At 62.4% G+C, this 57,671-nt stretch carries 45 protein-coding genes, 1 other RNA gene and 1 pseudogene (2 of these 47 running past the window's edge); 31 read left to right on the top strand and 16 right to left on the bottom strand.

The window, feature by feature from the left end:
- The 7 genes from cysP to CQ007_RS15065 all read left to right on the top strand — a co-directional run.
- Positions 1–323, top strand: the 3' portion of a protein-coding gene (gene cysP / locus CQ007_RS15095; protein WP_177424373.1) for a thiosulfate ABC transporter substrate-binding protein CysP. 700 nt of this gene lie to the left of the window's left edge; the window shows 323 of its 1,023 coding nt (coding positions 701–1,023); its start codon lies beyond the left edge, outside the window; the stop codon is at positions 321–323.
- Positions 324–337: 14 nt separating this feature from the next.
- Positions 338–1,204: a sulfate ABC transporter permease subunit CysT gene (gene cysT, locus CQ007_RS15090; protein ID WP_105646663.1), complete on the top strand. Its 867-nt coding sequence runs from the start codon at positions 338–340 to the stop codon at positions 1,202–1,204.
- Positions 1,205–1,209: 5 nt separating this feature from the next.
- Positions 1,210–2,073: a sulfate ABC transporter permease subunit CysW gene (cysW, locus tag CQ007_RS15085; RefSeq protein ID WP_105646662.1), complete on the top strand. Its 864-nt coding sequence runs from the start codon at positions 1,210–1,212 to the stop codon at positions 2,071–2,073.
- A complete protein-coding gene (locus CQ007_RS15080; protein WP_105646661.1) occupies positions 2,073–3,203 on the top strand; it encodes a sulfate/molybdate ABC transporter ATP-binding protein in 1,131 nt (376 codons plus the stop codon). The genes cysW and CQ007_RS15080 overlap by 1 nt, the downstream gene beginning before the upstream one ends.
- A gap of 135 nt (positions 3,204–3,338) precedes the next feature.
- A complete protein-coding gene (locus tag CQ007_RS15075) occupies positions 3,339–3,938 on the top strand; it encodes a porin family protein (RefSeq protein ID WP_105646660.1) in 600 nt (199 codons plus the stop codon).
- A 171-nt stretch (positions 3,939–4,109) separates the two neighbouring features.
- Complete coding sequence (gene nspC, locus CQ007_RS15070) at positions 4,110–5,207, top strand: carboxynorspermidine decarboxylase (protein ID WP_105646659.1); 1,098 nt, start codon at positions 4,110–4,112, stop codon at positions 5,205–5,207.
- A gap of 41 nt (positions 5,208–5,248) precedes the next feature.
- Complete coding sequence (locus tag CQ007_RS15065; protein WP_105646658.1) at positions 5,249–6,487, top strand: saccharopine dehydrogenase family protein; 1,239 nt, start codon at positions 5,249–5,251, stop codon at positions 6,485–6,487.
- A 62-nt stretch (positions 6,488–6,549) separates the two neighbouring features.
- Here the strand turns inward: CQ007_RS15065 and CQ007_RS15060 are convergent, their stop codons facing one another.
- Positions 6,550–8,241: a VOC family protein gene (locus CQ007_RS15060; protein ID WP_105646657.1), complete on the bottom strand. Its 1,692-nt coding sequence runs from the start codon at positions 8,239–8,241 to the stop codon at positions 6,550–6,552.
- Positions 8,242–8,433: 192 nt separating this feature from the next.
- Between CQ007_RS15060 and CQ007_RS15055 the strand changes: the two genes are divergently transcribed.
- The 5 genes from CQ007_RS15055 (at position 8,434) to CQ007_RS15035 (ending at position 19,659) form a co-directional block, all read left to right on the top strand.
- Positions 8,434–9,780, top strand: a complete 1,347-nt coding sequence (locus tag CQ007_RS15055; RefSeq protein WP_105646656.1) for a glutamine synthetase family protein — start codon at positions 8,434–8,436, stop codon at positions 9,778–9,780.
- A 104-nt stretch (positions 9,781–9,884) separates the two neighbouring features.
- Entirely contained in the window at positions 9,885–13,352 is a 3,468-nt protein-coding gene (gene recC / locus CQ007_RS15050) for an exodeoxyribonuclease V subunit gamma (protein ID WP_105646655.1), read from the top strand.
- A complete protein-coding gene (gene recB, locus CQ007_RS15045) occupies positions 13,349–17,008 on the top strand; it encodes an exodeoxyribonuclease V subunit beta (protein WP_105646654.1) in 3,660 nt (1,219 codons plus the stop codon). Before recC ends, recB begins: the two co-directional genes overlap by 4 nt.
- The gene (recD, locus tag CQ007_RS15040) at positions 17,005–19,092 is read left to right on the top strand and encodes an exodeoxyribonuclease V subunit alpha (RefSeq protein WP_105646653.1); all 2,088 of its coding nucleotides are present in this window, start codon (positions 17,005–17,007) and stop codon (positions 19,090–19,092) included. The genes recB and recD overlap by 4 nt, the downstream gene beginning before the upstream one ends.
- Before the next feature lie 369 nt (positions 19,093–19,461).
- Positions 19,462–19,659: a hypothetical protein gene (locus CQ007_RS15035; RefSeq protein WP_105646652.1), complete on the top strand. Its 198-nt coding sequence runs from the start codon at positions 19,462–19,464 to the stop codon at positions 19,657–19,659.
- An 80-nt stretch (positions 19,660–19,739) separates the two neighbouring features.
- On the opposite strand, the gene metE is transcribed toward CQ007_RS15035, so the two are convergent.
- Positions 19,740–22,046, bottom strand: coding sequence for a 5-methyltetrahydropteroyltriglutamate--homocysteine S-methyltransferase (gene metE, locus CQ007_RS15030; RefSeq protein ID WP_105646651.1), 2,307 nt, complete (start codon positions 22,044–22,046; stop codon positions 19,740–19,742).
- 300 nt (positions 22,047–22,346) lie between these two features.
- Between metE and CQ007_RS15025 the strand changes: the two genes are divergently transcribed.
- Positions 22,347–24,014 (top strand): BCCT family transporter, encoded by a 1,668-nt coding sequence (locus CQ007_RS15025; RefSeq protein ID WP_105646650.1) that lies wholly within the window; start codon positions 22,347–22,349, stop codon positions 24,012–24,014.
- Between the two features lie 4 nt (positions 24,015–24,018).
- Here CQ007_RS15025 and CQ007_RS15020 read toward each other — a convergent pair whose 3' ends face one another.
- The 3 genes from CQ007_RS15020 to CQ007_RS15010 all read right to left on the bottom strand — a co-directional run bounded on the left by CQ007_RS15020 (position 24,019) and on the right by CQ007_RS15010 (position 28,937).
- The gene (locus tag CQ007_RS15020; protein WP_105646649.1) at positions 24,019–24,735 is read right to left on the bottom strand and encodes a 3'-5' exonuclease; all 717 of its coding nucleotides are present in this window, start codon (positions 24,733–24,735) and stop codon (positions 24,019–24,021) included.
- On the bottom strand, positions 24,732–26,618 hold the full coding sequence (locus CQ007_RS15015; protein WP_105646648.1) for a DUF294 nucleotidyltransferase-like domain-containing protein: 1,887 nt from the start codon (positions 26,616–26,618) through the stop codon (positions 24,732–24,734). The genes CQ007_RS15020 and CQ007_RS15015 overlap by 4 nt, the downstream gene beginning before the upstream one ends.
- A 102-nt stretch (positions 26,619–26,720) precedes the next feature.
- Complete coding sequence (locus tag CQ007_RS15010) at positions 26,721–28,937, bottom strand: TonB-dependent siderophore receptor (protein WP_105646647.1); 2,217 nt, start codon at positions 28,935–28,937, stop codon at positions 26,721–26,723.
- Positions 28,938–29,097: 160 nt separating this feature from the next.
- Between CQ007_RS15010 and CQ007_RS15005 the strand changes: the two genes are divergently transcribed.
- On the top strand, positions 29,098–30,069 hold the full coding sequence (locus CQ007_RS15005) for an AraC family transcriptional regulator (RefSeq protein WP_105646646.1): 972 nt from the start codon (positions 29,098–29,100) through the stop codon (positions 30,067–30,069).
- On the opposite strand, the gene CQ007_RS15000 is transcribed toward CQ007_RS15005, so the two are convergent.
- The 3 genes from CQ007_RS15000 to CQ007_RS14990 form a co-directional block, all read right to left on the bottom strand.
- Positions 30,070–30,843: a class II aldolase/adducin family protein gene (locus CQ007_RS15000; protein ID WP_105646645.1), complete on the bottom strand. Its 774-nt coding sequence runs from the start codon at positions 30,841–30,843 to the stop codon at positions 30,070–30,072.
- Positions 30,844–31,001: 158 nt separating this feature from the next.
- Positions 31,002–32,222, bottom strand: coding sequence for a multidrug effflux MFS transporter (locus tag CQ007_RS14995; protein WP_105646644.1), 1,221 nt, complete (start codon positions 32,220–32,222; stop codon positions 31,002–31,004).
- An 81-nt stretch (positions 32,223–32,303) separates the two neighbouring features.
- Positions 32,304–32,759 carry a MarR family winged helix-turn-helix transcriptional regulator gene (locus CQ007_RS14990; protein ID WP_105646643.1) on the bottom strand — a complete coding sequence of 152 codons (456 nt, stop codon included), beginning with the start codon at positions 32,757–32,759 and terminating at the stop codon, positions 32,304–32,306.
- Positions 32,760–32,818: 59 nt separating this feature from the next.
- Here CQ007_RS14990 and CQ007_RS14985 point away from each other — a divergent pair, with 59 nt between their 5' ends.
- The 4 genes from CQ007_RS14985 (at position 32,819) to CQ007_RS14970 (ending at position 37,673) form a co-directional block, all read left to right on the top strand.
- Positions 32,819–33,349 carry a PaaI family thioesterase gene (locus CQ007_RS14985; protein ID WP_105646642.1) on the top strand — a complete coding sequence of 177 codons (531 nt, stop codon included), beginning with the start codon at positions 32,819–32,821 and terminating at the stop codon, positions 33,347–33,349.
- Positions 33,350–33,489: 140 nt separating this feature from the next.
- Positions 33,490–33,867 (top strand): DUF2946 family protein, encoded by a 378-nt coding sequence (locus CQ007_RS14980; protein ID WP_105646641.1) that lies wholly within the window; start codon positions 33,490–33,492, stop codon positions 33,865–33,867.
- An 83-nt stretch (positions 33,868–33,950) separates the two neighbouring features.
- On the top strand, positions 33,951–36,116 hold the full coding sequence (locus CQ007_RS14975) for a TonB-dependent siderophore receptor (protein ID WP_105646673.1): 2,166 nt from the start codon (positions 33,951–33,953) through the stop codon (positions 36,114–36,116).
- 3 nt (positions 36,117–36,119) lie between these two features.
- Entirely contained in the window at positions 36,120–37,673 is a 1,554-nt protein-coding gene (locus CQ007_RS14970) for a PepSY domain-containing protein (protein ID WP_105646640.1), read from the top strand.
- 12 nt (positions 37,674–37,685) lie between these two features.
- Here CQ007_RS14970 and CQ007_RS14965 read toward each other — a convergent pair whose 3' ends face one another.
- Positions 37,686–38,624: a siderophore ABC transporter substrate-binding protein gene (locus CQ007_RS14965; RefSeq protein WP_218278892.1), complete on the bottom strand. Its 939-nt coding sequence runs from the start codon at positions 38,622–38,624 to the stop codon at positions 37,686–37,688.
- A gap of 141 nt (positions 38,625–38,765) precedes the next feature.
- Between CQ007_RS14965 and CQ007_RS14960 the strand changes: the two genes are divergently transcribed.
- The gene (locus CQ007_RS14960) at positions 38,766–39,425 is read left to right on the top strand and encodes an SDR family oxidoreductase (RefSeq protein ID WP_105646638.1); all 660 of its coding nucleotides are present in this window, start codon (positions 38,766–38,768) and stop codon (positions 39,423–39,425) included.
- 49 nt (positions 39,426–39,474) lie between these two features.
- Here the strand turns inward: CQ007_RS14960 and CQ007_RS14955 are convergent, their stop codons facing one another.
- Positions 39,475–40,725 (bottom strand): PQQ-dependent sugar dehydrogenase, encoded by a 1,251-nt coding sequence (locus tag CQ007_RS14955; RefSeq protein ID WP_105646637.1) that lies wholly within the window; start codon positions 40,723–40,725, stop codon positions 39,475–39,477.
- A 216-nt stretch (positions 40,726–40,941) separates the two neighbouring features.
- Between CQ007_RS14955 and CQ007_RS14950 the strand changes: the two genes are divergently transcribed.
- Genes CQ007_RS14950 through CQ007_RS14940 form a run of 3 tightly spaced genes read left to right on the top strand, consistent with a single transcriptional unit; the run spans position 40,942 to position 43,618 of the window.
- The gene (locus tag CQ007_RS14950) at positions 40,942–41,829 is read left to right on the top strand and encodes a neutral zinc metallopeptidase (RefSeq protein ID WP_105646636.1); all 888 of its coding nucleotides are present in this window, start codon (positions 40,942–40,944) and stop codon (positions 41,827–41,829) included.
- The gene (locus tag CQ007_RS14945; protein WP_105646635.1) at positions 41,826–42,584 is read left to right on the top strand and encodes a hypothetical protein; all 759 of its coding nucleotides are present in this window, start codon (positions 41,826–41,828) and stop codon (positions 42,582–42,584) included. The genes CQ007_RS14950 and CQ007_RS14945 overlap by 4 nt, the downstream gene beginning before the upstream one ends.
- Entirely contained in the window at positions 42,581–43,618 is a 1,038-nt protein-coding gene (locus tag CQ007_RS14940; RefSeq protein WP_105646634.1) for a hypothetical protein, read from the top strand. The genes CQ007_RS14945 and CQ007_RS14940 overlap by 4 nt, the downstream gene beginning before the upstream one ends.
- A gap of 256 nt (positions 43,619–43,874) precedes the next feature.
- Here CQ007_RS14940 and CQ007_RS14935 read toward each other — a convergent pair whose 3' ends face one another.
- The 3 genes from CQ007_RS14935 to smpB form a co-directional block, all read right to left on the bottom strand.
- Positions 43,875–44,900: a Fic family protein gene (locus tag CQ007_RS14935; RefSeq protein ID WP_105646633.1), complete on the bottom strand. Its 1,026-nt coding sequence runs from the start codon at positions 44,898–44,900 to the stop codon at positions 43,875–43,877.
- Between the two features lie 113 nt (positions 44,901–45,013).
- Positions 45,014–45,370: a transfer-messenger RNA gene (gene ssrA, locus CQ007_RS14930) on the bottom strand.
- A gap of 68 nt (positions 45,371–45,438) precedes the next feature.
- The gene (gene smpB, locus CQ007_RS14925; protein ID WP_105646632.1) at positions 45,439–45,921 is read right to left on the bottom strand and encodes an SsrA-binding protein SmpB; all 483 of its coding nucleotides are present in this window, start codon (positions 45,919–45,921) and stop codon (positions 45,439–45,441) included.
- 216 nt (positions 45,922–46,137) lie between these two features.
- Between smpB and CQ007_RS14920 the strand changes: the two genes are divergently transcribed.
- Together CQ007_RS14920 and CQ007_RS14915 are read left to right on the top strand one after the other, a co-directional pair.
- The gene (locus CQ007_RS14920) at positions 46,138–46,572 is read left to right on the top strand and encodes a type II toxin-antitoxin system RatA family toxin (RefSeq protein ID WP_105646631.1); all 435 of its coding nucleotides are present in this window, start codon (positions 46,138–46,140) and stop codon (positions 46,570–46,572) included.
- Positions 46,565–46,864, top strand: coding sequence for an RnfH family protein (locus tag CQ007_RS14915; RefSeq protein ID WP_256582299.1), 300 nt, complete (start codon positions 46,565–46,567; stop codon positions 46,862–46,864). Before CQ007_RS14920 ends, CQ007_RS14915 begins: the two co-directional genes overlap by 8 nt.
- Positions 46,865–46,954: 90 nt before the next feature.
- Here the strand turns inward: CQ007_RS14915 and CQ007_RS14910 are convergent.
- Positions 46,955–47,341 (bottom strand): annotated as a pseudogene (locus CQ007_RS14910) (outer membrane protein assembly factor BamE); the annotation flags it as partial.
- A 94-nt stretch (positions 47,342–47,435) separates the two neighbouring features.
- Here CQ007_RS14910 and fur point away from each other — a divergent pair.
- Positions 47,436–47,843, top strand: a complete 408-nt coding sequence (gene fur, locus CQ007_RS14905; RefSeq protein ID WP_105646672.1) for a ferric iron uptake transcriptional regulator — start codon at positions 47,436–47,438, stop codon at positions 47,841–47,843.
- A 45-nt stretch (positions 47,844–47,888) separates the two neighbouring features.
- Here fur and recN read toward each other — a convergent pair whose 3' ends face one another.
- Positions 47,889–49,556 carry a DNA repair protein RecN gene (gene recN / locus CQ007_RS14900; RefSeq protein WP_105646628.1) on the bottom strand — a complete coding sequence of 556 codons (1,668 nt, stop codon included), beginning with the start codon at positions 49,554–49,556 and terminating at the stop codon, positions 47,889–47,891.
- Positions 49,557–49,719: 163 nt separating this feature from the next.
- On the opposite strand from recN, the gene grpE reads away from it, so the two are divergent.
- From grpE to dapB, 4 genes are all read left to right on the top strand, one after another.
- A complete protein-coding gene (grpE, locus tag CQ007_RS14895; protein WP_105646627.1) occupies positions 49,720–50,301 on the top strand; it encodes a nucleotide exchange factor GrpE in 582 nt (193 codons plus the stop codon).
- Positions 50,302–50,393: 92 nt separating this feature from the next.
- The gene (dnaK, locus tag CQ007_RS14890) at positions 50,394–52,316 is read left to right on the top strand and encodes a molecular chaperone DnaK (RefSeq protein ID WP_105646626.1); all 1,923 of its coding nucleotides are present in this window, start codon (positions 50,394–50,396) and stop codon (positions 52,314–52,316) included.
- Positions 52,317–52,435: 119 nt separating this feature from the next.
- Complete coding sequence (gene dnaJ / locus CQ007_RS14885) at positions 52,436–53,569, top strand: molecular chaperone DnaJ (protein ID WP_105646625.1); 1,134 nt, start codon at positions 52,436–52,438, stop codon at positions 53,567–53,569.
- A gap of 11 nt (positions 53,570–53,580) precedes the next feature.
- Entirely contained in the window at positions 53,581–54,387 is an 807-nt protein-coding gene (gene dapB / locus CQ007_RS14880) for a 4-hydroxy-tetrahydrodipicolinate reductase (RefSeq protein WP_105646624.1), read from the top strand.
- Between the two features lie 65 nt (positions 54,388–54,452).
- On the opposite strand, the gene CQ007_RS14875 is transcribed toward dapB, so the two are convergent.
- Positions 54,453–55,205, bottom strand: coding sequence for a hypothetical protein (locus CQ007_RS14875; RefSeq protein WP_105646623.1), 753 nt, complete (start codon positions 55,203–55,205; stop codon positions 54,453–54,455).
- Between the two features lie 363 nt (positions 55,206–55,568).
- On the opposite strand from CQ007_RS14875, the gene carA reads away from it, so the two are divergent.
- Positions 55,569–56,705, top strand: a complete 1,137-nt coding sequence (gene carA, locus CQ007_RS14870) for a glutamine-hydrolyzing carbamoyl-phosphate synthase small subunit (protein ID WP_105646622.1) — start codon at positions 55,569–55,571, stop codon at positions 56,703–56,705.
- A 33-nt stretch (positions 56,706–56,738) separates the two neighbouring features.
- A protein-coding gene (carB, locus tag CQ007_RS14865) for a carbamoyl-phosphate synthase large subunit (protein WP_105646621.1) crosses the window boundary here: on the top strand, positions 56,739–57,671 show its 5' portion. It continues 2,283 nt past the right edge of the window; the window shows 933 of its 3,216 coding nt (coding positions 1–933); it begins with the start codon at positions 56,739–56,741; its stop codon lies beyond the right edge, outside the window.

Below are 57,671 nucleotides of genomic sequence, written 5' to 3'. Positions count from 1 at the left end.
AGAACCCTGACTATGAAGTGGTTGTCCCCAAGATCAGTTTCCTGGCTGAGTTCCCGGTGACATGGGTAGACCGCAGTGTCAGGCAGAATGGCACTGAAGAACTGGCCAAGGCCTATCTTGAAGGTCTTTACACTGAAGATGCCCAGCGCCTGATTGCCGGCTTCTACAACCGGGTGCATAACGAGACGGTCAAGGCTGAGTTTGCTGACCAGTTTCCCGATCTGGAGCTGGTTTCCGTCGAGCAGATTGGTGGCAGTTGGGAGAACGTGATGAAGGAACATTTTGCCAGCGGTGGTAAACTTGACCAACTTCAACGTCGGTAACTAGCCTTCATCCAATGAATCGATCTTTTTCCGGCCTGTTGCCAGGCCGTTCCAGCCAACCCGGCAAGCGTGTCTTGCCGGGTTTTGCTTTGAGCCTCGGTATTTCGCTGTTCTTCATCAGCGTTGTCCTGATACTGCCGGTTACCGGCCTGATTGCCCATACGGCGGGGATGGGCTGGGAGCAATACTGGGCCGTTATCACCGATGAGCGGGTCGTCGCCTCCTACAAGGTTACCCTTTGGACAGCAGCGCTGGCGTCAGTGATCAACGCAGTGGTGGGGCTGCTGCTGGCCTGGGTTCTGGTGCGTTACGAGTTTCCCGGCAAGCGCATCATGGATGCGCTGGTCGACCTGCCGTTTGCGCTGCCTACGGCGGTGGCGGGTATCACTCTTGCAGCCCTGTTCGCCCGGGATGGCTGGTACGGTCAGTATTTTGCTGCGCTCGGTCTCCAGATCTCCTTTACCCCGCTGGGGATCATCGTCGCCATGTCCTTTACCAGTCTGCCCTTTGTGGTGCGTACGGTGCAGCCGGTACTGGAAGACCAGGCGCCAGAGGATGAAGAAGCAGCAGTCAGTCTGGGGGCGTCGGACTGGACGGTGTTTCGGCGTATCCTGTTTCCGGCTATCTGGCCGGCGTTGATGACCGGCATAGGCCTGTCCTTCACCCGCAGCCTGGGTGAGTTCGGCGCGGTGATCTTTATTGCCGGCAATATGCCCTACGTCAGCGAGATTACCAGCTTGATGATCTTCGTGCGGCTGCAGGAATTCGATCATGCTGCGGCCAGTGCTATCGCTTCAGTCGTATTGATGGCCTCGTTGGTTCTGTTGCTGAGTATCAACCTCTGGCAGGCGCGTTATCTGCGCCGGCTGCACGGGAGATAACGTACATGCAACAACGCAAGACGATGCGTGCGGGTGATCAGCCCTGGGTCAAGTGGTCGCTGATCGCACTGGCGATGATCACCACCATGCTGATGCTGGTGATTCCGCTGATCCTGATCTTCGATATGGCGCTGTCTGCCGGGGCGGGCACCTACTGGGATAACCTCACCAACCGCTATACCCAGCACGCCATTGGCCTGACGCTGCTGGTGGCGGCGTTGACGGTACCGATCAACCTGGTATTCGGGATCTTCCTGGCCTGGCTGGTGACGCGCTTCGAGTTTCCCGGGCGCAAGGCGCTGATCACCCTGATCGATATTCCCTTCGCGGTATCGCCCGTGGTGGCGGGTCTGCTCTATCTGCTGTTGTATGGCAGCAATGGCTGGCTGGGCAGTTGGCTGATGGACCGGGATGTGCAGCTGATGTTCTCCTGGCCCGGCATCGTCATGGTCACTGTGTTCGTCACCTGTCCCTTCGTCGCCCGCGAACTGATTCCATTGATGCAACAGCAGGGGCGTGAAGAGGAAGAGGCTGGGGTGGTGCTGGGCGCTACCGGGTGGCAACTGTTCCGCCGGGTTACCCTGCCGAATATCCAGTGGGCACTGTTGTACGGCGTGGTATTGACCAACGCCCGGGCGGTAGGGGAGTTCGGCGCCGTATCGGTGGTGTCGGGCAATATCCGTGGCGAGACCAATACCCTGTCGCTGCATGTCGAGTTGCTGTATCAGGATTACAACGTGGTCGGTGCCTTTGCCAGCGCGTCGCTGCTGGCCGGTATAGCGCTGCTGACCATCGTCGTGAAAAGTTTCGTGGAGTGGCGCCAGGCCCGTCAGCGTGCTCCTCTGGATGATCTATCGGATAGTCGCTGATGAGTATTTCCATCGAAGGTATTAGCAAGCATTTTGGCTCTTTCCAGGCCTTGCGAGACATCTCGCTGGATGTCCCGGATGGCCAGCTGGTCGGTCTGCTGGGCCCGTCGGGGTCGGGCAAGACCACGTTGCTGCGCATCATTGCCGGCCTGGAAACCGCCGATGAGGGGCGTATTCTGTTCCAGGGCGAGGACGTCACACGGTTGCATGTGCGCGAACGCCGGGTCGGTTTCGTGTTCCAGCATTACGCCCTGTTCCGGCATATGACGGTGGCACAGAACGTGGCCTTCGGCCTGGATGTGCTGCCCGCCCGGGAGCGCCCGCCAGCGGCGGAAATTCGCAAGCGTGTGCAGATGCTGCTGGAAATGGTGCAACTGGGCCATCTGGCGCAGCGTTATCCGGTGCAATTGTCCGGTGGCCAGAAGCAACGTATCGCTCTGGCCCGGGCGCTGTCGATGAAGCCGCAGATCCTGCTGCTGGATGAGCCCTTCGGCGCTCTGGATGCCAAGGTGCGCAAGGACCTGCGTCGCTGGTTGCGGGCGCTGCACGAAGAGTTCCACTTCACCAGCGTATTCGTCACCCATGACCAGGAGGAGGCGCTGGAACTGTCCGATCAGGTGGCGGTGATGAGCGCTGGGAATATCGAGCAGGTGGACAGCCCGCAGAAGCTCTATGCCCAGCCATCCAGCCGCTTCGTGTTCGACTTTCTGGGGCAGGTGAACGTCTTCGCCGGAGAGGTCGAAGAGCAGGTGCTGCGTCAGGGCGAGGCCTGGGTGCGCTTACCGCAGCCGCCGCAGGCTCAGGCTCAGGCGTTGCAACTGTACATGCGCTCCCATGAGGTGCACTTGCAGACAATGCCGGCGGCGCACGCCCATCTGCCCCTGCGCATTGACTCCATCAGCCTGGTGGGTGCCGAAGTGCGCCTGGAGCTTTCACCCATCGGCTGGGAATCGGAGGAGCCATGGGAAATCGGTATCACCCATGCCCAGTTCAACAGCTGGCAGCCGAGTCGGGGCGACCAGTGCTACGCCGCGCCCCAGGTGTCCCATGCCATTGCCCAGGGCGCTGACGCACCGGAGACGATACGCTGGCAGGCAGGGGAGATGGATGACCCGGCTGCCATGATATGACGCTGTGATGATGTTGGCGTGATATTGGGATGACATCTTTCGGTGCGGTGATTTACTATCCTTTTGCGTGCTCTGGCCACGCAAAAGGACAGGCTGTCATGGAGACAGCTTCAAAGGACTAGATGGAGCAAGTTCATGTTTCGTAAATCACTGTTGGCGGTAATGGTTTCCGGCCTGATGGTAGCCGGAGTTCAGGCTGCGGAAAGTCAGGTCAATGGTTATCTGTTTGGCAATGTGGGTCAGGCGGATTATGACTTTGGCAGCTATTTCAAGCCATTTGCTGGCTCGGTAGACGAGAAGGACACTGCGTTCAAGGTGGGTGCAGGGGTTCAGCTGAATAAGTATGTTGGTGTCGAGTTGCAGTATATTGACCTGGGCGAGGCGACTTACAAGCAGCCCGACTACAAGGAAACGATCGAGGTTTCCGGCTATGGTGCCAACCTCGTGGGTACCCTTCCCCTGAATCGCTTCAAGCTCTATGGCAAGGTGGGCTATCACCAGTTGGAAGCAGATTACAAGGCTAAGGATACGTTTTTTGATGAGCGTGCCAGCTCTTCCGAAAAGGACTGGATTACCTCCTATGCGGTTGGGGCAACTTTTGCAATCAATCCCCAGTTTGAAGTGGCCGTGGAGTATGAGCGGTACAATGATGTCGAGTACCGCGATATTGAGGCTGGACGCGATGTAGAGGTTGACATAGACCTGGCCACCATCGGCCTACGCTACAACTTCTGATCTGCCCCGCCCGGGCCTCTCGCGCCCGGGCTCCTCCAAGCAGGTAACAAGCGGTATGAATCCGCCTCGTTCGCCCCGCAAATTTTCTCGAAGCACCGCACCCTTTGCTCTATAATCGCCCGTTTGCGTAATGCCTGGCCTCGTGCCGGACAGATTGAGGGCAATCACACCGTGATCAAGACGCCGTATTACCTGATCGACAAGAGCAAACTGCTGCGCAACATGGAGAAGATCGCCTATCTGCGCGAACACTCCGGTGCCAAGGCGCTGCTGGCTCTCAAATGCTTTGCCACCTGGTCGGTTTTCGACCTGATGGGGCAATACATGGACGGTACCACTTCCTCTTCCCTGTACGAGGTCAAGCTCGGCAAGCTCAAGTTCGGTGGTGAGACCCATGCCTACAGCGTGGCCTACGCCGATGATGAGATCGAAGAGGTACTGGCCCATTCGGACAAGATCATCTTCAACTCCATCAGCCAGCTGCAGCGCTTTGCCGGTGCCTCGGCCAGCCACATCCGTGGGTTGCGCCTGAATCCGCAGGTCAGCAGTTCGGACTGGCTGATTGCCGATCCGGCACGGCCATTCAGCCGCCTGGGCGAATGGGATGCGCAGAAGGTCGAGCAGGCGATCGACCAGATCTCCGGCTTCATGATCCACAACAACTGCGAAAACAGCGACTTCGAGCTGTTCGACAGCATGCTCGGGCACATCGAGGAGCGTTTCGGCTCCCTGCTCGAGCGGGTCGAATGGGTCAGTCTCGGCGGTGGTATTCATTTCACCGGTGAGGGTTATCCGCTGGATCGACTGTGCGCCCGGTTGAAGGCATTTGCCGAGCGCTACGGGGTGCAGGTCTACCTCGAGCCGGGTGAGGCCGCCATCACCCAGAGCACCTCGCTTGAGGTCACGGTGCTGGACACCCTCTACAATGGTAAGCAGTTGGCCGTGGTCGACAGCTCGATCGAGGCGCACATGCTGGATCTGCTGATCTACCGCGAATCGGCGAAGATGGTGCCCTGCGATGGTCCCCACGAGTACATGGTCTGTGGCAAGTCCTGCCTGGCCGGGGACATCTTCGGTGAATTCCGCTTCGATCGCGAGCTGCAGATCGGTGATCGGCTATCGTTTATCGATGCTGCCGGTTACACGATGGTAAAGAAGAACTGGTTCAATGGCGTGAAGATGCCATCCATTGCCGTGCGGCAGCTCAACGGTGACGTCGAGCTGGTACGCGAATTCGGATTCGATGACTTTGTGAGTGGCCTCTCCTGAGGTCAAATTCCCAGCCCAAGGAGGCAATTAGAGGAAAGATAATGAAGAGAAACGTTCTGATTATTGGTGCCGGAGGAGTGGCCCAGGTCGTTGCGCACAAGTGCGCGCAGCATAACGACGTACTGGGTAACATCCATATCGCCTCGCGTACTGTCGAGAAGTGTCAGCAGATCGTCGACAGCGTGCGAGAAAAGGGCAGTCTGAAAACTGCCGGTGAATTGCAAGCCCATGCCCTGGATGCACTCGATATCGAGGCCACCAAGGCTCTGATTGGCAAGACACAGTCGCAACTGGTCATCAACGTCGGATCGCCTTTCATCAATATGTCGGTATTGCAGGCCTGCATCGAGACCGGTGCCGCCTACCTGGATACCGCCATTCACGAAGACCCGGAGAAGATCTGCGAGACGCCGCCGTGGTACGGCAACTACGAGTGGAAGCGCCGCGAGCTGTGTGAGCAGAACCAGGTCACCGCCATCCTCGGGGTTGGCTTCGATCCGGGCGTGGTCAACGCCTATGCCGCCATTGCCGTGAACGAATATTTCGACACGGTCAGTGACATCGATATCATCGATATCAACGCCGGCGATCATGGTCATTATTTCGCCACCAACTTCGATCCGGAGATCAACTTCCGTGAGTTCACCGGTCGGGTATGGAGCTGGCAGAACAGCCAGTGGGTGCAGAACAAGATGTTCGAGATCAAGCGCACCGACGATCTGCCGGTGGTCGGCGAGCGTACCAGCTACATGACCGGTCATGATGAGCTGCATTCGCTGTCGAAGAACCTCGATGTGCCGAATATCCGTTTCTGGATGGGCTTTGGTGATCACTACATCAACGTGTTCACCGTGCTGAACAGCCTGGGCCTGCTGTCCGAACAGCCGGTCACCACCGCCGAGGGGCAGGAAGTGGTGCCGCTCAAGGTGGTCAAGGCAGTCCTGCCCGATCCGGCATCGCTGGCACCGAAGTACACCGGCAAGACCTGCATCGGTGACAAGGTCAAGGGCAAGAAGGACGGCAGGGACAAGGAAGTGTTCATCTACAACGTCGCCGACCATGCCGAAGCCTACCAGGAAGTGGGCAGCCAGGGCATTTCCTACACCGCTGGCGTGCCGCCGGTGGCAGCGGCTATTCTGATCGCCCAAGGTGTGTGGGATGTGCAGAAGATGGTCAACGTCGAAGAGCTGGACTGCAAGCCCTTCATCAACCTGCTCAACGAGATCGGCCTGCCGACCCGTATCCAGGATGAGGATGGCGACCGCCTGCTGAGTTTCTGAGGCGTTTGTCCGTGATTGAAGGTCCCCGGCTCCGGCCGGGGATCTTCGTTATGGGGACCAGGTTACTGCAGTCCCCACTCCGCCTGTCGGATCTCGATCGTGCTGCCATCCAGGTCCCTGGCGTAGCCCACCAGCTGCCCCGTGAGGCCTTCGTCCTCCGACACCCCGGGAGCCTGCACCAGCTCGCCACCCGCCTGCTCGACGGCCTCGGTGAACGCGGTAGGGGCAATGCTGCGGATCTCCATTTTCACCGGATTGTCCTGATAGTGATGACTGCCACCATTGGTCCAGTTCATCAGTACCAACGCCGAGCCACCATAGCCCTGCAGGATGTACTCGTTGTACATGCCCGGGATCGGCAGGTACATCAGTTGCCGGAAGCCCAGTTGGTCGACATAGAAGGCCCGGGCCTGTTCCAGATCGCTGACCCCGATGCCGAAGGCGCCGAAGTAGGAATGCTCGGCTTCCGGCTCAGAGACCAGTTCGATCAGGTTGTTGTTCAGGTCGCGGCCAAAGCCGACCGTCACCCCCAGTACCGGGTCGGTGGCGGGGGGCAGGGTGATGCGTCCGCCGGCAGCGATGAAGGCGTCGATATAGCTGGCCAGATCCCTGATGTAGAACACCAGCTTGCCGGGGTTCTGCCGGTAGTTGCGTGGCAGGCCATCGGTGAACCCCATCAGTACCACCTGCGAGCCGGTGCCATCGGCCGATTCCAGTACCACCTCGTCCCGGTTATCGCGGCTGCGTCGCTCCACCACCTGCATGCCCAGACCAGTGGTATAGAAGGTCTCCGCCGCACCCAGGTCCTCTACGCCGATGGCGGCGGCTCCCAGGTAGGCGCGAATGGATTGGCGGATTTCCAGCAGGGTGCCATCGGGGTCGCTGGCATAACCGATGCTGGTCCGGGGCAGATCCGCTTCGCTGGACGGGGCCGGCTGGCGGAGGATCTCTGCACCGGCATTGGCCAGGTTGTCGGCCAGGGACTGCGGGTCGGCGCTGGCCAGCTGCAGTTTCAGCGGATTGTCCTGGTAGTTCGGCTCGCTGCCGTTGGTCCAGTGCATCAGCACCAGGGCAGATCCGCCAGGCACCGGTGAGATCAGGGTGTATTCATCGTACAGGTTGGGTACCTGCAGGAACTCCTGCTCCGTCAGCCCCAGGGCATCGCCATACAGACGGCGTGCTTGTTGCAGGTCGCTGACGCCGATGCCGACGGCGGCGAGGAACGAATCAGCCAGGGTGGGCACGCCGACCATCTCGATCAGGTTGTTGTCCGGATCGCGGCCGAAGCCCACCAGAGTACCGTCATATTCCGGCAGCGGACTGGGCGGTGCGGTGATGCGCCCGCCGGCGGCTTCGAAGCGCTCGGCAAAGGTGTTGGCATCCTTTGCATAGAACACCAGCTTGCCTGGATTCTGCTGGTAGTTCCGACCCACGCCGTCGGTAAACTCCATCAGCAGCAGCTGAGAGCCGCGCCGATCAGCCGATTCCATGACCACTTCGATACGATCCTCCCGGGTCAGCCGCTGCAGCTCGCGCATGCCCAGCCCGTTGCGGTAGAAGCTGACGGCAGCCTCGAGGTCGCTGACACCGATGCCGACCGCCTCCAGATAGGTCGGGCTGTTGGCCGGCCCAATGGGTGGCTGGGGGTCGCCGGGGGCGCTATCGCGGCTTGATCCGCTGCCGCCGAGGCAGCCGGCCAGCAACAGGGGGAGCAGCAGCGTACTCAGCCCCTGCCAGAGTGTAGGTTTGTTCATGCGGACTCCTTGTTATTGTTATGAGAATGAATGTTCGTTCATATTTCGCGGCTACAGTAACTCATCCGGGTAATAGGCACCAGTACCCGTTCGGCATCATGACTGTCGGGCGGCAGGATTATTCACTGCCGTCTCGATGCGGTAATATCGACACCTTTCCGGGCAGGCAGCTGTCGCAACAAGGTACTTTTCATGACTTCCCTCTCCGTAGCCCAATCGCTTTCCCAGCGTCTGGCCGGCATTGCCGAGGTCGAATGTGTGATCGCCGACATGAACGGCATACCTCGGGGCAAAGTGATCAACGCCCAGGCCTATGCGCAGGGGCGCCGGGTACAGATGGCCCATGGTGTGCTGGTGCAATGCCTGACCGGGGAATACCCTGACCCGCGCTACTACGGCTATGACGACAGTGACTTCATCCTGCGTACCGTGCCTGGCCAACTGCATGTCACGCCCTGGACGGCCTCGCCCCGGGCGCTGGCGCTATGTGAAGCGCTGGAGGTGGACGGTGCGCCTTCCAGACTGTCCTCCCGCAGCATGCTGCAGCGGGTAGTGGAGCGCTATCAGGCCCGGGGCTGGTCGCCGAAGGTGGCCACCGAGATCGAGTTCTATGTCTTCGAGCATAATCCCGACGTGCTGCAGCCGTTTCGCCCGCCGCTGGGGCTGGACGGCCGGCGTGAGGTCGGTAACCAGGCATTTGCCCTGGGTTCGGTGACCGGTCTGCAGCCATTCTTCGCCGAACTCAAGGCTGGCATGGCGGCGGTGGGGATTCCCTGCGAGGCGGTCATGCACGAGATGGGGTTGAGCCAGTACGAGGTCAACTTCATCCATGACGATCCGCTGCTGATCGCCGACCAGACCTTCCTGTTCAAGTACCTGTTGCACGAGATCGCGCTCAAGCATGGGCTGATCGCGGTGTGCATGGCCAAGCCGCTGTCGAGGATGCCCGGCTCTTCCATGCATATCCATCAGAGTGTGGTGGACCAGGCCGGGCAGAACATCTTCACCGACGCCACCAGCCAGGAGGCGACGCCGCTGTTCCGACACTATATCGGTGGTCTGCAGGCCGGGCTGGGCGATCTGATCCTGTTGATGGCACCGAACATCAACTCCTACCAGCGTTACTGTCACACCTATGCTTCGCCCAACAACCTGTGCTGGTCGCAGGACAATCGGCGTACCGGGTTGCGCGTGCCATTCAGTGAACCGGATGCACGGCGGGTGGAGAACCGGGTGCCCGGTGCTGACGCCAATCCCTACCTGGCGCTTGCCGCGACCCTCGGCGCCGGGCTGTACGGCATCGAACGCCAGCTGCAGCCGGACCTGCCGGCCCAGGGCGAGTTCGAGGTGCCGGATGATCTGCGCCTGAGCTGCACCCTGCACCGGGCGATTCGTCGGCTGCAGGTCAGTGAAGTGGCCCGCGCGATGTTCACCGAAGAGTTCATCGAAGGCTACCTGGCCTGCAAGCGCCTGGAGCTGGACAGCTTCATGGACGAAATCAGCCCCTGGGAAAGGCGTTACCTCGGCAGCCAGGTATAGCCGCTTATCGCCCTGGGATGAGGTACCCTGCGGATACGAGGTTTGCCATGAAGCATCAGCAGACCCCGCCTGTGCGCCACTGTTGACTGAATAACGGAGCCCTCATGCAGGAAGCCCAAGATCTCGCGCCCGGTTTGATGATCATCCACGGCAACCGCCTGGAGAGCCTGCGCGAGCTGGTGGTCGACTGGCTGCGGGCTCATCCGCTGGCGCCGCTGGAGAATGAGGTGATGCTGGTGCAGAGCAACGGCATCGCCCAATGGCTGCGCATGGCGCTGGCAGCGGACCCGGAGCAGGGCGGCTGTGGCATTGCCGCCGCGGTGGATGTGCAACTGCCGGCGCGCTTTCTGTGGGATGCCTATCGCGGCGTGCTGGGCCGCGAAGCGGTGCCGGAAACCTCGCCGCTGGACAAGCAGCCGCTGACCTGGCGCTTGATGCGCCTGCTGCCGGCGCTGCTCGAACAGCCTGAATTCGAGCCACTCAAACACTTTCTCGCCGATGACCGTGATTGCCGCAAGCGCTACCAGCTGGCCGAGCGCCTGGCCGATCTGTTCGATCAGTACCAGGTGTATCGTGCCGACTGGCTGAACGACTGGGCCGAAGGGCAGGATCGCATTGGTCTGGCCCGTCAGGGCCACCGGCAACTGGAGCCGCAGGAGCGCTGGCAGCCAGCGCTGTGGCGGGCGGTGCTGGCCGATGTCGGTGCCGAGCGGTTGAGCGACAGTCGGGCCGGCATTCATCCGCGGTTTGTCGGACATCTGTTGAGTGCCGGTCAACGTCCCGGCGGCCTGCCGCGCCGCGTGGTGGTGTTCGGCATATCCTCGCTGCCGGCGCAGACGCTGGAGGCGTTGGCGGTGATCGGCCGTTTCAGCCAGGTGCTGCTGGCGGTACTCAACCCCTGCCAGTACCACTGGGGCGATATCGTCGCCGATCAGGACCTGCTACGGCATCAGTATCGCCGCCAGCAGCGCCGGCCCGGGGTGCCGGTGCAACTGGATGACGCACTGCTGCACCAGCATGCCCACCCGTTGCTGGCGGCCTGGGGCAAGCAGGGCCGGGACTACATCAACCTGCTCGACCAGCACGACGAACGCGGCAGCTACGAGTCGCGCTTCGCTGCGATCAATGGTGGCCGGGTCGATCTGTTTACCGCGCCCGAGGGCCAGACCCTGCTGCAGCAACTGCAGCAGGACATTCTCGAACTGCGCCCGCTGGCGGAAAGTCGCGCCTGCTGGCCGCCAGTCAGGGCCACCGAGGATACCTCGTTGCGTTTCCAGCTGGCGCACAGCGCGCAGCGCGAGGTGGAGATCCTGCATGATCAACTGCTGGATGCCTTCGACCGTGACCCGAGCCTGAAACCGCGGGACATCATCGTCATGGTGCCGGACGTGAATACCTATGCTGCCCATGTGCAGGCGGTGTTCGGCCAGTATGCCGCGGATGACCCGCGACACATCCCCTTCACTCTGGCTGACCAGGGGCAACGTGGCCAGGAGCCGCTGCTGATTGCCCTGGAACACCTGCTGCGGTTGCCTGACAGCCGGCTGCCGGTCAGTGAAGTACTCGATCTGCTGGACGTACCGGCGTTGCGCGGGCGTTTCGGTCTGAGCGAGGCCGAGCTGCCAACCCTGCAGCGCTGGATCGAGGGGGCTGGTATCCGCTGGGGTCTGGACCAGCAACGGCGCCAGGCCCAGGGACTGCCGCCGGGGTTGGATAGCAACAGCTGGCGCTTCGGGCTGCGACGCATGTTGCTCGGTTATGCCAGTGGCACGGCACCGGCCTGGCAGGGAATCGAGCCGTATGACGAGATCGGTGGGCTGGATGCGGCACTGATCGGTCCCCTGAGCCAGTTGCTGGAGCGTCTGGATGAACATGAACGGCTGCTGGGTCAGCCGGCATCACCGGTGCAATGGGGCGAGCGCCTGCGCCAGTTGCTGGCAGACTTCTTCGCTGCCGAGGGTGAGCGTGACCAGCTGCTGCTGGCGCAGTTGCAGGAAGGGCTGGAGCATTGGCTGGAGCTGTGCGAGTCGGTGGGGCTGGTGGAGCCGCTGCCGCTGACCGTGGTCGCCGAAGCCTGGCTGGCCAGTGTCGGCCAGGATACCCTCAGCCAGCGGTTTCTCGCCGGCGCGGTGAATATCTGTACGCTGATGCCCATGCGCGCCATCCCGTTCCGGCATATCTGCCTGCTGGGCATGAACGACAGCGACTATCCCCGGGCCCAGCCACCGCTGGATTTCGATTTGATGGGCAACGACTACCGTCCCGGCGACCGCTCGCGTCGTGAGGATGACCGCTACCTGCTGCTGGAGGCGCTGCTGTCGGCCCGCGACGGTCTGAGCATCAGTTGGGTCGGGCGCAGCATCCGCGACAACAGCGAACGTCCACCCTCGGTGCTGGTCGGCCAACTGCGCGATCATCTGGCTGACGGCTGGCAGCTGCAGGGCGGTGGCGACCTGCTCGCCGCGCTGACCACTGAACATCCGCTGCAGCCCTTCAGCCGCCGCTATTTCGATGGTCGCAGCGCATTGTTCAGCTATGCCGGGGAGTGGCGCGCGCTGCACGAAGCTGGTGGCCGCCGGCAGGCCGACGCGCAGCTGAGTGAACTGGCCGCGGCCGCGCCGATCGAAGCGGACACCCTGCAGCACTTTCTGCGCAGTCCGGTGGAACACTTCTTCGCCACCCGGCTCAAGGTGCACCTGCGTGAGCAGGACAGCATCACTGAGGATGACGAACCCTTTGCCCTGGATGGGCTGGATCGGCATCAGCTCAGCCAGTGGCTACTGCAGCAGGCGGTGGCCGAGCCGGAGGGAAACTGGGACCAGCGCCTGCAACAGGCCGCCGGGCGTCTCAGCGCCCGTGGCGAGTTGCCGCTGGCCGGTTTCGGCGAGTTGGCCCGGGAGCAGTTGCTTGATCCCCTGCAGGATCAACTGGCGCGCTATCGAGAGCAATGGCTATTGTGGGATCAACCGCATGAACAGCCTCTGGCCCTGGCGGTGGCGATCCCCCAGCTGGAACTGCGCAGCTGGCTGGCTGCGCCCCGTGGCTCATCCAGCCAGGCGGGCTTGGCGCGGGTGGCGCTGATTACCGGCAGATTGCTGGACAACCAGGGTAAGGAGCTGCGCTGGCGCAAGCTGCTGGCGGACTGGTGCCTGCATGTGCTGGCGGCGGCCAGCGGCCATGCGTTGCATACCCGTCTGGTCGGCGAGGATGCCAGTGTGCTCATCCAGCCGCTGGACACCATCGAGGCCCAGGGGATTGCCCATGGCTGGCTGCAGGCCCGGCAACAGAGCCTGCAACGGCCGTTGCCGGTGGCACTGGAAACCGCCTTCGCCTTTCTGGCCGGAAAGGACGAGCAGCGTATGGCCAAGGCGCGCAGCTGCTATGAAGGTTCGGCCTACCTGACCGGCGAAGTGCAGAAGAGCCTGGCGCTGCAGCGCAGCTATCCGGACTTCGCCAGCCTGTGGCAGGACGGCGAGTTCGAATACTGGGCGCAGCAACTGTACCAACCGCTGCTGCAGGCACAGACCGACCGGGTGCTGCAGCTGTTACGGGCTGGGGAGGATGAGACATGAGCGACACTCGTATACCCCTGGCCCTTTGCTGTCCGTTGCACGGCAGCCGGCTGATCGAGGCCAGCGCCGGCACCGGCAAGACCTTCACCATCTCCGCTCTCTATCTACGCCTGGTGCTGGGCCACGGTGGCGAGGCCGGCTTTGGCCGTGAGCTGTTGCCGCCGGAGATCCTGGTGGTGACCTTTACCGATGCCGCCACCCAGGAGCTGCGTGACCGCATCCGCGCCAGGCTGGTGCAGGCTGCCCAGGCCTTCCGCGGCGAGCTGGAGGAGCCCGATCCGATTCTCCGGAGGCTGCTCGCCGATATCGATCCGGCCGAGCACGCCGGCAGTGCCCGCAAGCTCGATATTGCCGCCCAGTGGATGGACCAGGCGGCGGTCTCCACCATCCACAGCTGGTGCCAGCGCATGCTGCGTGAACACGCCTTCGACAGTGGCAGCCTGTTCGAACAGAGCCTGGAGACCGATCACAGCGACCTGCTCGCCGAGGTAGTGCGCGATTACTGGCGTCAGCACTGCTATCCCCTGCAGGGCCCAGCACTGGGCTGGGTCAATCGCCACTGGCAGTATCCCGATCAGCTGGGCACCCAGGTGCGCCGCTGGCTGGATGTGCACGCAGGGGAGGAGGAGGGCAGCCTGCAACTGCTGCTCGAGCAACAGCTGCAGCAGGCGGCCGAGATGCTGGAGGGCCTGCGCCGACCCTGGTTGCAATGGCTGGATGAGCTGCAGCTGTTTCTCGAACGGTGCTGCGAGGCGGGCAGTTTCAATGGCAACAAGCTCAAGCCGAGCATCTACCAGCCGCGCCTCGATCAGCTGCGAGCCTGGTGTGCGGACAGCGGCGAGCTGACCTTCAAGAATGACTATTTCAAGCGCTTCACCCACGAAGGGCTGCAGGATGCCTGCAAGAAGGGTGTCGAGCTGGAACTGCCCGCCGGCGTCTGCGCGGCGCTGGATGACATGGCCACCCTCGAACAGCGGCTGGCCGCGTTGCCCGATCCGACCCAGCCAGCCCTGCTGCATGCCGCCGGCTGGATCAGCCGGCGTTTCGAGGCGGAAAAGCTGCGCCGCGCCCAGATGGGCTTCGATGACATGCTCACCCGGCTGGATGCCGCATTGCAGGGCAGCAATGGCCAGCGACTGGCCGAGGTCATCCGCCGGCAGTTCCCGGTGGCCCTGATCGATGAGTTCCAGGATACCGATCCGCTGCAGTACCGCATCTTCGACAGCATCTACCGGGTCCAGCAGAATGACCCCGATACCGCGCTGCTGCTGATCGGTGATCCCAAGCAGGCGATCTACGCCTTCCGCGGTGCCGACATCCACACCTATCTCGGTGCCCGGACCGCCACTGCCGGGCGGCACGAGAACCTGGATACCAACTTCCGCTCCAGCCAGGCCATGGTCGCTGCGGTCAACCGCGTCTTCAGCCAGGCCGAACAGCAGTGGCCCGCTGGCGCCTTCCTGTTCCGGCACGGCGAGGATAATCCGCTGCCATTCCTGCCGGTCAAGGCCAGGGGGCGTGACGAGGTCTGGACACTGGACGGCCAGCCGGGGCCGGCCCTGACCGCCTGGCACCTGGGCGGAGAGCAACCGCTGAGCGGGGAAAGCTACCGCAGCCAGATGGCCGAACGCTGTGCCAGCGCCATGGTCGAGCTGCTGCGGGCCGGCCAGCGCGGCGCGACCGGCTTCGCTGATCCGCAGAAGGGATTGCAGCCGGTGCGCCCGGCGGACATGGCGGTTCTGGTGCGTACTGGCCGGGAGGCCCAGGCGATCCGCCAGGCGCTGGCGGCGCGCGGGGTGCGCAGCGTCTACCTGTCGGACAAGGACTCGGTACTGGCCACCCTGGAGGCCGCGGACATGCTGCGCTGGTTGCGCGCCTGTGCCGATCCGGGCAATGACCGCCTGCTGCGGGCCGCACTGGCCAGCCCGACCCTGGCCTTGAGCTGGGCCGAGCTGGAGCTGCTCAACCAGGATGAGCGCCTGTGGGAACGCTGGGTCGACCAGTTCCGTGACTATCGCCAGCGCTGGCTGCGCCAGGGTGTGCTGCCGATGTTGCACCGCCTGCTGCACGACTTCCGCCTGCCGGCGCGGCTGGTCGAGCAGGGGGACGGCGAGCGACGGCTGACCAACCTGTTGCACCTGGCTGAATTGCTGCAGCAGGCGGCGCGCGAGCTGGACGGCGAGCAGGCCTTGATCCGCCATCTGGCCGAGCTCATCCGCCGGGCCCAGGACGGCAGTGGTGGGGAGGAACAGATACTGCGCCTGGAAAGCGATGCCGATCTGGTCAAGGTGGTGACCATCCACAAGTCCAAGGGCCTGGAATACCCGCTGGTGTTTCTGCCTTTCATTGCTCACAGCCGCGCGGTGAAAGCGGGGGAGCCGGTACGCCTGCACGACGGTGGGCGGGCCCGCTGGATCCTGGAACCGACCGAAGAGCAGCTGCAACAGGCCGACCGCGAGCGCCTGGGCGAGGACCTGCGACTGCTGTATGTGGCCCTGACCCGCGCCCGCCACGCCTGCTGGCTGGGGTTGGCGGATCTCAAGTCCGGCCAGGGTCGCAGATCGGTACTGCATCACAGCGCCATAGCCTGGCTGCTGGCCGGCGGTGAGCCGCTGCCCGAGCCCGCCAGCCTGCCGGGCTGGTTGCAGCAGTGGCAGCCGCACGGGGCAGATGGGGTGGTGGCGGTAGTGCCTGCGCCCGAGGCTGGCGAGCAGCCGTACCAACCGGTGGCCGACGATAGCGGCGAGCTGCACGAGCGCAACCCGCATCACCCGCCCTTCGAGTCCTGGTGGATCGGCTCCTACAGTGCCCTGGCGGTGGGCGGCGAGGCACCGGACTCACCGTTGTCAGGACAACTCAACGACGATGAGCGCAACCACCGGTTCCTGCCGCTCAAGCCCGGGGAGGTGCCAAGCATCCACCGCTTCCCCCGCGGTCCGCAGCCGGGCACCTTCCTGCATGGACTGCTGGAACTGGCTGGCCGCGAAGGCTTTGCCCAGCTGACCGATTCGGCTGTGTGCCGGGAGCGTCTGTATCCGCGCTGCCAGCGCCGGGGCTGGGGCGAATGGAGCGACTGTCTCGGGCAGTGGCTGAGCGGCCTGCTGCAACGCCCGGGCCTGGTGCCCGGCAGCGAGCTGAGCCTGGCCGACCTGTCGGAGCGGCAGTACCAGGTGGAAATGGAATTCCTGTTCAGCGCCGCGCGGGTCGATGTGCAGCGCATCGACCAATTGGTCTGCGCCCATACCCTGGATGCAAAAGCCCGGGCGCCGTTGTTGCGCGATCGGCTCAACGGCCTGTTCAAGGGCTTTATCGACCTGGTATTCGAGCACCAGGGGCGCTACTACGTGGTGGATTACAAGTCCAACTGGCTGGGTGTCGATGCCGATGCCTACACCGCTGAGGCCATGGGCGCGGCGGTACTCGAGCACCGCTATGACCTGCAGTACGTGTTCTACCTGCTGGCGCTGCACCGCCAACTGCGCGCGCGGCTGGTGGATTACGACTACGACCGGCATGTGGGGGGCGCGCTGTACTGGTTCATCCGTGGCGGCGAGGCGTCGGGCGCCGGCATCTGGCATGACCGCCCGCCGCGTGAGCTGATCGAGAGTCTGGACCGGCTGTTTGCCGGGCAGGCGCAGGAGGAGAGTGTTCCATGAGCAGCGGCGACATCGAGCGGTACGACCAACTGGACCTGTTGGACAACCTGTCCACGCAACCGCCGGCCGTACTCGGCAGTGACGAGATACTGCATCAGCTCGCGCAATGGGTCGAGGTCGGCTGGCTGCGCGCCCTGGACCGGGCGCTGGCGGTATTCCTGCTGGACATGCAGCCGACCGCCGAGCCCCTGGCGCTGTTGGCCGCGGCACTGGCCAGCCACCAGTTGGGGCATGGTCACGTGTGTCTGGACCTGGGCGAGACCCTGAGCGCTCCCGACCTGAGCCTGTCATTGCCGCCGGAAGGGCAGCAGGCCGGCCAGGACATCCGTCTGCCCTCGCAGCTGCTGCGCCCGGTGACGGTCGAGCAGTGGCGCCAGGTGCTGGCCGCCAGCCCGCTGGTCGAGCAGCCAGGCGGCGAGGGCGACGCGGAGCCGGGCGAGCGACCGCTGGTGTTGCATGGCCAACGACTGTACCTGCGTCGCTACTGGAATTATGAGCGGCAGGTGGCCACCGCCCTGCAACGGCGACTGCAGACACCGCTGGCGCTGCCGGAGAATCTACCCGGCCAGTTGCAGCAGCTATTTGCCGACAGCCAGCAACAGCCGGACTGGCAGCAGCTGGCCTGCGCCCTGGCGGCGCGGGGTGCCTTCAGCATCATCACTGGCGGCCCCGGCACCGGCAAGACCACCACCGTGGTGCGCCTGCTGGCATTGCTGCAGGCTCCGGCGGTGGCGGCGGGGCAGCCTCTGCGCATCCATCTGGCTGCCCCGACTGGCAAGGCCGCGGCGCGGCTGACCGAGTCCATCGGGCGTCAGGTCGGCGGCCTGCAGGTGGCTGAAGTGGTACGCGAGCAGATCCCCCGGGAAGTCACCACCCTGCACCGCTTGCTCGGCAGCCGCCCGGACAGCCGACACTTTCGTCACCATGCCGGCAACCTGCTGGCGCTGGATGTACTGGTGGTCGACGAGGCGTCGATGATCGATCTGGAGATGATGGCCTGCCTGCTGGTGGCACTGCCGCCGCGGGCGCGATTGGTACTGCTCGGTGACAAGGATCAGTTGGCCTCGGTGGAAGCCGGTGCGGTGCTCGGTGATCTGTGCCGGGATGCCGAAGCCGGCCGCTACAGCGATGAGACGCGCCACTGGCTGGAGCAGGTCAGCGGTCAGTCGCTGGCTGCGGCGGGATTGCAGAGCGGCGATGCGCAACGCCACCCGCTGGCGCAGCAGACGGTGATGCTGCGCCACTCCCATCGCTTCGGTGCGGCCAGTGGCATCGGTGAACTGGCCCGGGCGGTGAACCGCGCCGATCCGCGGGCGGCCAGGCAGGTGCTGGCCGATGCCCGGTATCGGGATATCCACAGCCATGTGCTGCAGGGGCAGGGCGACCCGGCGCTGGCGCAACTGGTGCTGGGCGGCGATCAGTTGCCCGGCTATGCCGAGTACCTGCGGGTGCTGAGCGAACAGCGGCCACCGGCGCAACTGGCTGCCCGCGACCCGGCCTGGGAGCAATGGGCGCAGCAGGTGCTGAAGGCTTTCGATACCTTTCAGGTACTCTGTGCGGTGCGCCAGGGCCCCTGGGGGGTTGAGGGGCTCAACCAGTCGATCGCCGGGCTGCTGCACCGGCGTGGTCTGCTGCCCGAGCCGCGGGGCTGGTACGAGGGGCGGCCGGTGCTGGTGACCCGTAATGACTACGCGCTGGGGCTGATGAACGGTGACATCGGCATCGCCCTGATGGTCCGGGAGCCGGCATTGCAGCCCGGTGAAGCGGAACCCCACGTGCTGCGGGTGGCCTTCCCGCGCAACGACGGCGCAGGTGGCCTGCGTTTCGTGCTACCCAGCCGGTTGAGCGGGGTGGAAACCGTATTCGGCATGACCGTGCACAAGTCCCAGGGCTCGGAGTTTGCCCACGCCGCGCTGGTGCTGCCGGAGACCCGCAGCCCGCTGCTGACCAAGGAACTGGTGTACACCGCCATCACCCGGGCCAGTCGGGATTTCACCCTGGTGGAGACGCGTGCCGGGATCTTCGATGCTGCAGTGGCGCAGCCCGTGCGGCGCTTGAGTGGGCTGGAGCTGGGGCAGGGGTGAGTGCATTCACGCAACTGATGCTATCGAACAGCGTCAGACATGCTAGAATTCCTTCGCTCCGCTGGCCGTCCGGCCAGAACGTCATTCGACAAGCTGTCGACTACCCGACAGTGTCGTATCAAGACGGGCGACGACCACTGCATGATGGCTTTTCCGTTCGTCGCATGAAGCGGAGTCGAAGGGACAACTTCCGGCCAGAGCGGTCTGATAGCATGATCTGTGGTTATCCCGACTGTCACTGACGTACCCCGGCGCCCATGCCCGCAAACACGCTCGGACCTGTGTGAGTTCGGCTTCGCCGTATCCGGTTTTGCTTGATTGTCGCCCGGTACAAGACAGGTCTTCTTTAAGATTCGTGATAGGTTGCCTATGACCAAGAATGCTGCGTTTCGGGAAATCGAACGCAAACTTGCCGAGAGCCTGGAACAACTCGAGGCGAAGAAAAAGACTGAACGCCTGCGCGAGGCGCGGGAGTTTGGTGATGAACTCAAGGCGCTGATGAAAAGCTACCGACTCAGCGCACCTGATGTACTGGCCATTATCCACTCGGCTGAGGTCCGGCCCTGATCATCCTTCGCCTTCGCGAAGGATGACGGGGTTAGGTGAGCAGCATTGCGGCGCAGGCCGGGAGTCGCTGCTCGCAAGTATCAGGCGCTGAGCGCAGATTCGCCACGCAACTCGCGCGCTGCCGCAACCATGTTCACCAGCGCCGCTTCGGTTTCCGGCCAGGCCCGGGTCTTCAGGCCGCAGTCCGGGTTGACCCACAGCCGTTCGGCGGGAATACGCTGCGCTGCCTTGCGCAGCAGCGTGACGATGTCGCCGGTGCTGGGCACCCGTGGCGAGTGGATGTCATACACCCCCGGGCCGATCTCGTTCGGGTAGGCGAACTGCTCGAAGGCTTCCAGCAGTTCCATGTCCGAACGCGAGGTCTCGATGGTGATCACATCGGCATCCATCGCGGCGATCGATTCGATCACATCATTGAACTCGCTGTAGCACATGTGGGTATGGATCTGGGTTTCATCGCGTACACCGCTGGCGGTCAGGCGGAAGGCCTCGGTGGCCCAGTCCAGGTAGTGCTGCCAGCCCGACTTGCGCAGGGGCAGACCCTCGCGAAAGGCGGCCTCATCGATCTGGATCACCTTGATACCCGCGGCTTCCAGGTCCACCACCTCGTCACGGATTGCCAGCGCCAACTGGCGTGCCTGCTCCTCGCGGGGGATGTCGTCCCGCGGGAACGACCACATCAGCATGGTCACCGGGCCGGTCAGCATGCCCTTCATCACCTTGTCAGTCAGGCCCTGGGCGTAGGTGATCCAGTCCACGGTCATCGCCCTGGGGCGGCTCAGGTCGCCATAGATCACCGCTGGCTTGACGCAGCGTGAGCCGTAGCTCTGTACCCAGCCAAAGCGGGTGAAGGCGTAGCCATCGAGTTGCTCGGCGAAATACTCGACCATGTCGTTGCGCTCGGCCTCGCCATGCACCAGCACATCCAGCCCCAACTGCTCCTGCACCTTGACCGCATGGCGGATTTCGCTATGCATGGCCTCGGTGTATTCAGCCTGGCTGAGTTTGCCCTGCTTGAATGACTGGCGAGCCAGGCGAATGGCCGGGGTCTGCGGGAAGGAGCCGATGGTGGTGGTCGGGAATGCCGGCAGGTTCAGGCCGGCGCGCTGCTTGGCAATACGCTCGGCAAAGGGCGCATGGCGCTGGCTGTCCGCAGGGCGGATGGCCGCCAGGCGGGCCTGCACCTGCGGCTTGTGGATGCGTGCGGAGGCGTCGCGGCTGGCCTGTACGGCACCGCTTTCAGCCAGGGCGGCAGCCACTTCAGGCGAATCCGGCTGGTTGACTGCACGGGCCAGGGTCGCCACTTCGGCGCATTTCTGTACGGCAAACGCCAGCCAGCTCTTCAGTTCGGCGTCCAGTTGGTCTTCGCGGTCCAGATCCACCGGGCTGTGCAGCAGTGAGCAGGACGGAGCCAGCCACAGGCGTTCGCCCAGGCGCTCATGGGCATGGCGGACCACTTCAAGGGCCTTTTCCAGATCGCAGCGCCAGACGTTGCGGCCATTGACCAGGCCCAGCGACAGCACCTTGTAGGAGGGCAGGCGGTCGAGAATGGTCGGGTATTGTTCCGGTGCGCGCACCAGGTCGATATGCAGACCGTCGACCGGCAGACCGGCCGCCAGCCCGAGGTTGTCTTCGAGACCGCCAAAGTAGGTGGCGATCAGCTTCTTCAGCGGCTCTTTCTGCAGCAGGTTGTAGGCCCGTTCGAAGGCGTTCTTCCATGCCTGCGGCAGGTCCAGCACCAGGATCGGTTCGTCGATCTGTACCCACTCCACGCCTTGTGCAGCCAGACGCTGGAAAATCTCCCCGTACAGCGGCAGCAATCGATCCAGCAGGTCGAGCTTGTCGAACTCGTCACCCTTGACCTTGCCCAGCCACAGGTAGGTCAGCGGCCCAATGACTACCGGCTTGACCTTGTGCCCGAGGGCAATGGCTTCGTCCACCTCCTCGAACAGCTGCTCCCAGCTCAGTGCGAACTGCTGGTCTGCGGTGAACTCGGGGACCAGGTAGTGGTAGTTGGTATCGAACCACTTGGTCATTTCCTGGGCATGCGTGCCGCCACAGCAGCAGTCGTGGCCAACGGCACCGCGGGCCATGGCGAACAATGTCTGCAGGGTGGGCTTGGCGTTGTCCTTGCTGCGAAAGCGCTCGGGAATGACGCCGAAGGTCAGGGAGTGGGTCAGCACCTGGTCGTACCAGGCGAAGTCACCGACCGGCAGCAGGTCGATGCCGGCATCCTGCTGTGCCTGCCAGTGAGTGGCACGCAACTGTTTGCCGATGGCGCGCAGGCCAGCTTCATCCAGGTCGCCTTTCCAATAGGCTTCCTGGGCTTTTTTCAACTCGCGATCACGCCCGATGCGTGGGAAACCAAGGTTGTGGGCCAGGCTCATGACAGATCCTCCAGTAAATAATCCGGAGAGGATTGTCGGTACTCGGGCTGAATGAAACAAACTCAATTTATTTGTGTTGAAGTTTAAAAAAACTCATGATGCCATGACCCCAAATGTGGTGCTGCCCGCCGCTTCGCCGCCGAGGTGGAAGTGTTACCGATTTTTACCATCCGTCCCGTTGCGTTACCATGTGCCGCCTGTGCAGCAATTCCTCGACCAGGCGACTACAGTTGAGTCAGTTTCAGTCTGCTTCTGCTTATCTGTCGTGCTGGCGAGTAACGCCATACAAGGAGCGATTCCATGGGAACCCAGCCCACGAACGAGAACGAGCCGATAGCACCAGTCATCAATGATGATGGCATTCCCGCCCCATCGGGCGAAACCAATCTGATCGATACCGATTACGTGGTCGGGCAGGATAACTTCTCCGGTCAGTTGACCATCAACCTGGATATCCACAGCAAGGTTTTCCTGATTTCAGCGGGCACCATTCTGCTGTTCGTGCTGTTGACCCTGGCATTGCAGGATCAGGCTGAGGCGGTATTCGGCAGTCTGCGCGGCTGGGTGACCGGCAAGATGGACTGGTTTTTCCTGGCGGCTGCGAATATTTTCGTGGTGCTGTGCCTGGCCTTGATCGTCTCGCCGCTGGGCAGGGTGCGCATCGGCGGTAAGGAGGCGACACCGGATTACACCTATTTCGGCTGGTTTTCCATGCTGTTCGCAGCCGGCATGGGCATCGGCCTGATGTTCTATGGGGTCGCCGAGCCCATGTCGCACTTCACCGCCGCCTACGACGGCATCACCTTGGGTGCCAATGGTGAGCGCACCGACTGGGCGCCACTCGGCGGTGCTGCCGGCAATGCTGAAGAGTCCATGCGTCTGGGCATGGCGGCGACCATTTTCCACTGGGGTCTGCATCCCTGGGCGATCTACGCGATAGTCGCCTTGTCGCTGGCGATCTTCTCCTTCAACAAGGGGTTGCCGCTGAGTGTGCGCTCGATCTTCTATCCGCTGCTGGGGGAGCGGGTCTGGGGCTGGCCGGGACACATTGTCGACATCCTTGCGGTGTTCGCCATCATGTTCGGTCTGGTTACTTCCCTGGGGATCGGCGCTCAGCAGGCGGGTGCAGGTCTGGAGCACCTGTTCGGTATTCCAACCGGTAACCTGACCATGGTACTGCTGATCATCGCCATCACCGCAGTGGCGCTATGGTCGGTGGTGTCTGGGGTGGACAAGGGTGTGCAGCAGCTGTCCAAGATCAACCTGCTGCTGGCGGTGGCGCTATTGCTGTTCGTCATCGTCGTTGGGCCGACGCTGGAAATCTTCAAGGGGCTGTTCAGTAACTTGAGCGCCTATGTCACCTACCTGCCGGCGCTCGCCAATCCGGTCGGCCGGGAGGATGTCAATTTCGTCCAGGGCTGGACCGCCTTCTACTGGGCCTGGTGGATCAGTTGGTCGCCCTTTGTCGGCATGTTCATCGCCCGTGTCAGCCGTGGGCGCACGGTTCGGGAGTTCCTGATTGCGGTAATGCTGGTGCCATCACTGGTGTCGGTATTGTGGATGACCTCCTTCGGTGGAGGCGCCATTCATCAGGTGCTGGTGGACAACTTCACGGGTGTGCAGGAGGCGGCGCTGGAGCTGCAACTGTTCACCATGCTCAGTCAGCTGCCGCTATCGGGCATCGCTTCGTTCGTTGGTATCGTGCTGGTGGTGATGTTCTTCATTACCTCCTCGGACTCCGGCTCGCTGGTGATCGACACAGTGACGGCCGGCGGCAAGGTCAACGCACCGGTATCCCAGCGGGTGTTCTGGGCGGTGATAGAGGGTGTGCTGGCCATTGCCCTGTTGCTGGGTGGCGGGCTGGTGGCGCTGCAGGCCATGGCGGTGTCCACCGGACTGCCGTTCACCGTGGTGTTGCTGGTCGGTTGCATCGCCATCGTCAAGGGCTTGATGAGCGAGCCGCGCTAGCGGCTCAGTACCACAGCTCAGCCAGCCGCTGTGGTGCCGGGAAGTGTGTTGCCACCTGCGCCTGCAACAACTCCGCGGTACCCAGCGCATCGGTCAGGGCATGGTGCGCCTGGTACAGCGGCAGACCGTAGCGCGCACGGCTGTCGGCCAGGCGAATCGAGATCGGCGGCTGGCCCCGCAGTCGTCGCAGCCAGCCTGGCTGGCGCTGGGGATACAGGTCGGCCTCGATCTGCATGGTGTCGACCATCGGAAACAGCAGGCCTTCCCCCAGGGCGTGGCGCACCGCCTCATCAATGAAGGTACGTTCGATATTACGGTAGTGCACTACCGCCACCTTGCCGGCCAACCGTTGCAGCAGGCTTTCCAGAATCTCGCCAAAGCGTGGTGCCCGCCGGATATCCGAGTGGGTAATGTGATGGAAGGTCACCGATTCCGGGATCAGGTCACCATAGGGGCGCACCAGTTGGTGCCAGGCCTGGTCACTGCGAATGCGTGCCAGGGTGAAGGGGATCAGGCCGATACTGACGATTGCGTGGCGTCGCGCATCCAGGCCGGTGGTTTCGATATCCAGGGCAACGAATTCGACGTCATCCAGCGGCGTATCCGGCGTTGGCCAGTTGGCCTGGTAGAAGGCTGCCAGCAGCGGTTGGCGGGAGGTTTCAGCCAGGCTGCCCATATACTGGGCCCAGTCGATCCGCGGTTGCTTGGTTGATCGGTTCATGCTGGTCGGCCACCGTTGATGTCGGGGTAGCGGTAACGCAGGAATTTCTGGGCATTGCTGAGTATCTGGAACGCATCCTTCAGGCCATGGCGCTCCGCCGCCGAGACATTCTCCGGTTCGATATCGTTGTTCGGTTCGCGGCCTTCCTGAATATCCAGTGCCTGGTGCCGGATGCGTGCCAGCGACAGGAACTCCAGCGCATAGCGCAGTCGTTCCACCGCATCGGGTGGTACCAGCCGGGTCTTGGCGATATCGTCCAGGCGATCGAAGGAACTCTGGGCGGTGGAGCCGCAGGCCAGTGCATGAACGCGGATCAGGTCGGTCAGCGGTGCGGTACCGCGGCGCTTGATATTGATGATGTTCTTCTGTTTTCCGTCCTGCTCCATGACGAAGGTGCGGAAGAACCCCAGCGGCGGGGTACGGTTCAGCGAGTTGCGTGCCAGCAGGGCGAGAAAGCGTTGATTGCGGCTGGCCTTGTTGGCGATCAGCTCGCGCAGTTGCTCGACGAAGTCGGACTGGCCGCTGACCGCCTCCAGGTCGAAGAAGATATTGCTGTTGAGCAGGGTGCGCGGGTTGGGCCGTTCGATCCAGTCGCTGAAATAGCTTTTCCAGACTTTCAGTGGCTGGCGCCAGCGCGGGTTGGTGGCCATGATGTCACCCTTGCAATAGCTGTAGCCGCAGGCGGCCAGACCGTTGCTGACGAAGGTCGCCAGGCGCAGGAAATAGTCGTCATGCTCGGCCGGATCGAAGCGGTCGTCGAGGACCAGCGCATTATCCTGGTCGGTCACGATCAACTGCTCATCCCGGGCCATCGAGCCCATGACCATGAAGCAGTAGGGCACCGGCGGTGGCCCCAGCTGCTCCTCGGCGAGGTCCACCAGGCGCTGGATGAAGCTGCGGCCGATGCTGGACAGGGCGCTGCCGATCATGTGCGCACTGGCTTCGTCCTCGACCATGCGCAGGAAAGTGGCGCGCACATGCGGCAGCAGGTTCTGCAACTCGCTGACCGACTGCCGGTTGAAGATGTCATTGACCAGATACAGGCTGCTCTGGGATTGGTACCGGATTACATCGGCCAGGTTGATCAGGCCCACCGGGCGGCGCCGGTTGAGGATCGGCAGATGGTGGATATTGTGCCGCAGCATGCACAGGATGGCCTCGAATACCGAGTCGCTGGCCTGCAGGGTGATCGGGTCGGCGGACATGATGCTATGCAGCGGCGTTTCCGGTGGCAGTGCCTCGGACACCACCCGGGTGCGGAAGTCGCGGTCGGTGATGATGCCGATGACGCGTTGCTGCTGCGGGTCTTCCTGCCACGGCTCGGTGATCAGCAGTGCCGATACGCTCTGCTCGGTCATTACCGCTGCTGCCCGGTGGATGCTGGACTGGGCGTCGAGCATCACCGGTGGCCGGCTGATCAGCTTGTTGACGCGAATCTTCATCAGCTCATTGGCCCGGCCCTGGGACTCCATCGCCGAGCGCAGCCGTGCCGAGCCCTCGGTATCGACGAAATCGGCAAGGCTGTCGTGCTGGTCGCACAGCTGGCTGAACAGTCCCCCGGGAATGAAATAGATCAGGGTGTCTTCCAGGGCGCGGGCCGGGAAGCGCACTCGACCGTGCCGGCGCAGCCCGGCCTGACCGAAGATATCGCCCTCGCCCAGGCGGTTGAACAGCTCGCCATTGCGCCGATAGATTTCCACTGCGCCGCTGCGGATATAGTGCAGCTCGGTTATCTCGTCGTCCTGTTGCAGAATCGGCGTGCCAGCCTTGAAGTAGCGCACCTGCGTCTGCCGGGCGATATCGTCGAGGGTTTCCTCGGGCAATTCGTCAAAGGGAGCGAAGCGACTCAGGTGGTCGCGGATTTCAATCAGTTCGACTTGCATGGGCAAGGTTCCGCAAGGGTGTGCGGAACAGTGTAATACCTATGCGGCGGACATGCTCCATGGCCAGCCCGGTACGGCCGGGCCATGGAGCGCAGGCTTTGCTCAGAAGCTGCTGCTGATGCTGGTATAGAAGGTCCGACCCGGCTCGTTGTAGGTATAGGCACCAGCTATGTTGGCGTTACCTTCACGGTACAGGCGTTTGTCGAACAGGTTGCTGACACCGCCGCTGACGCTGAGATTGTCAGTGAAGGCATAGCGACTGCTCAGGCCGACCAGGCTGTAGGGCGAGATGGAGCGGCGCGCATCGCCGGTCAGCAGGTTGCCCTGGTAGCCGTACTTGCCGGGTTCCTGCTTGCCATACCAGGTGACGCTGGCCTGCGCCGACCAGGGTTGGTTGATCTGCCAGTCGAGGGTCGAGTTGACCGTGTACTCGGGGATGATCGACAGCGGCTCGCCGGTGTCACGGTTCTCCGAGCGCAGCATATAGGTGAAGTTGGTGTTCCAGTCCAGGCTGCTGGCCAGCGGCAGGTTCAGGGTACCTTCCAACCCCTCGACGATCGCCCGCGGCACGTTTTCCCACTGGAAGATGTCGGCATCGGCATAAGCCGGGTTGCTGCCGCCAATGGCGTTACCGATGCTGTCGCGGCCCGCCTCGATCTTGTTGCGATAGTCGTTGCGGAACCAGGTGATCCCGGCGACCAGCTGGTCGCGGCGGAACTCGATACCGATTTCCTTGTTGATGCTGGTCTCGGCGTCCAGGTTCTCGTTGCCGCGCAGGTAGCAGGCGCCGCCACCGCCCCAGCAGCCCTGGCCGCGGCTGTACAGCAGATAGTCCGGGTTGGTCTGGTACAGGTTCGGTGCCTTATAGGCGCGGGCGATCCCGGCCTTGAGGGTGAAGTCCTCACCCAGTGCCTGGGACAGGTTTAGCGCCGGGCTCCAGTTGCTGCCGGTACGGCTGTGCCGGTCGAAGCGCAGGCCGGGAGTCAGTATGGTGCCGGGGCGTAGCTGCATGTTGCTTTCAATGAACACCGAGGCGATACGCGCCGAGCTTTTGCCGTCACGGTCGCCATTGATCAGGCCGGGGATATCACCGGCTTCGGTGGTGGTCTGGGTATTGGAGAAGGGATCATCCATGCGCTGGCCGACCCATTCTGCGCCCAGTGTCAGCATCTGTTCGATCCGCGTCGCCAGCGGCAGGTGGACTTCGCTGTGGGCGGTCAGGGTATCCAGTTCGATGGTGCCGAAGTTGTTGTTGAGGATACTGCCCTCGGGGCCACCGGCCAGACCTTCCTGCAGACGGCGGTTGTCGGTGTGCTCGTACTGCAGGTAGTTGAGGGTATCGCCGAAGCTCCATTCGCCATGGTGGGTGATGGCGTAGTTCTGGCGGTACATGATGTTGGTTTCACGCCCCAGCCAGGGGTTGCGCAATGCGTCCAGGGCCGGTGACTCCACGTTGTTCATGCTGTCGCCGGCGTAGATATTGCCCTGCCGACCATAGCCGGCCTCCAGCTCCAGCTTCTGTTCGTCGTTCAGGTACCAGCTGAGCACGCCACTGACATCCCGGTTGCGGACACCCTCGCGTCCGGCGGTGCTCTGGCCGGGAAGGCTGTGGCCGGCGTTGATGTCGGCATCGTCCATGTCCGCCTTGCTGATGTTGCCGTAGACGCGATAGGCCAGATTCTCGCTCAGCGGGCCGTTCAAACCGAAGTTGAAGCGCCTGCTGGCGCCTTCCTCGTCATGCTGGGGCATGCTCATGTACAGCGTCATGTCGGCATGGTGTTCGAGCCCCGGGCCCTTGGTGATGATATTGACTACCCCGCCCGCGGCGCCATTGCCATAGCGCGCTGCCGCCGGCCCGCGCAGTACCTCGATGCGCTCGATCTGCTCGGCCGGCACCCAGTTGGTGTCACCGCGGGTATCGCGGTCGCCGCGCCAGCCATAACGCACCGCATTGCGCGAGGATACCGGCTTGCCATCGATCAGGATCAGGGTGTTTTCCGGGCCCATGCCGCGAATGTCGATCTGCCGGTTGTTGCCGCGCGCACCGGAGCCACTGTTGCCGGTCAGGTTGACCCCCGGCTGCTTGCGGATCAGCTCGGCGATGTCATTGGCCGGTGGGGTCTTGCGGATCTGCTCGGCAGTGATTACCGATACTCCCGGCGCCTGCAGCAGCTCCTGCTGCGCAGTACCCAATACCTCGGTGCTCTGCAGCTCGATGACGTCATCGGCCGCTAACGTATGCTGCGCACCCAGGGCAAGCAGGATGGCAAGAGAAAGTCGGCTGTAGCACAGCGCATGGCGCGTGGCGGAGAGTGGCATGTGTATCGTCCCTTGAACGGTGTGAGCGTATCGCTCGATAATGCGAATGATTTGCATCTATTGATGCCGGCGCGTAGTCTGGCACAGCGCCGGACAAAATCGTTTTGCGCCAGCATCAATTTCCTTTGCGCCGACAGCAAAATGCAGGGGGGTAGGCAAGATGGGCAGCGAGCAGGATATGGTCAGGGTGGGAGAGTTGGCCCGGCGACTGGGTACCCCGGTGCGGCTGGCCGAGCAGGGGCCTGATCGGAGCCCCGACCAGAGCCCCTTGTTCCAGGGCCGCCTGAGCTGGCAGCAGTTGCGCCCGGGGTTATCCCTGCACTGCTCCGACTGCCTCGAGCTGCACGACTTCTCGACCCAGGTCGAGGTCAGCCCGCGCCTGAGCCTGGTGCTGTTCATGAACGGAGATGGCCAGGCGCAGTACGACGACCGGCGGTTACAGGTCGCGCCGAGGCCGGGGCGGCCCGAGGGGATTGCCATCGCCTTGACCGAACCGGCAACCTTTACCCGCCAGGCACACTCTGGGCAGCACATACGCAAGCTATCGATCTGCCTGACTCCGGAGTGGTTCGCAAGCAGCGGCCTGGATGCACATATCAGTATCCGACGTCTGATCGAACCGAGACAGCATCTGGCCTTGCGTCGCTGGACGCCAACCGCGCCACTGCTGGCGCTGGCAGAGCAGGTCATGGGGCAGCCTGCCGATGGCGAGTTGCTGGCCCATCTGCAGCAGGAGGTGAGGGTGCTGGGGTTGGTGCATGGGGTGGTCGAGCAACTTGTCGGCGAGCCGACAGAACCGGTGCGCCAGCGCCCCCATCATCAGCGTCTGGTGCAGCGCGCTCAGGAGCTGCTGCACAGCGGCGAGGCCGATGGTTGGTCACTGGAGCAGATCGCCAGCGCCGTGGGGGCCAGCGCCAGTACCCTGCAGCGCCAGTTCCAGGCGGCCCAGGGCATGTCACTGTTCGCCTGGCAACGCCAGCGCAAGTTGCAGCAGGCTCACGTTGCCCTGCAGAGCGGTGTCAGCATCAGCGAGGCGGCATGGCAGGCCGGTTATTCCAGCACTGCCAATTTCACCACCGCGTTCCGTCGCCAGTTCGGCATGACGCCACAGCGCGTGCAGAAGTTCTACTGATCAGCTGTCGAACCCGGGGCTGTCGCGTTGTACCTTGCGCAGCAGTGCCGGCCAGGCCAGGTTGGCACCGGCGCCCTTGGTGACCTGACGCATGCTTTCGATGGCGCTGTCCAGAATGCTCTGCGGGATCGGAATCAGCTCGCTACCACCGGCCTGTGCATTGATCTGGATTTCGCAGCAGCGCTGCAGGGTATGCATGCCGAGGAAGGCTTCGGCCACGTCCCGACCACAGGTCATCAGCCCGTGGTTGCGCAGCACCATGCTCTTGGTCCGGCCCAGGTCCTGCTGCAGGCGCAGCTTCTCGTCTTCACGCAGGGCCACACCTTCGTAATCGTGGTAGGACAGGCTGGCGAGTACGAACAACGCCTGTTGCGAGATCGGCAGGAGACCGTCCTTCTGCGCGGACACCCCCACCCCTGCGGCAGTATGGGTATGCAGCACGCAGCCCACATCGTGGCGTATCTCATGCACCGCACTGTGAATGGTGAAGCCCGCCGGGTTGATCTCGTAGGGCGAGTCCACCAGCTTGTTGCCCTGCAGGTCGATCTTCACCAGGTTCGAGGCGGTGACCTCCTCGAACATCAGGCCGTAGGGGTTGATCAGGAAATGTTCGGTACCGGGAATCTTCGCCGAGATATGGGTGAACACGATATCGTCCCAGCCGTTCATGGCGACCAGACGGTAGCAGGCGGCCAGATCCACCCGGGTCTGCCACTCCTCGGCGCTGACCTGATCCCTGACGTCGAGAACCGGTAGTTTCTGCATTGCGTTCATCGGGCTTTCCTCTTGTGATTGTGGTGACTCACAGTGCGACACGGGCACTGGCAACGATGAGTTCCTGCAGTCTAGTCGATGGTGATGGCGGGGGACTGTCTTGCAGGTGACAGTGCTGGGGGAGCGAGGAAAGCAGGGTACCTGATTCTGCGCTGTGGTTATTTCACTGCAAGAAAAATGAGCAATGCGCTACAGAGGCACGCTGTCAGAATCACCCCCAGCGCGGTATACGCGGACAGCCCGAGACTGGCGCCGATGATGATGGCAACGGCAGCGCAGCCCATCTGCATGAAGCCGAGTAATGCCGAGGCGGCACCAGCCTGCTTGCCAAAGGGTTGCAATGCGATAGCGGTTGCCAGCGGGTTGACCAGGCCCATGCCGAGCAGGAACAGGGTCAGCGCCGCGCAGAAAAATGGAAAATCTTCCGGCCCGAGCAGCAGCGCCAGACTGCCGACCAGTGCAATGACGATGCCGGCGCGCGCCGCGATCGCCTGCCCCCAGCGTTGGGCCAGGCGCGGTGCCAGCAAACCCGCCGCAAACACCACGAACACCGTTGCCGCGAACAGCAGGCCCAGCTCCAGGGCTGAGTGGCCGAAACCGATCATCAGGATATCCGGTGCCATGGCGAAAAAGGCATACAGCGCACCTATCACCAGACTGACGGACAGGGCTGGGGCAATGAACCGTCCGTCTCGCAGCAGTTGCCAATAGCTGACCAGTACGTCAGCGACTGACAGCGCGGAGCGCTTGTCCGCTATATGGGTTTCGCCCAGTCTGGTGAGGTAGTGAGCGCCAAGTAGTAATGCCAGCGCGGCAACCAATCCGAAGGTCGCACGCCAACCGAGCAGGCTGTTGAATGCTCCGCCCAATAGTGGAGAGAAACCGGGTGCGGCTGCCATCGCCACCATGATCAACGACAACGCACGGGCCAATTGCGCACCGTCGAACAGATCCCGGGCGATGGCGCGAGACAGCACGGAGGTGGCACATACCCCGAGCGCCTGGATGACCCGGCCGCTGATCAATTGCGGCAAGCTGGTAGCCATGGCACACACAGCGCTGCCGACAATAAAGGTAGCCAGACCGCCGAGCACCAGCCACTTGCGACCAAACCGGTCGGAAATGGGCCCCACCAGCAGTTGCCCAAGGGCAAAGGCGATAAAGAAGCTGCTGAGTGTGGCACTGAGATCCTTGACCGAGACATCCAGACTGCGACCCATATCGGGAAACGTCGGCAGGATGATATTGGTTGCGAGTGCGCCGAGCGCCGCCAGGCCAGCCAGCAGCAGGAGCAACTCACCGGTGAGAGGCTTTTGCTGGACTGCTGGGGCTGCTTCCGTTTCTGCAGCAGGGCAGATGGACTCTGTTGCCTGTGTCATGCACTACACCTGTCTTGTTGTTTGCCTTGAAGTTGTGCCCAGTGGCAGTGTGGTGGGTGCCTGGAGCCGGTGATAAGCGCCTCAGCTATCGGGGGTGTCGAGCCCTTCGGCTACGAGGTCGATGCAGTCATCAAGCAATGCGTGCAGGGCGGCCACCTTCTCCGTGCCGAGCTGCTCATTGAGGGCCAATTGCGCCTTTTTCCACGCACGTTGAGCTTCTGCCTGTTTGGCTTTACCGGCATCGGTGGCTGTCACGACGCGGCTGCGGGCGTCCGCTCCAGCGCCGATCTTCAACCAGCCCTGGACAACCAGCGGCTGCATGTTGCGGGTCAAGGTTGAGGCTTCCATACGCATGTGCCTGGCCAGGTCGCTCGGACGAAGGGGCCCCAGCTTCACGACGTATGACAGCAGTGAGTACTGCGTGGTCTTGAGCCCGGCATGGGCCACGTAGTGATCGTAATGGCGCGAGACCACGCGAGTGAGCTGGCGCAGCTTCAGATTGGTACAACCCTGTGGTTGCTTGGTATCTTTTTTCATATTCTGTATTGTATATGCAACTATTGTGTATGCAAGTAAATATGAGAAAGGAGTTATCGATGGATATTGACCAGGTTGTAGCCTCGTGGCGTGAAGAGGAGCGGGCGGTTCGTGCGCGTTTGCGATCTGTCACTGATCTGCCGCAGGAGCAGGCCTCCAGCCGCTCCGGCATGGAGATATTCGAAGCGATCTTTGCTGGAGAGCTGCCGCCACCCCCCATGGGCGACACCCTGGATTTTGTGCCGATCCGGATGGAGCCCGGCCTTGCCATCTTTCAGGGCCGGCCGCAGCGCAAGCATTACAATCCGCTGGGCACGGTACATGGGGGCTGGTTTGCCACGCTGCTGGATTCAGCTGTCGGCTGCGCGGTGCATACCACCTTGCCTGCGGGCAAGGGTTACACCACCCTGGAACTGAAGGTCAATATGGTGCGCGCTCTGCATGAGGGTGTGCCGTTGGTGCGCGCCGAAGGCAGGCTGATTCACGCCGGTCGCCGGGTGGCCACCGCCGAAGGGCGCCTGGTAGGCCCCGACGGCAAGCTGTATGCACACGCCACCACAACCTGCCTGATTGTGGATCAGCCGGCGTAGATCAGTCGCTGTCCCTGCGATGTATCAAGGGATTATTGGGGCAGCAGCTGTTCGCTCGATAACATCTGCTGCTACTCTATTCCTGTATAAGAGAGTCGCTGTCTTACCGCAGAGGTATTCACTATCTTGAGTCGTGCCCGATGACATTGGCCCGCAAGGAGCGCGCATTGCTCGCCTGGGTGCTGCTGCTCAGCATCCTGTTCAGCGCGTTGCACTGCGCTGTCGGGCATGAGCAGGTGAGTGCAACCCCTGCTGTCGCTGCTGAGCACGACCACCATCACCATCATTCCGGGCATGACGAGGCTGCCGCTGCGCATGCCCATTCCTCCGCCGACTCCGGTTGTGACTTTGCCAGCCCGTTCGGCGCCATCATCCTTGCCGCCTTTTTCGGCCTGCTGGGCCGGCTGGCCGTCGAGCAATCACGGCCGCTGCCGGTGCTTCATCTGCCGCGCCTGGTACGGGCGCGCTGGCCTCCCGCCAACCCCCGAGCTTCCCCGATTCTGCTTCCTGCGCTTTGAAATCACCCTGTCCGCTCGGGCTGTACTGCCCGGGCGTGGCTGGGCTTGTCAAACAAGCCTGGAGGCTATGCATGTTTCTTCGCATGAGCAGCATCACCACCCTGGCGCTGTGTATCAGCGCCATCCCGTTGGCATGGGCGCAGCATGACGCTCTGACTCTGCCGGCCAGTACCGTATCGGCGCAGGCCAGAGAGCAGGGCAGCGCCCCATCCGGCCTCAGTCTGGATCAACCCGTCAGCACCGGTTCTCGTCTGGATCTGACCGTCCGCGAAACACCCGCCTCGGTCAGCGTCGCCGACCGTAGCGTGATCGAGGCGCGTGGCGCCGTGAATACCCAGGATGTGATCAACGGCATGACCGGGATCAACGCCTCGGCCAACCCCGGTTACGGCGGGTTCGTGTCCTACCGCGGTTTTACCCAGAACCAGATCACCCAGCTGTACAACGGTATCAACCTCGGCTACAGCAGTGCCACCCGGCCGGTGGATGCCTGGCAGATCGACCGTGTCGAACTGCTCGGCGGCCCGTCCTCCTTTCTGCATGGCGCTGGTGCTGTCGGCGGATCGATCAACTACATCAGCAAGCTGGCCAGCCGTGAGGAGCAGGTACTGGAAGGGCGGCTGCGCTACGGCAGGTTCGACGAGTCGGAGCTGTCCCTTGGTTTCAACCAGGCACTGGCGGATATCGGCAACAGCCAGCACTTCCTGCGACTGGACCTCAGTCGTGGCGACAGCAATGGCTATATCGACCGTAACCAGCGGGAAACGGGCAGTCTGGCCCTGTCGCTGCTCAGTGATCTGACGCCCAACCTGAGCCACACGCTGGCGCTGGAATACCTGGAGGACAGGGAAGACAGTCCCTACTGGGGCACACCGGTGCTCAATACCGGTGGCAGCAGCATGAAGATCGACAAGCGCCGGCGCTTCGAGAACTACAACGTCGGTGATGGGCGCTACGAGCAACGGGTGCGCTGGCTGCGCTCGATCACCGATTATCAGTGGAGCCCCGCCAGCAGCCTGCGCAACACGCTGTATTACTACGATGCCCAGCGCGATTATCGCAATCTGGAGAACTACCGCTATAACGCTGATAACAGTCTGGTGGAACGCTCCGGTGCCTATCTGCAGCGCCATGACCAGAATGTGCTGGGCAATCGCCTGGAACTGCAGCATCACCATCAACTGTTCGGGCTGGCCAGCCAGTGGGCGGCGGGGCTGGACTACTCACGTATGCGCCAGACGCTGCATCCCCAGGCGGGTGACGCATTCGATTCGGTCGATCCGGGGCAGTTCGATCCGGGCCGTTTCGATGACGTTCCCGGTATGGATGTGGGTCTGCAGAAGCAGCGGCGGCATGAGATCGATACCCGGGCGCTGTTTCTGGAGAACCACCTGCAGTTGACCGAGCGCCTGGCACTGCTCAGTGGCCTGCGTTACGACCATCTGCAGATGGAGGTGACCAACTACGGGGCGGTCACGCCTACCAGCCCAGCGTTCTTCGAGCGCCGCTGGGAGCCGCTGAGCGGCCGTATCGGTCTGCTCTACGAGCTGACCCCGACGGCCAATCTCTACGCGCAGTACAGCACCTCGGCGGATCTGCCGGCGGGCTCGCTGGCCTCGGCCACCTATTCCAACGTCGGCCTGTTCGACCTGTCCAAGGGCGAGCAATGGGAAGTCGGCAGCAAGTTCGATTTTCTCGACGGGCGCGCTGCGGCCACCCTGGCGCTGTACCAGATCGTGCGGCGCGATTTTGCCGCGCGCGACTCGAATGACCCCAACCTGACGGTGCAGGCAGGGCAGCAGACGTCACGGGGCATCGAGCTGGCGGGCAGGTTGCAGGTTACTCCGGCGCTGCTGGTGGAGGCCAACTATGCCTATGTGGATGCCGAGTATGACGAGTTCAACGAGGCGGTGGATGGTGTGTCGGTCGCGCGCAAGGGCAACCGTCCGATCAATGTGCCGGACAGCGTCGCCAACCTGTGGCTGAGCTACAGCCTCAGCCCGGTATGGGAGATTGGAACCGACGTGCGCCATGTCGACTCGGTCTATGCGGACAACGCCAACACCCTCAAGGCGCCGTCCTACACCCTGTACGGCGCCTTCACCCGCTACCGCGTCGACAAGCGCACGACGGTCACCGCCCGGCTGCGCAATCTCACCGACGAGATCTACGCCAAGCAGGCCTATGGCGAACAGTACTACATGGGCGCACCGCGCAGCGTCGATGTCAGCCTCGATCTGCGGTTCTGAGCCATGAAACGTTACCTGTATCTATGGCATCGCTGGCTGGGCATCGGCCTGTGCCTGATCATGGCGCTGTGGTTCTTCTCGGGGCTGGTCATGCTCTATGTCGGCTATCCCAAGCTGACGCCCCGGGAGCATCTGACGCAGTTGCCGGTGCTGTCGCCGCAGCACTGCTGCGTGCCGCTGGCGCAGGCGCTGTCCGCCAGTGGCGAAAGCCAGGCACCGCGCAGCATCCGCTTGACCACCGTGGCCGGGGAGCCGCGCTATGTACTGCACTATGGCTCGCGCAAGGTGGCGGTGGATGCGCGCAGTGGTGAGCTGCTCGATGGTATCGGGCAAGCCGAGGCGCTGGCCGCCGCACATCAGTTCGCCGGGCCGGGTCAGTTGCAGTATCGGGGGGTGGTGGATGAGGATGCCTGGACCCACACCCGGTCATTGGATGTGGATCGGCCACTGCACCGTGTCGCGCTGGACAACGGCACCCTGCTGTATATCTCCAGCCATTCTGGCGAGGTGGTGCGTGACGCCACCGCCACCGAGCGTGCCTGGAACTGGGTCGGTGCCTGGCTGCACTGGTTGTATCCGCTGCGCGGAGGAGTGCTGGATCGCTGGTGGACGGACGTGGTGATCTACCTGTCGCTCACTGCCGTTCTCATGACCCTGCTCGGCATGGTCGTCGGCATATTGCGCTGGCGCTTTACCAGGCCCTACCGCAGCGGCTCGCGCAGCCCCTATGGGGGCTTTGCCCGCTGGCATCATATCGGCGGGCTGCTGTTCGGCCTATTGGCAGTGGCATGGATTTTCAGCGGCCTGATGTCGATGAACCCCTGGCGGGTATTCGATAGCCGGGTGCCGCTGGACACGTCCGCCTATCAGGGTGGCGAGCTGGGTGCCGAGGCCTTCCCCATGGCTCCGGAGCAGGCGTTGCAGCAATTGCAGGCAGCCGGGCTGGCGGTACGCGAACTGCACTGGCGGCTGGTTGCTGGCCGCGGCTATCTGGTCGGGGTCGATGGTAGCGGCGCGAGCCTGCTGTTGCCGATGGACGGCGGCGCCCCCGTGGCCCGCCTGCCTGAACCGGAACTGCTGCGCGCCGCCCAGGCGATCCGCCCGCAGGACAGTCTCCAGGTGCAGGTGCTGACCGAGCATGATTTCTATTACTACGCGCGTAGCGAGCACAGCATGCTCGGCCATCTGGAGCGGCCCTTGCCGATCCTGCGTGTGCGCTTCGATGATCCGGCCCGGACCTGGCTGCATCTGGACCCGTACAGTGGCTCGCCGCCTGGCCAGCTCGACCAGCGCCAGCGAGCCTCGCGCTGGCTGTTCGCGCTGCTGCACAGCTGGGACTGGTTGCCGCTGCTGGAACGTCGACCGCTATGGGATGGCTGGATGTGGCTCGGTGGTGTCGGTGGGTTGGTTATCTGCCTCAGCGGCACGGTACTGGGCTGGCGCCGCCTGCGCGGTTCGCGAGGCAGGCCTGCTGCCCGACGGAGCAGCGTCCGGCGAACCTCTGCGGCAGCGAATGACGTCAGCCGTCCCCAACCTGCGTCGAGGATGGCAGAGTAAGTTTGTCGGCGCTTACTGCATGGCGTCGAGCATCTGCGCGGTGATGCTCTTCAGGTTGGTCAGGCCGCCGCCAACCAGATACCAACTGTTGGGGTCGGCGTAATGGACGCGACCTTCCTTGTAGGCAGTGGTCTGGCTGAGCTGCGGATGCTGCGCCAGGGTCTCGGCGGCGGTCTTCTCACCGCCATTGATGGCGCCGCGGTCCAATACGATAAGCCAGTCTGGCTCGGCCTGGGCAATGTTGCTGATGACCAGGGCGCGTTCCTTGGCTGCGGCCTCGGCTTGCGGCGAGCCTGGTTCCGGGCGAGCCTGGCGGCCTGCCGCCGGTGCTTTGGCCGGGAGTACCGACTGCAGACCGGTCAGCTCGTACGCGTAGCCGAAACGATCACCGGGGGCGTGGGCCATGACATTGCCGCCGACCACGAACAGAAAGGCACCGGTCTTGCCATCGTTGGCTTGGTGCAGAGCTGAAACATCACTATCGATACCGGCGAGTGCCGCCTGGGCTTGTTCGCTCTTGTCGAACGCCTTGGCCAGCGCCTGGTTGACGGTCTTGAAGTTGTTCAGGAAGTCGTTCGGGTTGCTGGTAAAAGAGATCGTCGGCGCGACCTCCTGCAGTTGCGGCATGGCGCCTTGCGAACGCCCGCCAGCGATGATCAGGTCCGGGCTGATTTGCTGCAGAGCCGGATAGTCGGGCTCGAACAGGGTACCTGCTACCGGTGTCTCGTTGAACTTCGCCAGGTGCCCCTCGTAGGTTGATTGCGGCACACCAGCGACGGGGATTTCGAGGGTATCGAGCGAGTCGAGCAGGGCCAGATCGAAGGTGACGATCTTTTCCGGCGTGGCGGGCAGGGTCAGGGTGCCGGCACTGTGGGTCAGCTCGAAGGCCGTGGCGGATGTTGACAGCAGAAGGGCGGCGGCAAGACCTGCCAGAGGGACTGATAGCTTCACGTGGGCTTCCGTTTGTTGATAATGAAATGTGTTCTCATTATAAGCGCAGCCGCGCTGCGGTGACCATCGCTGGGCAGTGCGGTGGCGCAACTGGGCCGGGTGTGCCAGCATGCCTCTCTGGTTTCTGTTTGTGAGGCTGTCATGACAAAGGTTTTCATCATCGGTGGCGCCGGCAAGGTTGGCCGCCATCTCGCCCAGCAGCTGGCGCAGCGGGGCCATGAACCGCTGGCTCTCCATCGTGATGCGCAGCAGGCCAATGAGCTGCGAGCGCTGGGAGCAGTGTCGGTTCTCGGCAATCTGCTGGAGCTGGATGTCGATGGGCTCGCCACCTTGATGAGTGGCAGCGATGCGGTGGTGTTTTCCGCTGGTGCCGGGGGCAAGGGCGGGCCGCAGATGACCAATGCCATTGATGGTCAAGGGTTGGAGCTGGCCGTGGCCGCGGCGCAACAGGCAGGGGTGAAGCGCTTCCTGCTGGTATCAGCCTTCCCCGAGGCGGGGCGCAGCAAGACTATCTCCGATACCTTCGAAAACTACATGACGGTGAAAAAGCGCGCTGATGTGCATCTGGCGGAATCCGGTCTGGATTGGATCATAGTACGCCCCGGCACGCTGTTGGACTCGCCCGGCACCGGTAGAGTGCGCGCGGGACTGGCCATCCCCTATGGCGATGTGCCGCGTGCGGATGTGGCGACAACCCTGCTCGAACTGCTCGAGCAGCCGACAGTAAGTCGGGTCATCGTCGAACTGACTGGGGGCGATACCCCGGTGGCTGACGCCATTCAGCAGTTCGCCCGGCGCTGAGCGAGAGTCGGCCACGGAGCCGGCAACATGCCGGCTCCGGTCATTATCATTACCCCTGCGGAGTCAGTTTCAGCAGTGCACCATTACCTCCGCGGGTGCCGTCTTCCAGCACCCAGATCGCACCATCCGGGCCTTGCTCCACCTCGCGTATACGCTTCTGCAGGTCAAGCCGCTCCGCTTCGCGGGCCTCCTCACCATCGAATTCCACGCGTACCAGGGACATGGAGGACATGCCGCCAATGAAGCCGCTGCCCTGCCAATCCGGGAACAGCTCGCCGTCATAGATGATGAAGCCTGCCGGTGAGATCACCGGGGTCCAGGTAATCGCTGGAGCCTTGAATTCCGGTCGGGTGTCATGGTCGGGAATTGGCGTGTCGTCATAATGATTGCCATTGGAAACCAGCGGGTAACCGTAGTTTTCCCCCTTGACGATCAGGTTGAGTTCATCACCATCCTTGGGTCCCATTTCATGTGCCCAAAGCTTGCCATCAGCATCGAATGCCAGCCCCAGAATATTACGGTGACCCAGAGACCAGACCTGCGCAGCGACCTCGCCTTGATCGGCGAAGGGGTTGTCTTCAGGAACGCTGCCATCGTCATTGAGCCGTATCATCTTGCCCAGGTTGGAGTTCATGTCCTGGGCCGGATCGAATTTCTGGCGTTCGCTGGATGTGATCCACAACATGCCATCGCTGTCGAAGGCAAGGCGATGACCGAAATGGCCATCACCACTGACCTTCGGCGTCTGCCGCCAGATCACCTGCAGATCCTCCAGCGTACCCCCTCCATCCTCATCCAGTGCCAGACGGGCGCGCGCTACCGCTGCGCCGGAGCCGCCATCGCCGGCCTCGGCATAGCTGATATAGATCTGCTGGTTATTCTCGAACTGCGGATGTAACAGCACATCGCCCAGACCGCCCTGACCGGCATGGGCCACCTCCGGTACGCCGCTGATGGTTCCGGTGTTACCGCTCGCAAGGTCGTGCAGACGCAGCGTGCCGGCCATCTCGGTGACCAGCAGCCTGCCGTCCGGCAGGAAGGTCATGGCCCAGGGCGCGTCGAACTGCGTCACCTCGGTCACGCTGAAGGCCACGCTATTGTCCGCCTGTTCCGAGTCGGCCGGTTCGCTGTTCTCCTCCGGCGCAGTGTCAGCGGCCGCTTCGGGTTCAGCGGGTTCGGTCGGGGTGGTGGCAGCCGGCGAGGGCGCCTGGGTCTGATTGCCCGAATCCGCAGAGTTGTCGCAGGCGGCCAGCAGGCCGAGGACGGCGAGAAAGATCAAGGAATGCCTGAAAGGGACCATGACTGCTCCTGTGTCAGTTGAGAGTGAGTTAGTTCCTTTGTTCCGTAGCGAGCCAGAAAACGGCTCCATCCCTTCAATACTAGGAGGGCAGCCGATTTTCGCAACTTGCCTAATAGTTGCTGAAAGTTGCAGACCAAAGATAAGGCGCTGCGCCGGCCGTTGTTCTGGTCGGGGCGCTACACTATGCTCCACGGAGGTTCAGCGCTGGAGACGGATATGGATTGGCGAGGCAGGCGACAAAGCAGCAATATCGAAGACCGGCGCGGGCAGCCGTTGCAGGGCAGCGGAGGCGGGTTGCTGCTTCTTCTCCGCATATTGCCCTGGCTGCTGCGCACCCGCGGTGGGCGCGTCGTACTGATCGTGGGCGTGGTGGCGTTCTTCGGCGCGCGGATGCTGGGTATCGATCTTATGCAACTGACCGGTGCCGGTGCCCCGCACCAGGCCGCTACCTTCTCCGCGGAGGAGCAGCAATTGGCGGAGTTCGTCTCGGTGGTGCTGGCCGATACCGAACAGACCTGGCAGACGATCTTTGCCGAGTCCGGCAAGCAGTACCAGGAGCCGGTGCTGGTGCTGTTCAGCCAACGCGTTGCCTCGGCCTGTGGCTCGGCCAGTGCGGCAGTTGGCCCTTTCTACTGCCCGGCGGATCGCAAGGTATATCTTGACCTGAGCTTCTTCCGTGACCTGGATCGGCAGCTCGGTGCTCCGGGGGATTTTGCCCAGGCCTATGTCGTGGCCCATGAGGTAGGCCACCATATACAGACCATTCTCGGCATCAGTCAGCAAGTGCGTAATGCTGGCCAGGGCAAGTCAGCGGCAGTGGTCAATGCCCTGTCGGTACGTCAGGAACTGCAGGCTGACTGCTTCGCCGGCGTCTGGGGCCACGCTGCCCATCGCTACAGCAACATGCTGGAACCCGGCGACCTTGAAGAAGCGCTACAGGCCGCTGCCGCCATTGGCGACGATCGGCTGCAACGCCGGGCGGGCGGCGAGGTGGTGCCGGACAGCTTTACCCACGGCACCTCGGCACAGCGGGTGGAATGGTTCCGGCGCGGGTTTGATAGTGGTGATATGGAGCAGTGCGACACGTTCTCTGCGCAGATATGAGGCAGATAAGTGCTGCCGTCGCGGCTTTTGGCCTGTCACTCTACCTGTGGCGTAGCGTCTATGCGTTGAGCGATTGGGCCGTGCTGGCGCTGGTGCCGCTGGCCGTCATGCTGTTTCTCGGTCATCTGCGACCAAGTCTGGAGCTGCATCAGGCGCGAATGCGCGCCGCAATACGACCGGAGTCTCCGTTGCTCGGCATCCTGACCGGCAGGTTCAGGGCGATACTGGGCGCCATGCTATTCGTGCTGCTCGCGGTTCCCTTGCTGGCATGGAAGGCCCTGACGGTCAGCCCCCTGCAGGCAGCCATGTTCATCATGCTGGGTCTGGTTGCCGGTGCAGTATTTGTCGGTGTGCAGTCCCGACTGCTGAGACATTTTCAGCGCCCCTTCCTCTGTGCCAGCGCCATTAGCATAAGCACCTGGCTGGCCGCACTGTCGTTTCTTCCTGTCATTGCCTGGGCGAACCTGAATCTGGTTGCGTATCCCGGCGCAATCCGCGCTGCCACCAGCCTGTCCGAAGCCGCCATGCAGGGCATGCAGATGCTGCCGGTGCGCCGGGGTTGGATTGCCGAGCTACTCGCACCACTGTATGCCTATGAGGCAGCTAAACTCTGGTTGGTGGTGCAAATGAACAACTCCCGTTGGCTGCCAGTGCTGTTCAGCGTGGATGCCGCCCTGTTCAGCTTTATGATGGCGCGGGCCAGTGTGATTCTGGTTGCATTTGTGCAAAGGCTGACTGACCGGAATAACCCATGACCTACACACCGATGGATAACCTCACGCAGCAACAGGTTACCTTGCCGCCGGCCAGCGGTCTGGCGCTACGGGTGTTCTGGCTGACCCTGCTGGTGTTGGTGGTGGCGACGCTGGTGATTGCCCTGATCGGTGTATGGCGTTTACCCGAGCCGGCCCCCGTGCCCCATGAAGTGCCTGCTACCACCCTGGAAAGGGTACTCAGCAACGTCGCCACCAAGGCCGAAGCGGTCGTCAGGCCGGATATAGGCATCCTGCTGGACAAGGCTTATGAGCCAGCCTATGCCGCCATCGAGGGCTATGCGGACTTCCATTATTCCGTAGCAGGCGAGTACATGGAGCTGGGGGCCGCCGCCATGGGAAACATGGGCGATGCGCTGCATGCACGGGTGTTTGGCGGTCTGGAGCAGCGCCTGGCTAGCGTTGCCGGGCTGATCGACCAAGGCTATGCCGATGCTTATAGCAACATTCTGAATGCCGAGATAGCCAGCGTCCTGCCGCAGCACCAGATTGAGTTACCGCTGGGAAGGATGACCCTGGCGGTGTTGCAGGATGCCCAGAACCGCGCCGTCATAACGGTGCCCCTGGCCTCTGCTGCCAGTGCCGCCGTCGTGGCCAGTTCCTTGAAGGCAGCCTCAGCCGCCGCCGGCAAGACACTGGCGGCGAAGGTAGCCGCCAAGGCTGCGGCGAAAGGCGCAGCGAAAGGAGGCAGTGCGCTGGCCGGGGCAGGGGCTTCGGCCCTGGCCTGTGCCTGGGCCGGACCGGTTGCGGTGGCCTGCGGTGTGGTCGGTGGCGTGGTGACCTGGGTACTGGTTGACGGAGCGGTGATCACCATCGACGAGTACTTCAACCGTGAAGAGTTCGAGGCGGAGCTGCGTGCCATGCTGGATGAAGACAAGGCCGCTAGACAACGGTTCCTTGAGCAGGCGCTGGCACAGAAAGCCGCCGCGATGGATGCAGCGGTGGAGGAAATGATCAGGGATTTTACCCTGCGGGAGCTGTCGCCGGGCGTTCCTGCCAGCTCTACTCGACCGTAGTCCTGCCAGAAACGAAAGCCCCCCCGGCGCTCAATCACCCCAGCCCCTGCGCCCACCGCCGGTACCCATCAAGGACCAAGCCGTCGCGCGTCAGCCACATTGTACCGGTACCTCTGGCATGGCCACAGCAACTGGAGATGGCCCTGACCGCGAATTGGCAGACGGCAGAGGCGGAGGGAGATACTGGGGAACTGACCCGGCATAGCCAGGTGTAGGGTATCGATGAATTCCCGCGAATGCCGTGGGATAGCCTGGTTCAGGGCGAGCTGGTGGTGCGTCTGCGCAGCAGCCAGCGTTTGCCCCTGGCGCTCAATCGGTAACGCTGGGTCGGACTGCGTGGAGCATCGGGTTGGGTGCGCTCGATCCAGCCCCCTTGCAGCGCTGGGTTCAGGTAGTTGCTGCGGAAAGTGGCACGGTGCGAAAGCCCCAGCGCCTGCATCAGATGGTTGGCGGTGAGCTCGGCCTGTTCCAGAGTCGAGATCAGCACTGCCACTTGGTCGCTTACTTGGTCGCTTACTTGGTCGCTTGCTGCTGCTTCACCAAGCGCATCATGTAGTGCCTGCAGCATGAATTCGATGAACGGGGTGGCGTCTGCGAGGCGGTCGGACTTGGCCAGTGCGCAATAATAGTCTCCTTGGCGCTGACGGATGACCGTTTCTACTGGCAGATAGGCGAGCAGCGGCTTCCACTGGCGCAAAATCAGCGTTTGCCACAACCGGCCCATTCTGCCGTTGCCATCGGCAAAGGGGTGAATGAACTCGAACTCATAGTGGAAGACGCAACTGGCTACCAGCGGATGTTCATCCGTAGCTGAGAGCCATTGCAGCAAGTCAGCCATCAGTCGCGGGATCTGGGTGGCGGGTGGGGCCATGTGTAGCAATGCTTCCCCCCTGAAAATACCTACCCCGCCGGAGCGGTAGCGTCCCGCATCATCGACCAGTCCGTGCATCAGTGATTGGTGTGCTGCCAGCAGATCGCATTCGGCAGCGGCGTCCCATGCCTCCATGGCGTCGTAGGTGGTGAAAGCATTGCGTACTTCCTGAATCTCGCGGGGGTGGCCCAATACCCGCTTGCCTTCAACTACGGCAGTTACCTGCTCCACAGACAGTGTGTTGTTCTCGATGGCCAGGGAGGCCTGAATGGTTCGAATGCGATTTTCGCGACGCAGATAAGGTGTCAGGTTACCTTCAGTCTGGGCACTGTAACGACCAATGAGTTCACTGATTTCAGAGACCAGATTCATTATCGCCGGCGTGATGCTATAGGGCGGCTGGTATCTCATTCTGTCGTCCTGACGTTTCAAATCATGGAAGTAATGAGTCTTCAGAAATGTAGTCGAGTGGTAGGGTTTCGGACACAAAAAAAGACGCCCGAAGGCGTCTTTAGATGCTTGTTTGGTGGAGCCGGGGGGATTTGAACCCCCGTCCGCCAGTCCGCCACTATCGGTTCTACATGCGTAGCCATCTCTATTTAGTTAACTCCTCGCGGCCCGAGTGGCAGGGCGCTTGGAGCGAGCTGTATAAGTTTTAGCCGTTACGTCTACAGCGAACTTGGCGGCGATCCTGTTCTATATGACAGCCAGATCTTCGGGTTTACAGGCATCCCCTAGAGGCTGCTAGCGGCGCTTAGGCTGCTAGGGCGTAGTTGTCGTCGTTGGCAACTATTAGTTTGCAACAGTGGATTTACGAGTTCTGTTACCAACTCGGCATGCCCCTCAAGCTTTGTAACCGTCGTCGAATCCTAATCGGCCCCAAAACCATTGGTACTCGGTGAATCAGACGCCATTCTACGCCAAAGGTTCCCCGGCGTACAGCGGCCCTTCAGCGGTTGCTCTCGCGGACCAGGCGCTGCTTCTCCCGATCCCAGTCGCGGTTCTTCTCGGTTTCGCGCTTGTCATAGTCCTTCTTGCCCTTGACCAGCGCGATTTCGCATTTGACCAGGTGCTTTTTCCAGTACAGGGCGATGGGTACGCAGCTGTAGCCCTTCTGCTCGACGCCGGTGATCAGCTTGTCCAGCTCACGGGCGTTCAGCAGCAGTTTGCGGGTGCGGGTGGGGTCGGCAATCACGTGAGTGCTGGCGGTTGTCAGCGGGGTGATGTGGGCGCCGAGCAGAAACGCCTCACCGTTTTTCAGCAGGATATAACTGTCGACCAGTTGGGCTTTACCGGCGCGCAGGCTCTTCACTTCCCATCCGGCCAGGGCGATGCCAGCCTCGAAGCGATCTTCGATAAAGTATTCGTGCTTGGCCCGTTTGTTCAGCGCGATGGTACCGCTGTTGGCCTGTGGTTTCTTTTGCTTGCTCATAGGCGGCGTATTATAGGGGGTGGCACTGGGTTCGGCTATCTCTGATCGCGGGCTGGCAGCGACTATCATGGTTGTTAGCGCCGTGCTGGTGGCTCTGACGGCTGAGGTGGAAGCGAAAAATTGCGCCTGTTCCCGATGGTCTGTTCGCTGGTAGGCTATGTCGCGTCCAGGGGACTGGGACGATTTTCATAACTGAACTGTTCAAGTGAATAATCTATGACGCATATCAAGCGTTCGGCTCTGCTGCCTTTTCCGGCGGAGCGTCTATTCGATCTGGTCAACCGGGTCGAGCATTACCCCGAGTTTCTGCCCTGGTGCACCAAGGCGGAAATCATCAGTGAGACTGACGAATTGATGCGTGCACGCCTGACCGTTGGCAAGGCCGGTCTGCATCAGAGCTTCACCACACGCAATGAGCTGGTGCCCGGCAAGCGCATCGACATGCGTCTGGAGGATGGGCCTTTCACCGAACTGCATGGGGTCTGGGAGTTTCAGGCCTTGAGCGAGCAGGCGTGCAAGATCACCCTGGATCTCAAGTTCAACTACTCCGGGGCCCTGGTGCGCGCCACCTTGGGGCCGCTGTTCAACCATGCCGCCAACACCATGGTGGAGGCCTTCTCCAAGCGTGCCCAGGAACTGTACGGTGGTTGACGAGGGTATCAGCGTGGAGGTGGCCTATGCCTTGCCGGACAGGCAGCGCATCATCCGCCTCACCGTGCCGGCCGGTACCACCGCGCTTGAGGCGGCGCACCTGTCGCACATTGCCGATCATTTTCCCGGGTTGGATATCGACGGCAGCGCCATGGGCGTATTCGGTAAGTTGGTGGCCAAGCCGGGAGAGCGGGTATTGCTGCAGGGCGAGCGGGTGGAGATCTACCGGCCACTGATTGCCGACCCGAAGGAAGCCCGCAAGCAGCGGGCCGCCAAGGCCAAGGGCGAGTGAGACTGGCAGTTGGCGGAGCGGACTCCGCCTTGAGGCTTATTCTTCGCCGGTGCCGAGAGGGGCGCCCAGGTCCACCGGATAGCTGCTGGCGGCCGGATCCGGCTCGCTTGCGCCACCCATGATCGCCTCGTCGCGGCTGGTGCCGGGGGTGAAGTCGCCGGCCAGACCGACCAGACGATCGTCTTCGAACACCAGGCTGATCCGCTCCTGCTCGCGCGGGTTGTGCCCGGCCTTCATGCTGTACAGGTAATCCCAGCGGTTGGGTTCGAAGGTATCCTGGATCAGGGGGGTGCCCATGATGAAGCGCACCTGGCGGGTAGTCATGCCGGGACGCAGCTGGTCGATCATCTCCTGGGTGACGACGTTGCCCTGCTGGACATCGATCTTGTACACCCCGGGGAAGCCGCAACCGGAAATACTGGCGCCGGCGGCACATAATACTAGGATACAAAGGACACGGTTCAGACTATTTGGCATCGCGTGGTAACATCCACTATCGAGAGTTTGCTGAATGGCCCTGAATCATACCCGACTGATCCGGTGCTGCGAAGCGTTGAGAGAGAAACAGACCATGGTTGAAAATCAAGAACTGCGTAAAGCAGGGCTCAAGGTTACCCTGCCGCGCGTCAAGATCCTGCAGATGCTGGACAATACCGAAGACCGCCACATGAGCGCGGAGGACGTATACAAGTCGCTGATGGAGGCTGGCGAGGATGTTGGGTTGGCAACCGTTTATCGGGTTCTGACCCAATTCGAAACCGCCGGTCTGGTGGTGCGCCACAACTTCGACGGTGGGCATGCCGTATTCGAGCTGGCGGATGGTGAGCACCATGACCATATGGTGTGCGTCGATACCGGCGAGGTGATCGAATTCTTCGATGCGGAAATCGAGCGTCGTCAGCAGGAAGTGGTCAAGGAGCACGGCTACGAGATGGTCGACCACAACCTGGTGCTCTATGTGAAGAAAAAGGGCACCTGATGCCAGGTGCCGCGGGCGGGCGATGGATTGCCGCCCCGACCAACCCTATCTCGCCAGCTGTTTGCGGGCGTGGGCCAGGGATTCTTCGGTAAGATCCACGCCGCCCAGCATGCGGGCGACCTCGTGCACGCGACCTTCCTGGTCCAGCGTGTCGATACAGGTGCGGGTCGAGCCGCGCTTCTGATCCTTGCGCACGAACAGATGCTGATGCCCCTGCGCGGCGACCTGCGGCAGGTGGGTGACGGTCAGCACCTGGCCGCGTTCCCCCAATTGGCGCAGCAGCTTGCCGACGATCTCGGCAGTCGGTCCGCCAATCCCCACATCCACTTCGTCGAATACCAGCGTGGGCACCCGCGAAGTCTGGGCGGTGATCACCTGGATGCCCAGGCTGATACGTGACAGTTCGCCTCCGGAGGCCACCTTGGCCAGCGGCTTGGCTGGCTGGCCGGGGTTGGCGCTGACCAGCAGCTCGATATTTTCCAGGCCCTGCAGCGGATACTGCTCTGCCGGCAACGGATGCAGCTGCACCTGTACCTGCCCGCCGGGCATGCCCAACTGCTGGATTTCGCCGGTCACGGCCTTGGCCAGCCGTTGTCCTGCCTTGCGCCGTGTGTCGGACAGTCGGGTGGCCAGTGCCACATAGTGTTCACGGTAGGCCTGCAGCTCTTCTGTCAGGCGCTCCTTATCCGCGCCGAGTTGCTGGATGCCTTCCAGTTCGTCTATCAGTTGCTGCTGCAGGGCGGGAAGTTCTTCGGCATTGACCCGGTGCTTGCGTGCCAGATCATGGATCACGCCAAGACGCTCCTCGACCTGTTGCTGACGCTGGGGGTCGGCTTCGAAATGATCCAGATAGCGGGTCAGCTCGCCTACCGCTTCCTCGACCTGGATCTGCGCGCCGGCCAGCAGGTCATGGGCCTCGTCCAGGCTGCGGCTGTGTTCGCGCAGGCTGCCGAGGCGGCTGAGACTCGACGTCAGCGCCTGCAGCACGCTGCCGCCATCACTCTCACTGCACATGTTGATGATCTGCTGGCAGGACTGCATGATCAGTTCGGCGTTGGCCAACTGGCGTTGCTCGCCTTCCAGTTGCTCCAGCTCGCCTTCCTGCAGGCTCAGGTTGTCGAGCTCTTCCAGCTGGTAGCTGAGCAGCTGCACGCGGGCATTCTGTTCCTCGTTGGTATCGCTGGCCTGTTTCAGGGCTTGCTCGGTCTGCCGGCAGCGCTGGGCGGCCAGCTGCACCTGGCGGGCCAGATCGCTGGCGCCGGCGTATTCATCCACCAGGCGGCGATGGGTATCGGTTTTCAGCAGTGACTGGTGTTCGTGCTGGCTGTGAATGTCGATCAGCATTTCGCCCAGGGCCTTGAGGTCCTGTTGCGGGCAGGGGCTGCCGTTGATGTAGGCGCGCGAGCGCCCTTCGGCGGTGACCACCCGGCGCAGGATGACCTGCGGTTCGCCGCTGGCCAGGTCGCGCTGCTCCAGCCACTGCGCGGCTTCGGGGATGTCGCTGATATCGAAGGTGGCGAGGATGTCCGCCTTGTCGGCGCCGGGGCGCACCGCACCGCTGTCGGCACGGTCGCCGAGGGTCAGTGACAGCGCGTCGAGCATGATGGATTTGCCGGCACCGGTCTCGCCGGTGATGACGGTCATGCCCTGGTCCAGTTCCAGCTCGAGATGGTCGACGATCGCGTAATTGTTCACCGCCAGGTGCAGCAGCATGGAGTCGCTCTCCGAGATTTGTTGTTCTGGTTATTTATACAGTAGTGATGCTTTGTTGTTCAACCCCCTTGAACACGGAATCGAGGCCCCCATATAGGAGCCAGTGAAGATCAGTTCGGCCTGCGGGCCGCATCGCCTTTATTTTGTCAGACAGGAGACATACATGGTGGACGAACAGAGACAGGATCTGCAGGACGAGGAAGCCATTGCCGAGCAGGAGCAGGCTGCTGCCACGCAGGAAGAAGAGCTGCTGGCCCGTATCGCTGATCTGGAAGAGCAGTTGGCTGTTGCCCAGGATCAGGCTCTGCGTGCCGCTGCCGATGTGCAGAATGCACGTCGCCGTGCCGAGCAGGAAGTGACCAAGGCGCACAAGTTCGCTCTGGAGCGTTTCGCCAATGACCTGCTGGCGGTGGTGGACAGCCTGGAGCGTGGCCTCGAGCTGTCCAGCGACGAGGATCCAGCGATCAAGCCCATGCGCGATGGCATGGAGCTGACCCTGAAACTGTTCGCCGACACCCTGGAGCGTTACCAGGTCGTCGCGGTCGACCCGCACGGCGAACCCTTCAACCCGGACCTGCATCAGGCGATGACCATGGAAGAGCGCGACAATGTCGAGCCCAATACCGTGATCAAGGTGTTTCAGAAGGGCTACACCATCAACGAGCGCCTGCTGCGCCCGGCCATGGTCGTGGTCAGCAAGGCCGGTGCGGGGCAATCGGGCGGATCGATTAACGAACAGGCTTGAAATTGATTTTCTGCGGCCCCATCTAGGGCTCATACACAGATCGTACAGCGCCGCTGAGTAATGCGCGGCCAGCATATTTGGAGACATAGCACATGGGTAAGATTATCGGTATCGACCTGGGGACCACCAACTCCTGCGTCGCTGTCATGGAAAATGGCGTGGCCAAGGTGATAGAGAACGCCGAAGGTGGTCGTACCACGCCTTCCATCGTTGCCTATACCAATGATGGCGAGACCCTGGTCGGTCAGTCCGCCAAGCGTCAGTCGGTCACCAACCCGCAGAACACCTTGAACGCGGTCAAGCGTCTGATCGGCCGCCGGTTCGATGAGGACGTGGTGCAGAAGGACATCAAGCTGGTGCCCTACAAGATCATCAAGGCCGACAACGGTGACGCCTGGGTTGAAGCCAAGGGCGAGAAGATGGCGCCGCCGCAGATTTCGGCTGAAGTGCTGAAGAAGATGAAGAAGACCGCCGAGGACTACCTGGGCGAGCCGGTCACCGAGGCGGTGATCACCGTGCCGGCGTACTTCAACGACAGTCAGCGTCAGGCCACCAAGGATGCCGGCCGCATCGCCGGTCTGGACGTCAAGCGGATCATCAACGAGCCGACCGCTGCCGCACTGGCCTACGGTATGGACAAGGCCCGCGGCGACTCCACCGTGGTCGTATATGACCTGGGTGGCGGTACCTTCGACGTCTCGGTCATCGAGATCGCTGAGGTGGATGGCGAGCATCAGTTCGAGGTGCTGGCCACCAACGGTGACACCTTCCTCGGTGGTGAAGACTTCGACATGCGCCTGATCGACTATCTGGCCGACGAGTTCAAGAAGGAAAACGGTGTTGACCTGCACAACGACCCGCTGGCCCTGCAGCGCCTGAAAGAGGCAGCAGAGAAGGCCAAGATCGAGCTGTCGTCCAGTCAGCAGACCGACGTCAACCTGCCGTATATCACCGCTGACGCCACCGGGCCCAAGCACCTGCAGGTCAAGGTCACCCGTGCCAAGCTGGAGTCGCTGGTCGAAGAGCTGGTCAAGCGCAGCATCGAGCCGTGCCGCATCGCCATGAAGGATGCCGGCCTGGACATCTCCGAGATCAACGAGGTGATCCTGGTCGGTGGTCAGACCCGTATGCCGCTGGTGCAGAAGACCGTTGCCGAGTTCTTCGGCAAGGAGCCGCGCAAGGACGTCAACCCGGATGAAGCGGTTGCCGTGGGTGCTGCGATCCAGGGTGCGGTACTGGCCGGTGACGTGAAGGATGTGCTGCTGCTGGACGTGTCCCCGCTGTCGCTGGGTATCGAAACCATGGGCGGCGTGATGACCACGCTGATCGAGAAGAACACCACCATCCCGACCAAGAAGTCGCAGGTGTTCTCCACTGCCGATGACAACCAGACCGCCGTGACCATTCACGTGCTGCAGGGTGAGCGCAAGCAGGCGTCGCAGAACAAGTCGCTGGGTCGCTTCGATCTGGCCGACATTCCGCCGGCGCAGCGTGGCGTGCCGCAGATCGAGGTCAGCTTCGACATCGACGCCAACGGTATTCTCAACGTGTCCGCCAAGGACAAGGCTACCGGCAAGCAGCAGTCCATCGTGATCAAGGCCAACTCCGGTCTGTCCGATGAAGAGATCGAACAGATGGTGCGTGATGCCGAGGCCAACGCCGAGGAAGACCGCAAGTTCGAGGAGCTGGTCACTACGCGCAACCAGGGCGATCAGCTGGTACATGCTACCCGCAAGACCCTGACCGAAGCGGGCGACAAGGCTTCCGACGAAGAGAAGGCGGCTATCGAGAAGGCGCTGACCGAGCTGGAAGAAGCCATCAAGGGCGATGACAAGGCAGCGATCGAAGCGAAGATCAATGCATTGTCCGAAGTCTCCGCGCCGGTAGTGCAGAAGATGTATGCCGAGCAGGCAGCCCAGGGTGATGCCCAAGCCAATGCCGGTGACAGTGGCAATGCCGACGCCGATGATGTCGTCGACGCCGAGTTCGAAGAGGTCAAGGACAACAACAAGTAGTCCTTGCGTGACCGGGCCAGGCGTCTATCGCGGCCCGGTACACAACGCGGCAAGGCAACGCGGGAGCTATTCCCGCGTTGCCGTTTGTGCCGTAGGGCTTTCTAAAGGAAACAAGATATATGGCCAAGCGTGACTATTATGAAGTGCTGGGCGTTGAGCGCGGCGCTAGTGAAGCCGAGCTGAAAAAGGCCTATCGCCGGCTGGCAATGAAGTATCACCCGGACCGCAATCCGGATGACAAGGACGCGGAAGAGAAATTCAAGGAGGCCAACGAGGCCTACGAGGTTCTTACCGACGCCAGCAAGCGGGCAGCCTACGACCAGTATGGTCATGCCGGTGTCGATCCGAGCATGGGCGCCGGTGGTGCTGGTTTCGGTGGCGGCAATTTCTCCGATATCTTCGGCGATGTGTTCGGCGACATCTTCGGTGGTGGCGGTGGGCGCGGTCGTTCCAGCGTGCAGCGTGGCAGTGACCTGCGCTATACCCTCGAGCTGGACCTGGAAGAGGCGGTGCGCGGTACCTCGGTCACCATTCGGGTGCCGACCCTGGTCAGTTGCAAGACCTGTGACGGCAGTGGCGCCAAGAAGGGTACCAGCCCGGTGACCTGTACCACCTGTGGTGGTCACGGTCAGGTGCGCATGCAGCAGGGTTTCTTCTCGGTACAGCAGACCTGCCCCCGTTGCCACGGCACCGGGCAGATGATCACCGATCCCTGCAAGGACTGCCATGGTCAGGGCCGCGTCGAGGAACACAAGACGTTGTCGGTCAAGGTGCCGGCGGGCGTGGATACCGGCGATCGCATTCGTCTGGCTGGCGAGGGCGAGGCGGGCGTCAATGGCGGGCCGTCCGGTGACCTGTACGTGGTGGTGTCGGTGCGCGAGCACAAGATCTTCCAGCGCGACGGCAAGAACCTGTACTGCGAAGTGCCGATCAGCTTTGCCGATGCGGCGCTGGGTGGCGAGCTGGAAGTGCCGACCCTGGATGGCCGGGTCAAGCTGAAGATCCCCGACGGGACCCAGACCGGCAAGCTGTTCCGCCTGCGCGGCAAGGGTGTGGTGCCGGTACGCGGTGGCTCGGCTGGTGACCTGCTGTGCCGGGTAGTGGTCGAGACGCCGGTGAACCTGACCAAGCGTCAGCGCGAACTGCTGGGCGAGCTGCGTGATACGCTGCAGGCCGAGGGCAGCAATCAGTCGCCGCGGGCCAAGAGCTGGTTCGAAGGCGTAAAGAATTTTTTTGAAGACATGAAGTTCTGATCGGGGCCAACATGAGAAGAATAGCGGTAATCGGCGCAGCCGGGCGGATGGGCAAGACCCTGATCGAAGCCATCCAGCAAGCGGAAGGAGCGACCCTGACGGCGGCGATCGAGCGGCCGCAGAGCAGCTTGATCGGTGCCGATGCCGGCGAGCTGGCCGGCGTCGGCAAGCTCGGTGTGAGCATTGTCGGTGATCTGAATGCGGTGCTGGATGATTTCGATGTGTTGATCGACTTCACCCATCCCACCAGCACGCTGCTCAATCTCGAAGCCTGTCGTGCCGCGGGCAAGGCCATGGTGATCGGGACTACCGGCTTCTCCGAAGAGGAGAAGCAGTTGATCGCCAACGCTGCGCAGGATGTATCGGTGGTATTCGCGCCGAACTTCAGCGTCGGCGTCAATCTGACCCTCAAGCTGCTGGACATGGCCGCCAGGGTCATGGGTGACGAGGCGGATATCGAGATTATCGAGGCGCACCACCGGCACAAGGTGGATGCGCCGTCCGGCACCGCCCTGCGCATGGGTGAAGTGGTGGCCGATGCGCTGGGTCGCAATTTGCAGGAAGTGGCGGTTTATGGTCGCGAAGGTCAGACCGGTGCTCGGGATCGCAATACCATCGGTTTCGCTACCGTGCGCGCCGGTGATGTAGTGGGGGATCACACTGTGCTGTTTGCCACCGAAGGCGAGCGGGTCGAGATCACCCACAAGGCGTCCAGCCGCATGACCTTTGCCAAGGGCGCGGTGCGCTCGGCGATCTGGCTGGCGGACCGGTCGACCGGTTTGTATGACATGCAGGATGTGTTGTCGCTGCGCGATTGATGGCGGCGATCACGTTCTACAGCCCGGCCAGGGAAACCTGAGCCGGGCTTTTTTACGTCTCGCCGTTAGCTGGCCTTGCTCTGGCGCACCTGCTCGCGGGCCAGGTCGTTCAGCGTCTCGGTGTTGCGCAGCAGATAGAAGGCGGCGATGGTGGGAACCCAGTCCGAGCGATGGTTCAGCAGGCGCGGCTGGATGAAGCTGTACTGCTTGTCGAGGTCGTTGAGGGTGGCGGACATGTCCGGCAGCAGGGATTTCAGTGTGGCGGAGCGCTGGATGATGCTGGCATCCATGGCCTGGAACACGCTTTCACCGGTCTCGATGAAATACACGCCGATCGAGCTGAACATGCTGTTCTGGTACAGCAGCAGGATCTGGCTGGTTTCCAGGCTCTGCTGGTGCAGGGCGTGGAGGTTCTCGCCGATCTCGCCGGCCAGCGGTGAATATTGCGCGGCGGCGGCCTTGTCCAGTTCGGCATGGGCCATCATGATGCGATTGACCGTGGCCAGGTGGTAGTGCGCTTCCTCCTGGGTCTGGTTCTCGAGTTCACGAATCAGGCTGACGAATTCATTGTAGGTTGTGCGCAACGCGCTGGGATTGTCCAGCAGTCGCAGCAGTTTTTCCATGTTCGCCAGTGCCGCGTTGTAGGCTTCGCGGTTGCCTGGCTCGCGAACGCGTTCGAACAGATTGTTGTCGATCAGCAGGAAGGTAGCGGCGCGATAACCCTCGCTACGCAGCTCGTGCAGGTTCTGCGCCTGCTGCGCATCGGCGTGAGCCTGGGCGGCGAAGACGAGAAACAATAGCAGCAGGAGGTACTTCATGGAGGTTTTCATTGTTCGGAGTCCCTGTTTTTTTTGTAAATCCTGGTCCGACCGGGGCGGCGGTGCATCCATGGCCGGCAGAATGCTCCCGTGCTCTGCTGGCCGGGAAGCCTGATCCGCATGCAGTTTTAGCATGTTCGTGGCGATTATGAAACAGAATGCGAAAGCGTCCTGTACGCTGGCGGAACACTGGATAGTCGGTGTGGATATTTACTGATCAAACCGGTAAAATGCCGGGCTAATCTGTCTATCTCAGCGCGTATCTGACAATGCCTTTGCAGTGGGGTGAAGTGGAGAACACATCATTCCCGCTTTTGTGCAGCCCGCGTTTGGCAAAAACGTGTCAGTCTTTCGGAGGTTTTCTTGTCCAAGCCCGCCATTCTCGCCCTAGCCGACGGTAGCATTTTCCGCGGTGAGGCCATCGGCGCCGACGGTTACAGTGTCGGCGAGGTCGTCTTCAATACGGCCATGACCGGTTATCAGGAGATCCTCACCGATCCGTCCTACGCGCGCCAGATCGTTACGCTGACCTATCCGCACATCGGCAATACCGGAACCACACCGCTGGATGCCGAATCCTGGAAGGTCTGGGCTGCGGGCCTGGTGATTCGTGATCTGCCGCTGGTGGCCAGCAACTGGCGCAATCGCCAACCGCTGGCGGACTACCTGAAGGAGAACGGCACGGTGGCCATCGCCGGGGTTGATACCCGTCGCCTGACCCGCCTGCTGCGGGAGAAGGGTGCCCAGAATGGCTGCATCATGGCGGGTGAAGATGCCTCCGAAGAAAAGGCGCTGGAGCTGGCACGCGGCTTCCCTGGTCTGAAGGGTATGGACCTGGCCAAGGAAGTCAGTGTCAAGGAAGCCTATGAATGGCGCGAGAGCACCTGGGATCTGGCGACTGACAGCTATCCGACCATCGACACCGCGCAGCTGCCCCACCACGTGGTGGTCTACGACTTCGGCGTCAAGTACAACATCCTGCGCATGCTGGTCGCCCGTGGCTGCCGCCTGACCGTGGTACCGGCGCAGACCAGCGCTGCCGACGTGCTGGCGCTGAACCCGGATGGCGTATTGCTGGCCAATGGTCCCGGTGACCCAGAGCCGTGCGATTACGCGATCAAGGCGATCCAGGAACTGCTGGAAACCGATACGCCGATTCTCGGCATCTGCCTGGGCCACCAGTTGCTGGCACTGGCATCCGGTGCGCGCACCGTGAAGATGGCCAGCGGGCACCATGGTGCCAACCACCCGGTGCAGGACCTGGCTACCGGCGAGGTGATGATCACCAGCCAGAACCATGGTTTCGCGGTGGACGAAGCCAATCTGCCGGCCAATGTCCGGGCGACCTACAAATCACTGTTTGACGGCACCCTGCAAGGGATCGAGCGCACCGACAAGGTCGCCTTCAGCTTCCAGGGGCATCCCGAGGCCAGTCCCGGGCCGGGTGATGTGGCTCCGCTGTTCGAGCGTTTCATTGCAGCCATGACCAAAAGCGCCTGAGTCGCCGACACATCCAAGGATTAATTGCACACTATGCCAAAACGTACTGATATAAAAAGTATTCTGATCCTCGGCGCCGGTCCCATCGTGATCGGGCAGGCCTGTGAGTTCGACTACTCCGGCGCCCAGGCCTGCAAGGCGCTGCGCGAGGAAGGGTTCCGCGTCATCCTGGTCAACTCCAACCCGGCCACCATCATGACCGACCCGGCAATGGCCGACGCCACCTACATCGAGCCGATCAAGTGGCAGACCGTGGCGCGGATCATCGAGAAGGAGCGCCCGGACGCACTGTTGCCGACCATGGGTGGCCAGACCGCGCTGAACTGCGCGCTGGACCTGGAAAAGCACGGCGTGCTGGAAAAGTTCGGTGTGGAAATGATCGGCGCCAACGCCGACACCATCGACAAGGCCGAGGATCGCTCGCGGTTTGACAAGGCCATGCGTGACATCGGCCTGGAATGCCCGCGCTCGGGTATCGCCCACGATATGGATGAGGCCTACGGTGTGCTCGACAAGGTCGGCTTCCCGTGCATCATCCGTCCTTCGTTCACCATGGGCGGCACCGGTGGCGGCATTGCCTACAACCGCGAGGAATTCGAGGAAATCTGCAACCGTGGTCTGGACCTGTCGCCGACCAAGGAACTGCTGATCGACGAATCGCTGATCGGCTGGAAGGAATACGAGATGGAGGTGGTCCGCGACAAAAAGGACAACTGCATCATCGTCTGCTCGATCGAGAACTTCGATCCGATGGGTGTGCATACCGGTGACTCCATCACCGTGGCGCCGGCCCAGACGCTGACCGACAAGGAATACCAGATCATGCGCAACGCCTCGCTGGCGGTGCTGCGTGAGATCGGTGTGGAAACCGGCGGCTCCAACGTGCAGTTCGGCATCAACCCGGTCGATGGCCGCATGGTGGTGATCGAGATGAACCCGCGGGTGTCGCGCTCCTCGGCGCTGGCC

The organism is Pseudomonas sp. MYb185 (assembly GCF_002979975.1).
In the GTDB taxonomy this organism is placed as follows: Bacteria; Pseudomonadota; Gammaproteobacteria; order Pseudomonadales; family Pseudomonadaceae; genus Halopseudomonas.
The sequence above is the reverse complement of the archived record's forward strand: the minus strand, read 5'-3'. Positions and strand labels throughout refer to the sequence as shown.

Coding starts and splice junctions, on each gene's coding strand:
- cysT (WP_105646663.1), top strand. CDS start 338: ATGAATCGATCTTTTTCCGGCCTGTTGCCAGGCCGTTCCAGCCAACCC.
- cysW (WP_105646662.1), top strand. CDS start 1,210: ATGCAACAACGCAAGACGATGCGTGCGGGTGATCAGCCCTGGGTCAAG.
- CQ007_RS15080 (WP_105646661.1), top strand. CDS start 2,073: ATGAGTATTTCCATCGAAGGTATTAGCAAGCATTTTGGCTCTTTCCAG.
- CQ007_RS15075 (WP_105646660.1), top strand. CDS start 3,339: ATGTTTCGTAAATCACTGTTGGCGGTAATGGTTTCCGGCCTGATGGTA.
- CQ007_RS15065 (WP_105646658.1), top strand. CDS start 5,249: ATGAAGAGAAACGTTCTGATTATTGGTGCCGGAGGAGTGGCCCAGGTC.
- CQ007_RS15060 (WP_105646657.1), bottom strand. CDS start 8,241: ATGAACAAACCTACACTCTGGCAGGGGCTGAGTACGCTGCTGCTCCCC.
- CQ007_RS15055 (WP_105646656.1), top strand. CDS start 8,434: ATGACTTCCCTCTCCGTAGCCCAATCGCTTTCCCAGCGTCTGGCCGGC.
- recC (WP_105646655.1), top strand. CDS start 9,885: ATGCAGGAAGCCCAAGATCTCGCGCCCGGTTTGATGATCATCCACGGC.
- recB (WP_105646654.1), top strand. CDS start 13,349: ATGAGCGACACTCGTATACCCCTGGCCCTTTGCTGTCCGTTGCACGGC.
- recD (WP_105646653.1), top strand. CDS start 17,005: ATGAGCAGCGGCGACATCGAGCGGTACGACCAACTGGACCTGTTGGAC.
- CQ007_RS15035 (WP_105646652.1), top strand. CDS start 19,462: ATGACCAAGAATGCTGCGTTTCGGGAAATCGAACGCAAACTTGCCGAG.
- metE (WP_105646651.1), bottom strand. CDS start 22,046: ATGAGCCTGGCCCACAACCTTGGTTTCCCACGCATCGGGCGTGATCGC.
- CQ007_RS15025 (WP_105646650.1), top strand. CDS start 22,347: ATGGGAACCCAGCCCACGAACGAGAACGAGCCGATAGCACCAGTCATC.
- CQ007_RS15020 (WP_105646649.1), bottom strand. CDS start 24,735: ATGAACCGATCAACCAAGCAACCGCGGATCGACTGGGCCCAGTATATG.
- CQ007_RS15015 (WP_105646648.1), bottom strand. CDS start 26,618: ATGCAAGTCGAACTGATTGAAATCCGCGACCACCTGAGTCGCTTCGCT.
- CQ007_RS15010 (WP_105646647.1), bottom strand. CDS start 28,937: ATGCCACTCTCCGCCACGCGCCATGCGCTGTGCTACAGCCGACTTTCT.
- CQ007_RS15005 (WP_105646646.1), top strand. CDS start 29,098: ATGGGCAGCGAGCAGGATATGGTCAGGGTGGGAGAGTTGGCCCGGCGA.
- CQ007_RS15000 (WP_105646645.1), bottom strand. CDS start 30,843: ATGAACGCAATGCAGAAACTACCGGTTCTCGACGTCAGGGATCAGGTC.
- CQ007_RS14995 (WP_105646644.1), bottom strand. CDS start 32,222: ATGACACAGGCAACAGAGTCCATCTGCCCTGCTGCAGAAACGGAAGCA.
- CQ007_RS14990 (WP_105646643.1), bottom strand. CDS start 32,759: ATGAAAAAAGATACCAAGCAACCACAGGGTTGTACCAATCTGAAGCTG.
- CQ007_RS14985 (WP_105646642.1), top strand. CDS start 32,819: ATGGATATTGACCAGGTTGTAGCCTCGTGGCGTGAAGAGGAGCGGGCG.
- CQ007_RS14980 (WP_105646641.1), top strand. CDS start 33,490: ATGACATTGGCCCGCAAGGAGCGCGCATTGCTCGCCTGGGTGCTGCTG.
- CQ007_RS14975 (WP_105646673.1), top strand. CDS start 33,951: ATGAGCAGCATCACCACCCTGGCGCTGTGTATCAGCGCCATCCCGTTG.
- CQ007_RS14970 (WP_105646640.1), top strand. CDS start 36,120: ATGAAACGTTACCTGTATCTATGGCATCGCTGGCTGGGCATCGGCCTG.
- CQ007_RS14960 (WP_105646638.1), top strand. CDS start 38,766: ATGACAAAGGTTTTCATCATCGGTGGCGCCGGCAAGGTTGGCCGCCAT.
- CQ007_RS14955 (WP_105646637.1), bottom strand. CDS start 40,725: ATGGTCCCTTTCAGGCATTCCTTGATCTTTCTCGCCGTCCTCGGCCTG.
- CQ007_RS14950 (WP_105646636.1), top strand. CDS start 40,942: ATGGATTGGCGAGGCAGGCGACAAAGCAGCAATATCGAAGACCGGCGC.
- CQ007_RS14945 (WP_105646635.1), top strand. CDS start 41,826: ATGAGGCAGATAAGTGCTGCCGTCGCGGCTTTTGGCCTGTCACTCTAC.
- CQ007_RS14940 (WP_105646634.1), top strand. CDS start 42,581: ATGACCTACACACCGATGGATAACCTCACGCAGCAACAGGTTACCTTG.
- CQ007_RS14935 (WP_105646633.1), bottom strand. CDS start 44,900: ATGAGATACCAGCCGCCCTATAGCATCACGCCGGCGATAATGAATCTG.
- smpB (WP_105646632.1), bottom strand. CDS start 45,921: ATGAGCAAGCAAAAGAAACCACAGGCCAACAGCGGTACCATCGCGCTG.
- CQ007_RS14920 (WP_105646631.1), top strand. CDS start 46,138: ATGACGCATATCAAGCGTTCGGCTCTGCTGCCTTTTCCGGCGGAGCGT.
- fur (WP_105646672.1), top strand. CDS start 47,436: ATGGTTGAAAATCAAGAACTGCGTAAAGCAGGGCTCAAGGTTACCCTG.
- recN (WP_105646628.1), bottom strand. CDS start 49,556: ATGCTGCTGCACCTGGCGGTGAACAATTACGCGATCGTCGACCATCTC.
- grpE (WP_105646627.1), top strand. CDS start 49,720: ATGGTGGACGAACAGAGACAGGATCTGCAGGACGAGGAAGCCATTGCC.
- dnaK (WP_105646626.1), top strand. CDS start 50,394: ATGGGTAAGATTATCGGTATCGACCTGGGGACCACCAACTCCTGCGTC.
- dnaJ (WP_105646625.1), top strand. CDS start 52,436: ATGGCCAAGCGTGACTATTATGAAGTGCTGGGCGTTGAGCGCGGCGCT.
- dapB (WP_105646624.1), top strand. CDS start 53,581: ATGAGAAGAATAGCGGTAATCGGCGCAGCCGGGCGGATGGGCAAGACC.
- CQ007_RS14875 (WP_105646623.1), bottom strand. CDS start 55,205: ATGAAGTACCTCCTGCTGCTATTGTTTCTCGTCTTCGCCGCCCAGGCT.